General features: G+C 72.8%; 53 protein-coding genes and 1 pseudogene (2 of these 54 cut by a window edge). 22 read left to right on the top strand and 32 right to left on the bottom strand.

The genetic code is table 11. The features are described 5' to 3' along the window. The 3 genes from AMK33_RS21395 to AMK33_RS42920 form a co-directional block, all read left to right on the top strand. Positions 1-1000: the 3' end of an AfsR/SARP family transcriptional regulator gene (locus AMK33_RS21395; RefSeq protein WP_073934493.1), read on the top strand. The gene continues 1958 nt to the left of window position 1, outside the view; only the last 1000 of its 2958 coding nucleotides appear in the window; its start codon lies beyond the left edge, outside the window; its stop codon occupies positions 998-1000. A 202-nt stretch (positions 1001-1202) separates the two neighbouring features. Beyond that, positions 1203-1403 carry a sigma-like protein gene (locus AMK33_RS21390; protein ID WP_073934492.1) on the top strand — a complete coding sequence of 67 codons (201 nt, stop codon included), beginning with the start codon at positions 1203-1205 and terminating at the stop codon, positions 1401-1403. Between the two features lie 183 nt (positions 1404-1586). Further along, positions 1587-1733: a hypothetical protein gene (locus AMK33_RS42920; RefSeq protein WP_167748581.1), complete on the top strand. Its 147-nt coding sequence runs from the start codon at positions 1587-1589 to the stop codon at positions 1731-1733. A gap of 148 nt (positions 1734-1881) precedes the next feature. On the opposite strand, the pseudogene AMK33_RS44925 reads toward AMK33_RS42920, so the two are convergent. Next, positions 1882-2103: pseudogene (locus AMK33_RS44925) on the bottom strand (ATP-binding protein); the annotation flags it as partial. Here AMK33_RS44925 and AMK33_RS44920 point away from each other — a divergent pair. Beyond that, on the top strand, positions 2026-2907 hold the full coding sequence (locus tag AMK33_RS44920; RefSeq protein ID WP_201263058.1) for a hypothetical protein: 882 nt from the start codon (positions 2026-2028) through the stop codon (positions 2905-2907). The pseudogene AMK33_RS44925 and the gene AMK33_RS44920 sit on opposite strands and share 78 nt — an antisense overlap. A 94-nt stretch (positions 2908-3001) precedes the next feature. On the opposite strand, the gene AMK33_RS21375 is transcribed toward AMK33_RS44920, so the two are convergent. The 3 genes from AMK33_RS21375 to AMK33_RS21360 all read right to left on the bottom strand — a co-directional run bounded on the left by AMK33_RS21375 (position 3002) and on the right by AMK33_RS21360 (position 7074). Further along, entirely contained in the window at positions 3002-3547 is a 546-nt protein-coding gene (locus AMK33_RS21375; RefSeq protein WP_073934489.1) for a hypothetical protein, read from the bottom strand. A 172-nt stretch (positions 3548-3719) separates the two neighbouring features. Continuing rightward, complete coding sequence (locus AMK33_RS21370; protein WP_073934488.1) at positions 3720-6098, bottom strand: outer membrane protein assembly factor BamB family protein; 2379 nt, start codon at positions 6096-6098, stop codon at positions 3720-3722. A 238-nt stretch (positions 6099-6336) separates the two neighbouring features. Further along, positions 6337-7074: a VOC family protein gene (locus AMK33_RS21360; protein WP_107425170.1), complete on the bottom strand. Its 738-nt coding sequence runs from the start codon at positions 7072-7074 to the stop codon at positions 6337-6339. 134 nt (positions 7075-7208) lie between these two features. Between AMK33_RS21360 and AMK33_RS21355 the strand changes: the two genes are divergently transcribed. The 3 genes from AMK33_RS21355 to AMK33_RS21345 all read left to right on the top strand — a co-directional run bounded on the left by AMK33_RS21355 (position 7209) and on the right by AMK33_RS21345 (position 9212). Then, positions 7209-7844 carry a TetR family transcriptional regulator gene (locus tag AMK33_RS21355; protein ID WP_073934486.1) on the top strand — a complete coding sequence of 212 codons (636 nt, stop codon included), beginning with the start codon at positions 7209-7211 and terminating at the stop codon, positions 7842-7844. 249 nt (positions 7845-8093) lie between these two features. After that, positions 8094-8519: a pyridoxamine 5'-phosphate oxidase family protein gene (locus AMK33_RS21350; RefSeq protein ID WP_073934485.1), complete on the top strand. Its 426-nt coding sequence runs from the start codon at positions 8094-8096 to the stop codon at positions 8517-8519. Between the two features lie 27 nt (positions 8520-8546). Then, complete coding sequence (locus AMK33_RS21345) at positions 8547-9212, top strand: pyridoxine/pyridoxamine 5'-phosphate oxidase (RefSeq protein ID WP_073934484.1); 666 nt, start codon at positions 8547-8549, stop codon at positions 9210-9212. Positions 9213-9425: 213 nt separating this feature from the next. Here AMK33_RS21345 and AMK33_RS21340 read toward each other — a convergent pair whose 3' ends face one another. Next, positions 9426-10043, bottom strand: a complete 618-nt coding sequence (locus AMK33_RS21340; RefSeq protein WP_073934483.1) for a GNAT family N-acetyltransferase — start codon at positions 10041-10043, stop codon at positions 9426-9428. Between the two features lie 102 nt (positions 10044-10145). Between AMK33_RS21340 and AMK33_RS21335 the strand changes: the two genes are divergently transcribed. Next, positions 10146-11351 (top strand): flavin-containing monooxygenase, encoded by a 1206-nt coding sequence (locus AMK33_RS21335; protein WP_073934482.1) that lies wholly within the window; start codon positions 10146-10148, stop codon positions 11349-11351. A 121-nt stretch (positions 11352-11472) separates the two neighbouring features. On the opposite strand, the gene AMK33_RS21330 is transcribed toward AMK33_RS21335, so the two are convergent. Further along, positions 11473-12783 (bottom strand): MFS transporter, encoded by a 1311-nt coding sequence (locus tag AMK33_RS21330; RefSeq protein WP_073934481.1) that lies wholly within the window; start codon positions 12781-12783, stop codon positions 11473-11475. A 71-nt stretch (positions 12784-12854) separates the two neighbouring features. Between AMK33_RS21330 and AMK33_RS21325 the strand changes: the two genes are divergently transcribed. After that, positions 12855-13874, top strand: a complete 1020-nt coding sequence (locus AMK33_RS21325; RefSeq protein WP_073934480.1) for a GlxA family transcriptional regulator — start codon at positions 12855-12857, stop codon at positions 13872-13874. A gap of 498 nt (positions 13875-14372) precedes the next feature. Here AMK33_RS21325 and AMK33_RS21320 read toward each other — a convergent pair whose 3' ends face one another. The 3 genes from AMK33_RS21320 to AMK33_RS21305 form a co-directional block, all read right to left on the bottom strand. Further along, positions 14373-14813 (bottom strand): ATP-binding protein, encoded by a 441-nt coding sequence (locus AMK33_RS21320; protein WP_073934479.1) that lies wholly within the window; start codon positions 14811-14813, stop codon positions 14373-14375. A gap of 529 nt (positions 14814-15342) precedes the next feature. Next, entirely contained in the window at positions 15343-15855 is a 513-nt protein-coding gene (locus AMK33_RS21310; RefSeq protein ID WP_073934477.1) for an EF-hand domain-containing protein, read from the bottom strand. Positions 15856-16003: 148 nt separating this feature from the next. Further along, positions 16004-16384 (bottom strand): STAS domain-containing protein, encoded by a 381-nt coding sequence (locus tag AMK33_RS21305; protein ID WP_073934476.1) that lies wholly within the window; start codon positions 16382-16384, stop codon positions 16004-16006. Between the two features lie 368 nt (positions 16385-16752). On the opposite strand from AMK33_RS21305, the gene AMK33_RS21300 reads away from it, so the two are divergent. Beyond that, on the top strand, positions 16753-17334 hold the full coding sequence (locus AMK33_RS21300; protein ID WP_073934475.1) for an RNA polymerase sigma factor: 582 nt from the start codon (positions 16753-16755) through the stop codon (positions 17332-17334). After that, on the top strand, positions 17331-18464 hold the full coding sequence (locus AMK33_RS21295; RefSeq protein WP_073934474.1) for a maleylpyruvate isomerase N-terminal domain-containing protein: 1134 nt from the start codon (positions 17331-17333) through the stop codon (positions 18462-18464). Before AMK33_RS21300 ends, AMK33_RS21295 begins: the two co-directional genes overlap by 4 nt. A gap of 178 nt (positions 18465-18642) precedes the next feature. Here the strand turns inward: AMK33_RS21295 and purU are convergent, their stop codons facing one another. Together purU and AMK33_RS21285 are read right to left on the bottom strand one after the other, a co-directional pair. Further along, positions 18643-19524: a formyltetrahydrofolate deformylase gene (purU, locus tag AMK33_RS21290; protein ID WP_073934473.1), complete on the bottom strand. Its 882-nt coding sequence runs from the start codon at positions 19522-19524 to the stop codon at positions 18643-18645. A gap of 47 nt (positions 19525-19571) precedes the next feature. Then, a complete protein-coding gene (locus AMK33_RS21285) occupies positions 19572-20018 on the bottom strand; it encodes an SCO4402 family protein (RefSeq protein ID WP_085572226.1) in 447 nt (148 codons plus the stop codon). Between the two features lie 172 nt (positions 20019-20190). On the opposite strand from AMK33_RS21285, the gene AMK33_RS21280 reads away from it, so the two are divergent. Further along, positions 20191-21504, top strand: a complete 1314-nt coding sequence (locus tag AMK33_RS21280) for an ABC transporter substrate-binding protein (protein WP_073934471.1) — start codon at positions 20191-20193, stop codon at positions 21502-21504. Positions 21505-21558: 54 nt separating this feature from the next. Here AMK33_RS21280 and AMK33_RS21275 read toward each other — a convergent pair whose 3' ends face one another. Both AMK33_RS21275 and AMK33_RS21270 read right to left on the bottom strand, forming a co-directional pair. Continuing rightward, on the bottom strand, positions 21559-23274 hold the full coding sequence (locus AMK33_RS21275; RefSeq protein WP_073934470.1) for a hypothetical protein: 1716 nt from the start codon (positions 23272-23274) through the stop codon (positions 21559-21561). A 177-nt stretch (positions 23275-23451) separates the two neighbouring features. Beyond that, on the bottom strand, positions 23452-24837 hold the full coding sequence (locus AMK33_RS21270; protein WP_073934469.1) for a transcriptional regulator: 1386 nt from the start codon (positions 24835-24837) through the stop codon (positions 23452-23454). Between the two features lie 305 nt (positions 24838-25142). Between AMK33_RS21270 and AMK33_RS21265 the strand changes: the two genes are divergently transcribed. The 3 genes from AMK33_RS21265 (at position 25143) to AMK33_RS21255 (ending at position 28341) form a co-directional block, all read left to right on the top strand. After that, positions 25143-25805, top strand: a complete 663-nt coding sequence (locus AMK33_RS21265) for a bifunctional DNA primase/polymerase (RefSeq protein ID WP_107425169.1) — start codon at positions 25143-25145, stop codon at positions 25803-25805. A gap of 140 nt (positions 25806-25945) precedes the next feature. Continuing rightward, complete coding sequence (locus tag AMK33_RS21260) at positions 25946-26737, top strand: ABC transporter ATP-binding protein (RefSeq protein WP_073934557.1); 792 nt, start codon at positions 25946-25948, stop codon at positions 26735-26737. A gap of 5 nt (positions 26738-26742) precedes the next feature. Next, positions 26743-28341: a transporter gene (locus tag AMK33_RS21255; protein ID WP_107425173.1), complete on the top strand. Its 1599-nt coding sequence runs from the start codon at positions 26743-26745 to the stop codon at positions 28339-28341. Between the two features lie 366 nt (positions 28342-28707). On the opposite strand, the gene AMK33_RS21250 is transcribed toward AMK33_RS21255, so the two are convergent. Beyond that, positions 28708-29586, bottom strand: a complete 879-nt coding sequence (locus tag AMK33_RS21250; protein WP_073934468.1) for an alpha/beta fold hydrolase — start codon at positions 29584-29586, stop codon at positions 28708-28710. 519 nt (positions 29587-30105) lie between these two features. After that, on the bottom strand, positions 30106-30798 hold the full coding sequence (locus AMK33_RS21245) for a metal-dependent transcriptional regulator (protein WP_073934467.1): 693 nt from the start codon (positions 30796-30798) through the stop codon (positions 30106-30108). Positions 30799-31035: 237 nt separating this feature from the next. Here AMK33_RS21245 and AMK33_RS21240 point away from each other — a divergent pair, with 237 nt between their 5' ends. Further along, complete coding sequence (locus AMK33_RS21240) at positions 31036-31791, top strand: SIS domain-containing protein (RefSeq protein ID WP_073934466.1); 756 nt, start codon at positions 31036-31038, stop codon at positions 31789-31791. A gap of 175 nt (positions 31792-31966) precedes the next feature. Here AMK33_RS21240 and AMK33_RS21235 read toward each other — a convergent pair whose 3' ends face one another. The 3 genes from AMK33_RS21235 to AMK33_RS21225 form a co-directional block, all read right to left on the bottom strand. Beyond that, positions 31967-33361, bottom strand: a complete 1395-nt coding sequence (locus AMK33_RS21235) for a PAS domain-containing protein (RefSeq protein WP_073934556.1) — start codon at positions 33359-33361, stop codon at positions 31967-31969. A gap of 153 nt (positions 33362-33514) precedes the next feature. Then, complete coding sequence (locus AMK33_RS21230; protein WP_073934465.1) at positions 33515-33970, bottom strand: GNAT family N-acetyltransferase; 456 nt, start codon at positions 33968-33970, stop codon at positions 33515-33517. 314 nt (positions 33971-34284) lie between these two features. Further along, entirely contained in the window at positions 34285-35385 is a 1101-nt protein-coding gene (locus AMK33_RS21225; protein ID WP_073934464.1) for a citrate synthase 2, read from the bottom strand. 293 nt (positions 35386-35678) lie between these two features. Between AMK33_RS21225 and pdxH the strand changes: the two genes are divergently transcribed. Further along, on the top strand, positions 35679-36347 hold the full coding sequence (gene pdxH, locus AMK33_RS21220) for a pyridoxamine 5'-phosphate oxidase (protein WP_073934463.1): 669 nt from the start codon (positions 35679-35681) through the stop codon (positions 36345-36347). Then, on the top strand, positions 36344-36505 hold the full coding sequence (locus tag AMK33_RS42470; protein WP_158075133.1) for a hypothetical protein: 162 nt from the start codon (positions 36344-36346) through the stop codon (positions 36503-36505). The genes pdxH and AMK33_RS42470 overlap by 4 nt, the downstream gene beginning before the upstream one ends. Before the next feature lie 12 nt (positions 36506-36517). Here the strand turns inward: AMK33_RS42470 and AMK33_RS21215 are convergent, their stop codons facing one another. From AMK33_RS21215 to AMK33_RS21155, 13 genes are all read right to left on the bottom strand, one after another. Continuing rightward, positions 36518-37099 (bottom strand): hypothetical protein, encoded by a 582-nt coding sequence (locus tag AMK33_RS21215; protein ID WP_073934462.1) that lies wholly within the window; start codon positions 37097-37099, stop codon positions 36518-36520. A gap of 34 nt (positions 37100-37133) precedes the next feature. After that, entirely contained in the window at positions 37134-37748 is a 615-nt protein-coding gene (locus AMK33_RS21210; RefSeq protein WP_073934461.1) for a TetR/AcrR family transcriptional regulator, read from the bottom strand. Next, positions 37736-38470: an enoyl-CoA hydratase family protein gene (locus AMK33_RS21205; RefSeq protein ID WP_073934460.1), complete on the bottom strand. Its 735-nt coding sequence runs from the start codon at positions 38468-38470 to the stop codon at positions 37736-37738. The genes AMK33_RS21210 and AMK33_RS21205 overlap by 13 nt, the downstream gene beginning before the upstream one ends. Further along, the gene (locus AMK33_RS21200) at positions 38467-40047 is read right to left on the bottom strand and encodes a 4-coumarate--CoA ligase family protein (RefSeq protein WP_073934459.1); all 1581 of its coding nucleotides are present in this window, start codon (positions 40045-40047) and stop codon (positions 38467-38469) included. Before AMK33_RS21200 ends, AMK33_RS21205 begins: the two co-directional genes overlap by 4 nt. A 35-nt stretch (positions 40048-40082) precedes the next feature. Continuing rightward, positions 40083-41219 carry an acyl-CoA dehydrogenase family protein gene (locus AMK33_RS21195; protein ID WP_073934458.1) on the bottom strand — a complete coding sequence of 379 codons (1137 nt, stop codon included), beginning with the start codon at positions 41217-41219 and terminating at the stop codon, positions 40083-40085. Between the two features lie 81 nt (positions 41220-41300). Next, complete coding sequence (locus AMK33_RS21190) at positions 41301-43142, bottom strand: acetyl/propionyl/methylcrotonyl-CoA carboxylase subunit alpha (RefSeq protein ID WP_073934457.1); 1842 nt, start codon at positions 43140-43142, stop codon at positions 41301-41303. Positions 43143-43149: 7 nt separating this feature from the next. After that, on the bottom strand, positions 43150-44748 hold the full coding sequence (locus tag AMK33_RS21185; protein ID WP_073934456.1) for an acyl-CoA carboxylase subunit beta: 1599 nt from the start codon (positions 44746-44748) through the stop codon (positions 43150-43152). Then, the gene (locus AMK33_RS21180) at positions 44745-46427 is read right to left on the bottom strand and encodes an acyclic terpene utilization AtuA family protein (RefSeq protein ID WP_073934455.1); all 1683 of its coding nucleotides are present in this window, start codon (positions 46425-46427) and stop codon (positions 44745-44747) included. The genes AMK33_RS21185 and AMK33_RS21180 overlap by 4 nt, the downstream gene beginning before the upstream one ends. Then, entirely contained in the window at positions 46424-47218 is a 795-nt protein-coding gene (locus AMK33_RS21175) for a TIGR03084 family metal-binding protein (protein ID WP_073934454.1), read from the bottom strand. The genes AMK33_RS21180 and AMK33_RS21175 overlap by 4 nt, the downstream gene beginning before the upstream one ends. A gap of 140 nt (positions 47219-47358) precedes the next feature. Next, positions 47359-47619: a hypothetical protein gene (locus tag AMK33_RS21170; protein ID WP_073934453.1), complete on the bottom strand. Its 261-nt coding sequence runs from the start codon at positions 47617-47619 to the stop codon at positions 47359-47361. Continuing rightward, the gene (locus AMK33_RS21165; protein WP_073934452.1) at positions 47616-47978 is read right to left on the bottom strand and encodes a DUF6247 family protein; all 363 of its coding nucleotides are present in this window, start codon (positions 47976-47978) and stop codon (positions 47616-47618) included. The genes AMK33_RS21170 and AMK33_RS21165 overlap by 4 nt, the downstream gene beginning before the upstream one ends. Positions 47979-48090: 112 nt before the next feature. Beyond that, complete coding sequence (locus AMK33_RS21160) at positions 48091-49047, bottom strand: EamA family transporter (protein WP_073934451.1); 957 nt, start codon at positions 49045-49047, stop codon at positions 48091-48093. Between the two features lie 271 nt (positions 49048-49318). Continuing rightward, complete coding sequence (locus AMK33_RS21155) at positions 49319-50299, bottom strand: STM4015 family protein (RefSeq protein WP_073934450.1); 981 nt, start codon at positions 50297-50299, stop codon at positions 49319-49321. A gap of 158 nt (positions 50300-50457) precedes the next feature. Between AMK33_RS21155 and AMK33_RS21150 the strand changes: the two genes are divergently transcribed. Beyond that, positions 50458-50910: an NUDIX hydrolase gene (locus AMK33_RS21150; RefSeq protein ID WP_073934449.1), complete on the top strand. Its 453-nt coding sequence runs from the start codon at positions 50458-50460 to the stop codon at positions 50908-50910. Positions 50911-51146: 236 nt separating this feature from the next. Here AMK33_RS21150 and AMK33_RS21145 read toward each other — a convergent pair whose 3' ends face one another. After that, positions 51147-54017: an FAD-binding and (Fe-S)-binding domain-containing protein gene (locus AMK33_RS21145; protein WP_073934448.1), complete on the bottom strand. Its 2871-nt coding sequence runs from the start codon at positions 54015-54017 to the stop codon at positions 51147-51149. A gap of 299 nt (positions 54018-54316) precedes the next feature. On the opposite strand from AMK33_RS21145, the gene AMK33_RS21140 reads away from it, so the two are divergent. The 3 genes in view from AMK33_RS21140 to AMK33_RS21130 are tightly spaced (each overlapping or abutting the next) and all read left to right on the top strand, a layout consistent with a single transcriptional unit that may run on beyond the window. After that, positions 54317-56371 (top strand): ATP-binding protein, encoded by a 2055-nt coding sequence (locus tag AMK33_RS21140; protein WP_073934447.1) that lies wholly within the window; start codon positions 54317-54319, stop codon positions 56369-56371. Beyond that, complete coding sequence (locus tag AMK33_RS21135; protein ID WP_073934446.1) at positions 56368-56775, top strand: roadblock/LC7 domain-containing protein; 408 nt, start codon at positions 56368-56370, stop codon at positions 56773-56775. Before AMK33_RS21140 ends, AMK33_RS21135 begins: the two co-directional genes overlap by 4 nt. After that, positions 56772-56902, top strand: the beginning of a protein-coding gene (locus AMK33_RS21130; RefSeq protein WP_030835307.1) for a DUF742 domain-containing protein. Its footprint extends 217 nt past the window's final position; the window shows 131 of its 348 coding nt (coding positions 1-131); it begins with the start codon at positions 56772-56774; its stop codon lies beyond the right edge, outside the window. The genes AMK33_RS21135 and AMK33_RS21130 overlap by 4 nt, the downstream gene beginning before the upstream one ends.

The raw sequence follows: 56902 nt of genomic DNA, 5'->3' as shown, positions 1-56902 counted from the left end.
CACCGAGTTCCCGGGCAAGGAGTTCAGCGACGACGTCAACGCGCTGGACTGGCTCCACTCCGAGTCCGCCTGCATCCTGGCGTGTGTCCGGCAGTCCCTGAGGCCGGGCACGCTGCGGCGTGGTGTCGACCTCTTGCTCGCTTCGAAGGACCTGGCGGAATCGGGAGCGAGTTCACTCAGCTACGAGGCGGCCGCGTTCGCTGCGAGGGACGCCACCGCAGCCGCGGGAGACGCGCACGCGGAGGCGCGTGCGCGCACGACCCTGGCCCAAGTCCTCAGCAGGGCCGGGCGCTTCGACGAAGCAGGGACGGAGGCCGAGATCGCCATCGAACTCGGGAACCGGACCAGAGATCCCTGGACGAGAGGCAACGCCCATAACGAGCAGGGCATCATCGCCAACTGCAAGAACCAGCGTGCCGTCAGTGAAGCCCACCTCCTCGAAGCCATCGCGGCGTTCCGGTCCGACGGCAACCGGCCCGGTGAGGCGAGCGCGCTCTGCAACCTCTCGCGTGTCCTCGTATTGGTGGGACGCACCACCTCGGGGATCGATCTGGTCCGCCAGGGAATCACCATCTACGACGAGCTCGGGCTGACCTTCCGGCTGGCCAACGCCCGGTACGCCCTCGGCATCGCGCTCAGCCACGCGGCGCGTCAGGTCGAGGCGTTGAATGAGCTGTCCACCGCCCTTCAGACCTTCGTGGAGAACCGGCAGCGTCTGTGGGAGGGAGCCACCCACTTCCGCATCGCCCAGGTCCACCTCTCGGCTCATCGGCCGGCTCAGGCGGCACAGCACGCCGAACAGGCGCTGACGACGGGGAGCATCGGTGGGGACTGGATGCGAGCCAACATCCTCACGCTTCTGGGGCGTTCCCTCAGCGCTCTCGGCCAGACCGATCGCGCGCGTGCGTGCTGGCGCGATGCTCTGACCATCTACGAGCAGTCCGCGGCACCCGAAGCCGCTGAACTGCGAACATTGCTTCGGCCGGTGGGAGCTGCCTGAGCCGACCGGGCGTTCATCGAACGTTTATGGGCGACTGCCACTCTCAGTTCATCGATCCGTCGCGTCGGGGGGCAGATGGGTCGTCGGGGGTTCACCTGTAGGGTGAGCGACCCCCACAACGCCTGTTCGGCGACCTGCGGGGGAATCGCCGAACAGGCGTCACTTGCCCGTCGCTCCGTCAATTCCATGGGGGCTTGCAGTCATGAGCAACACCGCGAACAGCAACGAAGAAGCCGAGCGCGACGCCATCACGACGCTCGACAGTCACATGCCGGCCCCGCCGAAGGACGGCACGGCCACCACTCAGGACAGTCACGTATCGACCCCGCCGCAGGACGACGCGATCACCACGCTCGACAGCCACATGCCGGCCCCGCCCGCCCTGGACCTCGACGGCAAGTAGCCGTCCTTCCCGCACGGGGATCGGCCGCGGCGGCGCGGAGGGGGAGCCGTCGCGGCCGACGTGTGTCCGCACGGGTTCCTGGTCAACCTTTGACGCGAACCGTTCGCATCACTCGAACAACTGGCTGCGCTCGTCCTGATGTCACTTTCCGTACGGATCCGCTCTCCCACAACAGGAGTCCCGATGACCCGTACCAAGAAGGCTCTCGCCACCATCGCCCTGGTCCTCGGCATCACCGGCGCCGTCGCGAGTCCGGCGTTGGCCGACAACCACGCACCGGTGAGCCCGCAGGACGGTGTCGTGGTGCCCCTCGACACCAACACGCCCTGACGCCTGGCCCGACCACCGACGGGGCCGAGGGAAACCTCGGCCCCATCGTCGTACGCCCCGCCCTGACCTGCGTACCGTCCAGCTCGCACCACACCGTCTTGCCCTCGCCCCCGTGGTCCACTCCCCACCGGCACACCACCGCGTCGAGCAGTGACAGCCCCCGCCCCTGTTCGGCCTCCGCGTCGGCTCGGCGGAGTACGGGCAGCGTGTGCGGGTCGGGGGCGGTGACCTCGACGCGGATGTGCGTGCCCGTGCGGGCCACGCGGACGCGTACCGGAGTCCCCTCCCCCACGTGACGGATCACATTGCTCACCGGTTCCGCTACGCGGAGCTGAACATCGGCGCACGGCTCGTCCAGCCACTGGCGCACGGCTCGCCGCAGTTCGGGAACCGCCTCGGGGACGGCGAGCAGGCCGATCTGGAGGGCAGGAAGAACCCGTTCCAGCGCGGTCACCCCTCCGCCGCCTTCCGAAGCACCTCCGCCAGCCGACGCGCCGTGGTCGTGTTGCAGTTGCCGAGGGCGATCAGACCGGCTGCCGGGCGGTACGACCCGGCGAAGCTCGGCAGGTCCGCACGGAGGGACGGCAGGGTGATGCCGTGGGCGGCGAGGGCCGTGCACCGTCTGCCCCTTGCCGAGGCGGATGTCCAGTACCGAGGCGGGCTGCGCGTCACCGACGTCCCTCGAACCCTCGCCGATCTGCTTCGAAACGGCGGTCGGGACGACGCCTTGGTGGCCGTGGAGTCCGCGCTCGGCCACCGCAGGGTCGGCGGAGTGCGTCGACCGCCCCTCATCGCCCCGGCCGCACTCTCCGTCGCGCTGGAGGCACCACTCCTGGGCAGCAACCGGGCGCGGGAATGGCTGAGGCTCGTCGACCGTGAGTCCGGATCGCCCGCGGAGACGGTCGCACGCCTCCGCATGCTCGACGCCGGTCTACGACCGGAAACCCAGGTCGAGGTCCGCACGCCGAGCGGCCGACGCCGCTACCTGGACTTCCTGTTCCGGGCCGAGGGACTCGCCGTGGAGATCGAGGGCTACGCCTACCACGGCACCCGAGAGGCCCACCGCCGGGACATGGCCCGCTTCAACGAGATCACCCGCTGCCCGGAAGTCCGGCACGTCCTGCGCTTCGGAGCGGCGGAGGTGTTCGAGGGGGGCCGGGGCCATGATCGATGAGATCCGTGCCTCGTTGGTCTGGCTGAGGGCGGGGGGAGGTGGTCCTCCCGTTGGTTCCGAGTGACCGTTGGGCCACCTGTGATCCCCGGTCGGATCAGCCGGCCGGCTCGGCGATCATGTCGGGTTCGCATGCGGCGATCCGGGTCACGTCCTCGTCGCCGATCTCCACCCGGACCGGCACCGTCTCGGACCCGGGTACGGCGACGTCCTGGGAGCGGGTGAGGACCTCCGCGCCGGTCTCGTCCTCGAACCTCACGGTGACGGTGAAGACGCCGTCCGTGGTGTTCTGGTTGGCGACCTCGACCGTGGCGTACGGGGTCTCCTTCGAGGCGCAGTCCACCAGGGACACCAGGGCGCCCTGCTCGGACGAGGAAGCGCTTCCGCCGCCGTCCCCCGCGTCGCCGTAGTCGTCGGAACCGTAGTCGCCGCCGGAGCCGTAGTCGTCGTCATCGTCGTAGTCGTGGTGTGAACCGCCCCCCGAGCCCGACGACGAGTCGTGGTTCTGGCTGGAACTGCTGCAGCCGCCGCCCCCGTCACCGCTGCTGCCGCCGTGGCCGCGGCCGGTCGAGAAACCGGTGAGGGTGAGGACGACGAGTGCCGAGACCACTGTGAGCTTGAGTGTGTTCCCCCGAGGATCCATGGCCCTCAGGCTATCGATCTACGTGTCACGAGCATGTCACCGCCTGGCGACCGTCGCGTACCCGGCGTAGCGTCTGCGGTGGGAGCGGCGGGCCGCCGCTCCCCGCAGCGACGGCCGCCGTCCGACAACCCTTCCGTGCACCCGGTACGACGGCCGTCCGCAGAACCGGGGTTCACGCCGTCCGCGCCGTCCCCGTCCCCTTCTCCGCGTCCAGCGCGTACACGCAGCGGTCCTTGCTGCACGCGTACACCACGCCGTCCCGGACCACCGGGGAGCCGGTGATCTCGCCGCCGGTCGCCAGCTTCCACCTCAGGCGGCCGTCGTCGGCCTTCAGGGTGTAGAGCAGGTGGTCGCTGGAGCCGAAGTGGATGCGGCCCTCCGCGACCGCGGGCGCGCCCACGATCTCGCCGCCGGACTGGAAGCGCCACTTGGGCGTGCCGGTGACCGCGTCCAGCGTGTACAGGCCCTTGCCGCTGCCCACGTGGACGTGACCGGCGGCGACCAGGACCGGGTCGACGGAGGCGCGGGACTCGGTGGCGATGCGCCAGCGGTCGCGGCCGTCGGTGGCGTCGAGGGCGTAGACCGTGCCGAGGTAGTCGGCGAGGTAGAGGCCGCCGCCGGTGACCGCCGGGCCGGGGACGAAGGCGGGCGGGGCGAGGAAGACCGCCGGGGCCTCGAAGTGCCAGCGGACGTGACCGGAGGTGACCTCCAGGGCGAGGACGCGGGTGCCGGCGCAGACGTAGGCGTAGCCGTCGGGGGCGTGCGTCACACGGACCGGGACGCCGCCGCAGGAGGCCGCGTCGCCGATGGGGTACGACCAGCGCTCGTCGCCGGTACGGGCGTCGAGGGCGCGCAGGCGGGCGTCCTGCCAGACGTAGACCGTGCCCTCGTGGACGGCGGGGCCGGCCTCGGGGGACTCGAAGTCGGTCTGGCAGCCGCTGATCTCCCACAGCTTCTGGCCGGTGGACGCCTCCCACGCCTGGACGCCACCGCCGCGCGTACCGGTGACGACGGTGCCGCGGTCGGCCTTGAGGGAGTACACCCAGGCGTCCGTGGACAGCCGCCACAGGTCGCCGCCCTCGCGGGCGTCGAGGGCGAACAGGGTGGGTCCGTCGGAGGCGTGGATACGGCCGTCGGCGACCGCCATCGACCAGGCGACGTCGCGGGTCTTGAAGCGGCGCCGGCCGGTGGCGACGTCGAGGGCGTGCACCTCGAAGGAGGTGACGTAGACGAGGTCGCCGTCGACTGCGGGGGTGCCCCAGACGTCGTTGGACATGCGGAAGCGCCACGGGCGCCAGCCGCCGGGCTGGTCCGGCGGCGCGGTGGGCGCGGCGGGTGCCGGTACGGCGGGGTCGGCGCCGTTGACGCCGGGGCGGGGCTTGGACCAGGTGGCGGCCAGGGCGGCGGCCGGCGGGGGCGCCTTGACGGCGGCCGCGCGCGTGTCGGCGACGCGCGGGCCGGGTCCGATGGGCACCATCGCGCCTGCCAGCCGTACGGGACCGGTGTCGGGGGCGCCCACCGGCGCACCCACCGGCGCGGGCATCGACGGGGGCGGCGGCGGGACGACCGGGTCGTGCCGGGGCGGCGGCGGGACGTGGGGGCGGGCCCCGCCACCGGCGCTGCGGCCGGCTCCGTGCGCGGGCCGGATGGCCGTCCGGCCGCCGCGCCGCGTCTCGATCAGGCTCACCGCCCGCTCGGGCAGCCACGCCGACGCCGTACCGCTGTCGTCGGACCCGGAGCCGAACAGGTGCGGGGCGAGCTGGGCCTGGAGGTCGGCCGGGTTGGGCCGGGCCGTCGCCTCCATCTGCATGCAGGCTTCGATGAGCGGGCGCAGCTCGTCCGGGAGTCCTTCGAGGTCCGGGCCCTCGCGCAGCAGCATGAAGACGGTCTCGACCGGGTTGGCGCCGTGGAACGGCGGATGTCCCGTGGCGGCGAAGACGAGCATCGAGCCGAGCGAGAAGACGTCGCTCGCGCCGGTGACGCTGCGGGAGTCCTTCGCCTGCTCCGGGGACATGTAGGCGGGGGTGCCGACGGCGACGTTCGTCATCGTCAGCCGGGTGTTGGAGACGCCGGACGCGATACCGAAGTCGATCACCCGGGGGCCGTCCTCGACGACGAGGACGTTGGAGGGTTTCAGGTCGCGGTGGACCAGTCCGGCGCCGTGGATCGACTGGAGCGCCTCCGCGACGCCCGCCGCGAGCCAGCGCACCGCCTGCGCCGGGAGCGGCCCGCACTCGTTCACTATCTCCTCGAGGGAGGGCGCGGGCACGTACGCGGTGGCCAGCCACGGCACGGCGGCGCGCGGATCGGCGTCCACGACGGCCGCCGTGTAGAAACCGGAGACCGCGCGGGCCGCCTCGACCTCGCGCGTGAAGCGGACCCGGAAAAGCTGGTCCTCGGCCAGTTCGGTCCGGACCGTCTTGATCGCCACCCGGCGCCCGGACGCCGAGCGCGCGAGATAGACCAGCCCCATGCCGCCGGCTCCCAGCCGTCCCAGCACCTCGAACGGCCCGATACGCCGCGGATCGTGCTGCGTCAGCTGATCCACCACTTGCCTGCCACCTCCCCGTACGAATCGCGCCACCACCTGTGCCCGCGATCGAAGTGCAGCGTCTCACCACCGCACCGCCGTGGCGGCACGCACCCCGATTCTTCCTGTCCGCGCCCCCGGTTGCGAACCGACCGACAAATAGGGTGTCCAGGTTTTCATACGACACAGAGGGTGGAAACGGCTCAGCGGTTCAGCGGTTCAGTGACTCAGCGGTGCAGCGGTTCAGCGGTTCAGTGACTCAGCGGTGCAGCAGTGCGAAGGACGCCCCCTGATTGTCGGTGACCACGGCCACCGTGCCGTAGGACGTCTCGAAGGGCGGAACCTGGACCCGGCCGCCGAGCCGGACCACCTCCTCCATGGCGGCCCCGGGGTCCTCGACGGCGAAGTGGACGAGGAAGTGCGGCGGCATCTCGGCGGGGAAGACGTCGGAGACCGGCGCGCGGCCGAAGTCGGGGTCGGCGTCCGGGCCGAACAGGGCGTCGTGGAAGAGACCGCCGTAGAAGGTGTTGGCCGCCTGGGTGTCCCGTGTGTACAGCTGCACCCAGGCGAAGGTGCCCGGCTCGTGGCGGCGCCCGAAGCCGGGGGTCCCGGTGCCCTGCCAGAGGGAGAACACCGCCCCCTCGGAGTCGGTGACGAGCGCGGTGACGCCCAGGTCGCCGAAGGGCACCGGCGGGGAGACGACCTGCCCGCCGGCCGCGCGGATCCGCCGGCACAGCGCCCCGGCGTCCGGGGTGGCGAAGGACACCGTCCACACGGTGGGCAGCCGGCCGTCCGTCTTGTGCGCGAGGGAGGCGACGGGGGCGCCGTCCTTCGACGCCCGCACGGTTCCCTGGGGCTGGTCCTCGAAGGTCCAGCCGAAGAGGTCGCCGTAGAACCGCTTGCCCGCCTCCACGTCGGGAAGCTGCGCGTCCACCCAGCAGGGGGTGCCCTCCGGGTACTCCGACGCCCTGTGCCCCGATGCCCTGTTTTCGGCCATGCCGCCAAAGTAACCGTGTCGCCCGCAGGCCGCAGACCAGGCACACCAGCTTCCACGGACCCGCACACCCCATTTGCAGTCGGCCGAATCGCGCTCGGATCACCCGTCGGTAAGCTGACGGCATGACAGGACAAGTGCGTACCGTCGACGGCCGCGTGGCCGGCCGGCGTGGGCAGGCGACCCGGCAGAAACTGCTCGACTGCCTCAGCGAGATGCTCAGCTCCTCCCCCTACCGGGACGTCAAAGTCATCGATGTCGCACGGAAGGCGGGCACCTCGCCCGCGACCTTCTACCAGTACTTCCCGGACGTCGAGGGCGCCGTCCTGGAGATCGCCGAGCGCATGGCCGCCGAGAGCGCAGGGCTGAGCGAGCTGCTGGAGGGCCGCTCCTGGGCGGGGAAGGCCGGCTGGCAGACGGCACAGGAACTCGTCGACGGTTTCCTGGAGTTCTGGCGGGCCAACGAGGCGATCCTGCGGGTCGTGGACCTCGGTGCGGCCGAGGGGGATAAACGTTTCTACAAGATCCGTATGAAGATCCTGAACTCCGTGAACAACTCGCTGGCGGACTCCGTCGCCGAGCTGCAGGCCAAGGGGCGGATCGACAAGGACGTGAACCCCGCGGCGATCGCCGGCTCGCTGGTCGCCATGCTCGCGGCCGTCGCCTCCCACCAGAAGGGTTTCTCCTCCTGGGGCGTGAAGCAGGCGGAACTCAAGCCGAACCTGGCCCTGTTGGTGCACCTGGGGGTCACCGGCAAGAAGCCGGCGAAGTAGGTGAAGTAGGTGAAGTAGGCGCCCGGCGGTCCATACCGGTGCGCGGTTCCTCAAGTCCTGTCAGACGGGCGGTGGTTCACTCCGGTGGGCCGCCGCCTGTCGCTTTCCGCGCGGTGTGAGGGAACGGGGAACACGGCACTGTCCGCCCGGCGTTGTGTTCCAGTGAGCCGATCGCAGGCCCGAGTGGCCCCGAGTGGCCCCGAGTGACCGAGTGAACGTCCGACGCACACGCCGCAGGAGGAACCCGGAATGGCCCTGACCCGCGAAGAGCGCGAACAGTTCCTGGCCGAACCGCACATCGCGGCGCTGGCGGTCGACGCGGGGGACGGCCGCGCCCCGCTCACCGTGCCGATCTGGTACCAGTACGCGCCCGGCGGCGACGTATGGATCATGACCGGCCTGGACTCGCGCAAGAACCTGCTCATCGGCGCGGCGGGGCGGTTCTCGCTCATGGTCGACCGCCTCGAACCCACCATCCGTTACGTCTCGGTCGAGGGGCCGGTGCTCGACACCACCCCGGCCACGATCGAGCGACTGCGGGAGATCTCCGCACGCTATCTGCCGGCCGGCAAGGTCGAGGAGTACGTCGACTTCTCCTGGAAGAACCACGGCGAGCAGGTCGTCGTGCGGATGCGGCCCGAGCGGTGGGTGTCGTCGGACCTCGGGTCCGTGTGAGCCCGCCGGACACCGGACAATCGGTGCATGGAACCCGATCTTCATGAACTGCTGAGGTCGCTGCGGGTGTGGGACCCGCAGGTCACCGACCTGCCGGCGTTCGACCCGGCCGCCGCGCCCGCCGAACCGCTGCCGCTGTTCACCCGGTGGTTCGCCGAGGCCGTGGCGGCCGGCCAGGCCGAACCGCACACCATGTCCCTGGCCACGGCGGACGCGCGCGGGCTGCCGGACGTACGGATCGTGATGCTGCACGGCGCGGACGACGACGGCTGGTCCTTCGCCACCCACGCGCACAGCCGCAAGGGCGGCCACCTCGCCGCACGCCCGTACGCCGCGCTGGCCTTCTACTGGCCGGTGCTGGGCCGCCAGGTGCGGGTACGCGGACCCGTCGAGACGGCCCCGGCCGAGGAGGCACAGGCGGACCTGCACGCCCGCTCCACCGGTGCACTGGCGGCCGCGCTGACCGGCAGGCAGAGCGAGGTCCTCGGGTCACCGGAGGACCTGGCACGAGCCTCGGAGGCGGCATGGCAACAAGCACAGCACGCACCGGACACCCCGGCCCCGTCCTGGACCCTGTACCGGCTACGGGCGGACGAGGTGGAGTTCTTCCAGGGCGAGCCCCGACGACGACACGTACGACTCCGCTACCGCCGCGGGGCGGAGGACTGGGTCAGGGAATCGCTGTGGCCGTGAGGGCGGACTCCGGGCCGGTCGCGACACAGCCGTCACGGAACGCACCACGACGGCACGCACGGCTCCACACCGACAGAGAACCCAGAACCGAGTCAGACAGTCCCCGCCGCCGTGAACGACGGACTCCGGACCGGTCACGACACAGCCGCCACGGAACGCACCACGACGGCACGCACGGCTCCACACCGGCGGAGAGTCCAGGGCCGGGCAGGGTCAGGGAGTCCCTGTCGCCGTGAGGACGGGCTCCGGGTCGGTGGCGAGGCGGGCGTGCAGGTGGGCGTCGCGGAAGGTGTCGTGGCGGCCTGCCTCGAAGATCGCGCCGCGCATCGTCCCCTCGTGGCGGAACCCGCAGCGCTCGGCGACCCGGCAGGACGCCTCGTGTCCGACGGCGTGGTCCAGCTCCAGCCGGTGCAGGGCGAGTTCGGTGAGCGCCCAGTGGGCGGTGAGCAGCAGCGCCCGGGTGGCGACGCCCCGGCCGCGTGCCTCGGGGAGCACCCAGTAGCCTGCCGTACCGCGCCGCAGCGCCGGATGGATATCGGCGAGGCCGACGTGCCCCAGGACCGTACCGCTGCCGGCGTCGGCTATCCGGAAGGACGCCCCCGTGCCGTCCGCGTCGCGCCGCGCGCCCCGGCGCAGCGACTCCCGGGCACTGTCCGCATCGGTGACCGGCCGGATCGGAGTGTTCCAGCGCTGGAACTCCGGGTCCGTGAGGCCCCGCAGCCACGCCTCCGCATCGGCTCGGGACTCCGGGTCCCAGGGACGCAGCCGCAGGCCGTGGCCGCGCAGTTCGGGAAGTGACCGGGACGGGGCGTGCTCGCGTGAGGAGGACATGGGGACATTCAAACTCGCAATCCCCTCACGCGTGATCAATCCGCAACCAATTCCGGTCTTGACCGATACCCATCAACCAGGGGCGTGATTACGCTCGCGCTCATGGCCGACTCCTCCGACTCCTCCACGTCCGCGCAGCCCACCGCGCCGAACCGGACGGACCGCCCCGTCTACGTCATCGGCGGCGGTCCGGGCGGACTCGCCGTCGCGTACGCCCTGCGCGCCCGGGGGGTGCGGGCCGTCGTCCTGGAGCGCTCCGGCCGCGTGGGGGACTCCTGGCGGCGCCACTACGACCGGCTGCACCTGCACACCACCCGGCGCCTGTCCGCACTGCCCGGGCTGCCGATGCCGCGCCGGTTCGGGCGGTGGCCGGCCCGCGACGACGTGGTCCGGTACCTGGAGAAGTACGCCGAGCACCACCGCCTGGAGATCGTCACCGGTGTCGGGGTCTCCCGGGTCGAGCGCACCCCCGACGGCACCGGCTGGCTGCTGCACGCCACCGGGGGCCGCGAACTGACCGGTGCGGCGGTCGTCGTCGCGACGGGCTTCAACCACACGCCCCGCGTCCCCGACTGGCCCGGCCGGGACACGTACACCGGCGAGTTCCTGCACGCGTCCGAGTACCGCGACGCGAAGCCCTTCGCCGGCCGGGACGTGCTGGTCGTGGGCGTCGGCAACACGGGTGCCGAGATCGCCGTGGACCTGGTGGAGGGGGGCGCCTCCCGGGTGCGCCTCGCGGTGCGCACCCCTCCGCACATCGTGCGCCGCTCGACCGCGGGCTGGCCCGCGCAGTACTCGGGGGTCCTGGTACGCCGGCTGCCGGTCGGCCTCGTCGACCGGCTGTGCCGGGTCCAGGCGAGGGTGGCGCTGCCGGACCTGTCGGACCGGGGGCTTCCGCGTCCCGACTCCGGGCTCTACAGCCGGGTGCGGGAGGGGGCCATCCCCGTGCAGGACGTCGGTCTCGTCGACGCCGTGCGCAAGGGGGCGGTGGAGGTCGTGGCCGCGGTGGAGGGTTTCGAGGAGGGCAAGGTCGTCCTGGCGGACGGCGATCGTGTCGGTCCGGACGCGGTCGTGGCGGCCACGGGTTATGTGCGCGGTCTGGAGGGGCTGGTCGGCGGGCTCGGTGTCCTCGACGACCGTGGCAGGCCGGTCGTCCACGGCGCCCGCACCCCGGCCGACGCGCCCGGCCTCTACTTCACGGGGTTCACCAATCCGATCAGTGGCAATCTTCGTGAACTGGCGCTGGACGCGCGGCGGATCGCCCGGGCGGTGGCCCGCGCGGGGGGAGTCTCCCGACTCCCCGCGTGACTGGGGCTGGGCGGGGGGCCGCGCAGCCCGGCGATTGCGGGGTGTCGCCGCGCCCACCCGTGCCGCCCCGGGGGTACCTCCCAGGCCCTTCAGGCACTGGGGGAGGCACGGCTGCCCGCAGTTACGCGGACTGCCGAGCCCCCGGCCGGCGCCGGATCACCAGTGCCATCAGCGCCGCCGCCGCGCACAGCGCCCCCGACGCGATCCAGACCACGTCGTACGACCCGAACCTGTCCCGCGCGACACCCCCGAGGAAGGCGACGACAGCCGCGCCCACCTGGTGCGAGGCCAGCACCCACCCGAACACGATCGGACTGTCCTCGCCGTAGTGCTCACGGCACAGCGCGAGCGTCGGCGGCACGGTGGCGACCCAGTCCAGCCCGTAGAAGACGATGAAGAACAGCATCGGCGGATGCACACTCGGCGCCAGCAGGATCGGCAGGAACAGCAGCGAGATCCCCCGCAGCGCGTAGTACACCGCGAGCAGCCGGCGCGCGTCGAAGCGGTCGGTGAACCATCCGGACGCCACCGTCCCGACGACGTCGAAGACGCCGATGACGGCCAGCAGGGACGCCGCGGTCGTGATCGGCATGCCGTGGTCGTGGGACGCGGGCACGAAGTGGGTCTGGATCAATCCGTTGGTCGAGGCGCCGCAGATCGCGAAGGTCCCGGCGAGCAGCCAGAACGGCCCCGTCCGCACCGCCGAGAACAGCACGGTCAGCGCACGCCGGGCAGCCCCCGGAACAGGCTCCGGCTTCGGCACGAACTCCTTGGCCCCGTAAGGCTTCACACCCACGTCGGCCGGATGGTCGTGCAGCAGCAGCCAGACGAACGGGACGACGGCCAGCGCGGCGAGCGCCACGGTGACGGCCGCCGGCCGCCATTCGTACCGCGAGACGATCCAGGACAGCAGCGGCAGGAAGATCAGCTGCCCGGAGGCGGACGCGGCGGTGAGGATGCCGGTGACCAGGCCCCGGCGCTCGGTGAACCAGCGGTTGGTGACGGTCGCGGCGAAGGCCAGCGCCATGGAACCGGAACCGAGCCCCACCAGCAGGCCCCAGCACAGCAGCAGTTGCCAGGCCGCCGTCATCCACACCGTCAGGCCCGAGCCGAGCGCGATCACGCTGAGGGCGACCGCGACCACCTTCCGGATGCCGTAGCGGTCCATCAGCGCCGCCGCGAACGGCGCGGTGAGGCCGTACAGCGCGAGGTTCACGGAGACCGCCGCGCCGATGGTCCCGCGCGACCAGCCGAACTCCGCGTGCAGCGGGTCGATGAACAGGCCCGGTACGGAGCGGAAGGCGGCGGCACCGATGATCGTCACGAAGGTGACGGCGGCGACGAACCACGCGCGGTGCACACGGACGCGGGTCGGCTTCGGGCCGCTCGCGGGCGGCTCCACGACGGCGGCTGTCTCGCTTGTCTGGGTCACGCCATAGAGCTTCCGGGATCGGGCCCGCCGCAACGAGTGGCCCGAAGGACAGCATTCGTTAGGATCGGGCCATGGATCCGGTCGAGCCCTCCCCCGCGTCCGCCGACTTCCGGCCCCACCGCGTCGTCGTCCTCGCCCTCGACGGGCTGCTCCCCTTCGAGCTCGGCATCCCGCACCGCATCTTCGGCCGCCCGAAGGACGGGCGGGGGCGGCACCTGTACGAGGTGATCACCTGCTCGGTCCGGCCGCCCGGGCCGGTGGAGACCGACGCCGACTTCGCCGTCCACGTCGCCCACGGCCCCGAGGCCCTCACCAGCGCCGACACGGTGATCGTGCCGGCTTCCTACGAGCTCGGCCCGGTGTTCGAGCGGGGTGAGCTGACCGACGAACTGGCCGCCGCCCTCGCCCGTATCCGCCCCGGCACCCGGCTCGCCTCCATCTGCACCGGCGTGTACGTCCTCGCCGCCGCCGGGTATCTCGACGGCCGGCCCGCCACCACCCACTGGGCCGACGCCGAACGGCTCCAGCGGCTGTTCCCGCGGATCGAGGTCGACCCGGACGTGCTGTTCGTCGACGACGGAGACATCCTGACCTCGGCGGGCGTCGCGGCCGGGATCGACCTGTGCCTGCACATCGTGCGGCGCGACCACGGCACCGTCGTGGCCAACGAGGTGGCCCGCCGTACGGTCGTACCGCCGCACCGGGACGGCGGGCAGGCGCAGTACATCGAGCGGCCGGTGCCCGATCCGCAGCAGTCCTCCACGAGCGGTGCCCGCGCGTGGGCGCTGGGCCGACTGCACGAGCCGATCCAGTTGCGCGACATGGCCGCGCGGGAGGCGATGTCGGTACGCACCTTCACGCGCCGCTTCCGGGAGGAGTCCGGTGTCAGTCCGGGGCAGTGGCTGACCCGGCAGCGGGTGGAGCGGGCCCGGCATCTGCTGGAGTCCACCGACCTGTCCGTGGACCAGGTGGCCCGAGACGCCGGTTTCGGCACGGCCCAGTCGATGCGGCAGCACCTCCAGGCGGCGCTGGGGGTGACCCCGACGGCGTACCGGCGGACCTTCCGGGCCGGGACGGCCGCGTCGGTCTGAGGGTGAGCGGGAGGCCGCCCACAGGCTGTGGAGAACCCGGGCCCCTGCCGGCGGTGGCGGTGCGGCGCTGTCCGCCCCGAGCACGGCAGCGCCGCACCGCTCTTCGGCTTCGGCGCTCCCGCCCGGGTTCCCCTCGGCCCTGAGGGAACCGACGCCGAATCACGACCCACACTCGTCGAGGGCTCCCGTCGTCGAGCCCTCGCCGTCCCCTCGCGGCGAATCGCTGACGAACAGAGTGATCAAACGGTCACGGCACGTCAACACCGATTCAGGTGACAATGACCCGCTTGGGGCATATGCCCTGTTCGCCGACACCGCGCACAGAAGCACACCCGGCGCACCCCACCACACCCCCACCCGCCGGCCCGACCTCCCGTGCACCCATGCACCTGCGAAGACGTGGGCAACCGGGCAACGAGGGACGCGGACAACCCCCTAGGGGCGCGGGGAACCGCGCGATCAACCACAACGAACCCGCACCCGCCGCCCCGCGCGTACTCACACCGCTTCGTAAGCCAGCCCACCACACGCCGACGCCCCGTCGGACACCTGCCCGCAGCGATCCAGCTCGCACCAGATCCGCTTGCCGGCCCCCTCCGCACTCCACCCCCACCGGTCCGCCAGCCCGTCCACCAGCGCGAGCCCGCGCCCACCCGTCGCCTCGCCGTCCACACAGCGCGGCACCGGCGCCCGTTCGCTGCGGTCGGCCACCTCCAGGCGGACGGTGGCCTCCTCGGCGTCCTCCCCCGGCAGGGAGAGCCGCAGCACGGCCGGACAGCCGGTGTGCACCACGGCGTTGGTGACGAGCTCCGAGACGAGCAGGATCAGGGTCTCGGCGAGCGGTTCGTCGGCTCCTATGCCCGAACCGGCCAGCCGCGAACGGGCCCACCGACGGGCCCGTCCCACCTCAGCGGGGTCGGGCCGGATCTCCAGCTGCACTTGAAGCACCTGCACCGCTCACACCATCCGAACCGGCGGACACTTGGACTCGCGCCTCACGAGGGCCACGATCGTAGCCATTTTCTGCATGGCCAGAACAACGGCCGGGAGAGGGGTCACGGAACGTGAATCCCTTGTGGGACAGCATGGTTGACGTACAGTCACCCCAACAAGCGCTTCGGGCATATTCCAGCGCGAAGGAGTACACGTACGGCATACTGTGCGACGCTCGCCGCGGGAAGTCGAACGGGCGTCGGCGTTTCGCCTGGCCACCCGGCGGGAAGTCGCAGGCACCGGCCGGTACGGAGTCGCCTCGGGGGCGACTCCGGCGCGGTGCGTACGCGGGACCACTCGCATCCCACACAAGGTACCGGAGCGGACGCCCGACTCCGGGCCGTGACGAGTGCCGCACAGGACACAAGCCGGTATCAACCCTCCGTGATCATGAAAATGCCACGATCCGTGACATCCACGCGGAGGCGTTCCACCGGGGCCACCGGGGCCACCACGGCCGTCAGGGCCACCGGAGCTACTCGGGGACGGTGAAGTAGCGGGCGAAGGACCGGACGATCTCCTCCTCGCCGATCCTGCCGTCGCCGTCCGAGTCCAGCGCGGCGGCGGCCGTACGGGCGAGGTCCTCGGGGACGCCGAGCACCTTGAGGACCCGCGCGGTGTCCTCGACGCCGGCCGTGCCGTCCCCTCCGGTGCCGGCGACGGCGAGCGCCGCGTGCAGGAAGGGGCGGGCGATCTCGGCGAACCGGTCCGGGTTGTCCCGCAGCCGCTTGACCGCGCCGTTCACGAACTCCTCGCGCGTGATGCGCTGGTCGCCGTCGCGGTCCGCGATCCCCGCCATGCCCTGCCAGAACGCCTCCGCGCCGATGTACAGGGCCTGGCCCCGGTCGGAGCGGGCCGCGGTGCCGAACTCGGCGAGCAGCGCCTTGGCCGCTCCGCTGAAGTCCTCGCGGTCGATGTAGCCGTTGCCGTCCTGGTCGAAGCCCGCGAAGCGGGCCGCGATCCTGCGCTCGTACTCGCTGGTGACCATGTCTCTCAGGCCGCCTTAGGTCAGTGGGTCGTCTCGCTGGGAGCGTACGTGGTGGAGGACCTCCGGGGAGCCGGAAAACGACGCCTGGACCAAGACCGGGGGAATAACGGGACAAGCGTGTGACACGTGCGAGCGCCCGCGCGTGGCGTCACGCCGACAGCGGGCGGGAGTCCTCGTCGACCGCGGAGGGGACGTCCGGGTGGATCTCGAAGAGCCGGCGGACCCCGAGGGCGCCGAGCACCTTGTTGACGTGACTGCCGTCGGCGGCCCCCCGCGCGGGGAGGATCAGCCGCAGGCTGCCCTGGCAGGAGCGGAGCAGCCGGCGGGAGGCTATGAGCACGCCGACCCCGCTGGAGTCGCAGAACCACACCTCGGAGAGGTCGAGGACGAGGCTGTGCCTGCCCTCGGCCACCACGTCGTGCACCCGCTGGCGCAGCACCGGGGACGTCACCAGGTCCAGTTCGCCCGAGACCCGGAGCACGGCCCACTCGCCGTGCTCCTTGTCGGTCACTTTGAAGGTCACCACCACGCCCCTCGCTCGCCGATCGCCCACCGAAACGGAAGCAGTCCCTACGCTTCCTTGCAGCGCGGCTGCCCACCGGCCGTTCCCTGAAACGCGAGCCGAGAAACGGATACCGAACAGAAAGGGCTTATTTTAGTCGCCTTCGATCTGATTCGATCGGTTCCGATCGGTGCGGAGGTGCGCAGGTGCGACCCGAACGGTGTCCGACGTGGGCGGGCGGCCCCTTACCACCTGCGGCTCTTCCAGGGGCGCACATTGCCATAAAGGGGCGTGCGCCCTCCTGCGCGCCGACTACATTCTTGGGGTCGCAGGCCACACCGGAACCGGGCACCGACCGACCCGGGACCGGGAAGGAACAGGGGGTGAGGGGCCGCATGCCGACAACGGACGTACCGCCCCGCTGGGACCGCAGGATGCAGCAGCGGCTCGCGCGCGGGGAGGCGGCGGCCCTCGGTGAGCTCTACGACCGGTTCGCCTCGCTCGTGCACGGCCTCGCCCACCGCGTCGTCGGCGACGAACACGCCGCCGACGCCGTCACCCGTGACGTCTTCGCCCACGTCTGGGAACACCCGGGCTCCTACGACCCCGCGCAGGAGCCCCTGCGCACCTGGCTCGCCGAGCTGACCAGCCGGCTGGCCGTACGGCGGCTGCGCACCACGGAGACCGCGGCGCTCGCCCGCGGCGGCCCCGGCACCACGGAGGACCTGGAGCGCACGGTGCGGCACGCCTCGGTGGCGGCCCGCGCCGACTACATCGTCCAGTCCATGCCGGCGCCGCTGCGGGCCGCACTGGAGCTGGCGTACTTCCAGCGCCGGGACTACCGCCAGACCGCCGCCGACCTGGGCGTCACCGACGACGAGGCCCGCCGCCGGCTCCGCCTCGGCCTGCAGTTGCTGGCCACCGCGCACGACACCGGGGCCCCGGGCGAACCGCCCGGGATCGGGGGCGCCGCGTGAGCGAGCACCGTGCCGGACCGCTCGTGCTGGAGCACCACGTGCTGAAGTCGCTGCTGGGTGCCTGGGCGCTGGCCGCCTGCGCGCAGGCGGAGGCGGACGCCGTCGAGGAGCACCTCGGCGCCTGCGGGCCCTGCGCGGACGAGGCGCTGCGGCTGCGCGAGGCGGTCGGTCTGCTCCAGCGGCCCGAGAGCCTGGACCTGGACCCCGGCCTGCGCACCCGCGTCCTGGAGTCCTGCCTGGAGCGGCGCCCGCCCCGCGTCCCCGTGCCGGAGTGGGCCGCCGCGTACGACGCCGAGACCGCGCGGCTGGACGCGCTGCTCCAGGACTTCGGCGACTCCGAGTGGCACGCGCCGGTGCGGCTGCGCTGGTACGAGTCCGACGAGGCGAGCAGCCGCCGTACCACCGTCGCCGGGGTCATCGCGCACCTGCTGACGGTCGACGGGCTGGTCGCGGTCGCCCTCGGCCTCGACGACCCGCTCGGCGACGCCACGGCCGCCCGGCCCACCCCGTCGGACCGCACCGAGGCGTACTGGCGGGCCGCCCGCTTCCCGCCCACCCGCTCGGTGCGGGCGCCCTGGCGGGAGCAGAGCCACGACCTCGTGCGGACGGTGTCCTTCACGGGCGGCGGCACCGGGCGACTGCCGGTGTCGTACGGCGACTACGAACTGCCGTTGCACGACGCGATGCTGGACCGGGCCTTCGAGTGCTGGGTGCACGCGGAGGACATCGCCGAGGCGGTGGACTACCCGTACGACCCGCCCTCCGGGCGGCATCTGCACCGCATCGTCGACCTGGCCGCGCGGATGCTGCCGGCCGTCCTCGAACACCGCCGGCTGCACGGGCTGGCCTCCCCCGTGGAGCGGCACCTGGTCGCCGCCGGGGAGCCGGGGCGCAGCCTGCGGCTGGAGATCGAGGGGTCCGGCGGAGGCGAGTGGCTGATCCCACTGGACTCGCCGGCGGCGAAGGGGTCGGCCGAGCACGAGGTGGCGCATGTCGCGCTGGACGGGGCGGAGTTCTGCAGGCTCGCGGCGGGGCATGTGTCGCCGCGCGAGGCCGCGGTGGGGCAGGTCGGAGACCGTGACGCCATCAGGGACGTGCTGTTCGCGGCGGCGAGCATGAGCCGGATGTAGGGACGAGTTCCGTCTCGTCGGCGGGCGCGGGTGCGTGGGGGTTGTTCGCGCGGTTCCCCGCGCCCCTGTAGGGACGCGGGGTGGACGTACCTGGTGGACGTACCTATAGGGGCGCGGGGAACCGCGCGATCGGCCGCAGACCACCCGCAGTCGCCACCGAGCCGGAACCCCCGGGCCCTCAGGCGAAAACGACCGTCCTCCGCCCGTTCAGGAGAATCCTCCGCTCCGCGTGCCACTTCACCGCCCGTGCCAGCGCCTGGCACTCCACGTCCCGCCCGATCGCGACGAGCCCCTCGGGCGTGACATCGTGCCCCACCCGCTCGACCTCCTGCTCGATGATCGGCCCCTCGTCGAGATCGGCGGTGACATAGTGCGCGGTCGCGCCGATCAGCTTCACTCCCCGCGCGTGCGCCTGGTGGTACGGCTTCGCGCCCTTGAAGCTCGGCAGGAAGGAGTGGTGGATGTTGATGATCCGCCCGGAGAGCTGCTTGCACAGGTCGTCCGAGAGGACCTGCATGTAGCGGGCGAGGACGACGAGTTCGACGTCGTCCTCGCGCACGATCTCCAGCAGCCGGGCCTCGGCCTCCGGCTTGCCGTCCTTCGGCACCGGGATGTGGTGGAAGGGAATGTTGTACGAAGCCACCAGTTCGGCGAAGTCGGTGTGATTGGACACCACGCCGGCGATCTCCACCGGCAGCGCGCCGGTCCGCGCGCGGAACAGCAGATCGTTCAGGCAGTGCCCGAACCGGCTGACCATGAGCAGGATGCGCATCTTCTCGTCGGCCCGGTTGATCTGCCAGTCCATGTGGAAGGAGTCACCGATCGCCGCGAAGCTCGCCCGCAGCTTCTCCACGGTCACCGGGGCGTCCGCCGAGAAGTGGACGCGCATGAAGAACAGACCCGTGTCGTGGTCGCCGAACTGCTGGCTGTCCTCGATGTTGCAGCCGGTCATGAAGAGGTAGCTCGACACGGCGTGCACGATGCCCTGCTTGTCGGGGCAGGACAGGGTGAGGACGTACTGGTCGGCGGGGGCCGCGACTCGGGTGGACTGCTCGCTCATGCAGAAAAGGGTCCCACACGCGCGGTCACGGCCGGCCGACCGTTCCGCTACGCGGACCGCGTCACGATCCGCAGCACCTCGAGGGTGCTCGGCGGCGCGTCGGGGTCGTCGCCGTCGCTCGCCGCCATCCGCACGTGCGCGTCCCGCGCGGCCCGTACCGCCTCCGGCCACCCCTCGTGCTCAAGGTAGGCGGCCACCGGCGCGTCCGGGCCGACCTGGTGCATGATCCGCAGCACGCGCAGCACCGCGGTGTCGACGAGCGCCGCCTCCTGGGAGTCGCGGAAGATCGTGCCGACGTACTTCTCGGCGGACCAGTTGTCCAGCCAGGTGTCCTCGACCAGCCGGTAGACGGCGTCGGTGACGTCGCCGTAGCCGTCGACCCCGGCCAGCCAGACGCCCCGCTGGAAGGCGGGGTCGGAGAGCATGTGCAGCGCGGAGCGCACATTGCTGCGCCAGCGCCACCACGGCATGTCGTTGAGTGGCATGCCGCCCATGGTGGAGGAGCGACGGCCGCGACGGGAAGAGTTCTCCGAACCTTGCACGATCGTCGATCGTACGTTTCCGCGCCACATGAGTCATACGGGACCCCGCAATTCACCTCGGCGTCACCGTCCGTTGACCAAGGGTCACTCCGGGGTTGGCCGTGTGGCGGAATCGTGCGGGGACATGACCGGCAGGCGACGCATCCGCAGCATTCTCCTCCCCCGCCTCCTCCACCGGCCCGTCAGGGCCCGCGCCCTGACCACGGGCGCGCTGGTGGCGTGCGCGTCGCTCGCCGCCGGGTGCGGGATCGTCCCCGGTGCCACGGGGGGCTCCGGGGACGACGGCCCCATCACCGTGATGACGTGGGCGCCCCAGGACACCAAGGCCACCAACAAGCCCGGGATGCCCGCGTTCGCCGAAGCGTACGCCCGCTGGATCAACTCCCAGGGCGGTATCAACGGCCGCCGGCTCACCGTACTGACCTGCAACGACAAGAACGACACCGTGGCCGCCGCGCGGTGCGCCCGGCGCGCGGTGCAGGAGAACGCCGTCGCGGTCGTCGGCTCCTACAGCCAGTACGCCGACTCCTTCATGCCCACCCTGGAGGGTGCCGGAATCCCGTACATCGGCGGTTACGGCATCACCAACAACGAGTTCACCAGCCCGCTGTCCTATCCCGTCAACGGCGGCCAGCCGGTGCTGCTGGCCGGTCTCGGCCGCACCCTGGCCGACGGCTGCGGGCCGGTCACCCTGATCCGGCCCGACACCATCGTGGGCGACCAGCTCCCCCCGCTGCTCGACTCGGGCCTGGCGGCGGGCGGGCACGCGCGCTCCGGTGACCAGCGGGCGGCGGAGGACGCCACCTCGTACGAGAACCAGGCGCGGCAGGCCCTGGAGCGCGCCACCGCGGACACGGCCGAGCGGGGCTGTGTGGTGCCCGCCCTCGGCGACCGCACGGGCACCTTCATGGACTCCTTCCGGCGGGCCCGCGCCGACTATCCCGAGGTGCGCACCGCGACCGTGCTGGGCAGCGTCGACCAGAGCACGATCGACGCGTCCGGCGGGGCGTCGGGGCCGTACGAGGGGGCGTACGTCACCGGCTGGTACCCGTCGGCGAGCGACCCGCTCTGGGACCCGATGAAGAAGGTGATCAAGAAGGAGGCGTTCGGCGACAACCGGATCGACGCCGCGGACGCCGGGGTGCAGACCACCTGGATCGCCTACACCGTGTTCAAGCAGGTCGTCGAGTCGCTGGGCGACGGCGAGGTGAGCGCCGACACGGTGAGCGGGGCGCTGGACGGCGGGCTGAAGGTCACCACGGGCGGGCTCACCCCCACCCTGCGGTGGAACTTCCAGGACGAGCTCGCCGCCGTCGGTTTCCCCCGCCTGGTCAACGCGAACGTGACCCTGCAAGTGGTCCAGGACGGCCGGCTGGTCGCGGCTCGCAAGGGCTTCACCGATGTGACGAAGACGCTGCGGGACGCGGATCTGGGCTGACACCCGCGGTCGCGCCCGGGCGTCCGGGCGCGACCGCGGGTCCCCGGTGCCCGGTCAGAGCTGGGTCGGCTGGCGCTCGGTCAGGCCGTACTGCTTGGCGATCTCGTTCCACTCCTTGGCGGCCGTCTTCTTCTCGGCGGTCGCCGTGCCACTGGCCCGGTTGCCGGCCTGGGTCTGGCCGGTCGACCGGGCCTGGCCCTTCTTGCACAGCTTCTTGTTGCCGGCGACCTGGTCGGCCCAGGCGGCGTAGTGGTTGTCGGCCGACGCCGACGCCTGCCACGCCTTGGTGAGCGCGGTGGTCAGCGCCTGGTGGTCGGGCAGCTTGTCCACGGACAGGCCGGAGAGGTCGGTCACGAGCTGGTTGCGCTGTCCGGCCGCTTCCCGCAGGTCCTCGGCCGCCTGGCCGAGGTCGCGGCAGGCCTTCACGTCGGCGACCGCGTTGATCACGGCGGTGCGGCTGTTACCGCTGTGGGCCAGCAGCTTGTCCAGCTCGACGGCCTGCTCACGGGCGGGGTCGACGGACGGCGAGGCGGAGGCCTCCACGCTCGCGGGCGCGGTCGCGGACACGTTCTGGTTGTCGCCGCCGCCGTCGTCGTCGCCGCCCGGGCTGCCGAGCAGCGCGCCCGCGCCGACGCCGAGGACGGCGATACCGACGCCGACCGCCGCGATGAGCGGCACGCGTGAGCCGGTACGGCCACCGCCGCGTCCGCCCCGGCCGCCGGTCGGGACGGCGGGGCCGGCCGGGCCGGGCGGGGTGTGGGCGGGCGGGCCGTAGTCGACGCGCGGGAGCTGCTGGGTGGACCCGGCCGGTCCTGCGGCGTCGTCGCGGAAGAGGTTGTCGAACTCGGCGGGCGGCTGCCGGTTGCCGTCACCGGGCGGCGGGGTGCCGTAGGGCTGCCCGGGGGGCTGGTCGGTGACGGGGGCGATGTACTGGGTGGCCTCGGCGTCGGGGCCACCTGCGGACGGCAGGTGTCCCGCGCCGGGCGCGTTCTGCGGGGGCATGCCCGGGTATCCGCCCGCCTCGGAGCCGTGGGCGGGCACCTCGGGCGGCAGCGCGCCCGGGCTCACCGGGGGTATGAGCTGCGTCGCCCCTTCGTCGCCGCCGGCGGCGGGCACCGGCGGCATGTACTGGGTGACCCCTTCCGACCCGTCGGGCGCGGCGGCCGGCGGGTAGTGGGGGGCGCCGTAGCCGTTCTGGGCGGGAGCGGCACCGTAAGGGCCGGCGTCCGCGGGCGGCGTCTGGGCTCCGGCCGCGTACGGTCCTGCGGCGCCGTGCGGAACGTTTCGGTGCGGGTCGGGCGGAGTCCCGCCGTATCCGGTGGCGGAGCCGTACGGGGCGGGCGGGCCGTTCGGGCCCGGGTGACCGCCGTATCCGGCGGACTCGGGCAGCGGCGCGGCACCGTTCGCGCCGTACGGCGGATGGCCGCCGTGGGTCTGCGCGCCCTCGGGCGGGAGCGGGCCGGGGCCGCCGCCGTGGGCCGGGGCGGGCGGGTTCTGCGCGCCCCACGGGGACGGCTCCGGGGCGCCCCACTGTCCGTCGGACGGGGACTGCCAGTCCTGGCCGGGCGGTGCCGGGTTCTGCTGCCCGGGGCCCCACGGTGTGCCCCAGGTCTGGCCGCCGGGCGGGGCCGAGGCGGGGAACTCTCCGCCGGGGGCGGCCGGTCCGGCCATCATGCCCGGCAGCAGGGGTTCACCACCGTCGGAGGGCAGCACGATGCCTTCGCGCGCGGGGCGCGCCGAGGGCTCCTCGCCCTGTCCACTCTGCGTCACCGGGACTCCTACCAATGGGGGACCTTGTGAATCGTCGGCTCACGCTACCGGGTCCCCGGAGCCCGGTGCCACGCAGCACAGGACCTGACCTCCTGCCCTGTGAGCGCGGTAACAAAACCGTGTCACCGTACGCCGCTTGCGTCACCCCCTTCGCCCCCGCCCGTCACGTCATGGACGTCACGCCGCCGTCTGGAGCTCCATCCGCGCCCCGAACTCCCGTACCACCGACTCCTCCCGGTACGGCTCGAGGCGCTGCTGGAGGTCCTCCAGGTACTCGGCGCCCCGGTTGGAGCGGAGCCCGCCCAGCAGCTCCACCGCCTTCAGGCCCGTACTGCAGGCCTGTTCGATCTCGCGCTGCTGCACCTGCGCGGTGGCCAGCAGCACGAGGCCGATCGCCCGCCGCCGCGCCCGCGACGCCGGATGCCCGTCCAGCGCCTGGCGGGCGCACCGCGCGGCGGCCTCCGCCTGGCCGAGGTCCCGGTGACAGTGCGCCAACTCGTCGGCCAGATAGGCCTCGTCGAAGTGCGCGATCCACACCGGGTCGTCGCCCGAGGCCGGATCGACGGCCTCCATGGCGCTCACCGCGCGCCCCGCCGCCGTCTGTGCGGCGTGCACGTCGCCCATCAGCGCGTGCCCGCGCGCCTCCGCCGCGTGGAACATCGCCTCCGCGCGGGGAGTCACGCGCCCCCGCGCGCCCTCCTGCGCCGCGCGCGCCAACTGCGCGATCTCACGCGGGTTTCCGAGCTGCGCGGCCAGGTGGCTCATGGAGGCGGCGAGCACGTACCCGCCGTATCCGCGGTCCCCGGCCGCCTGTGCCAGCCGCAGCGCCTGGATGTAGTAGCGCTGGGCGAGGCCCGGCTGCCCGGTGTCGACGGCCATGTACCCGGCGAGTTCGGTCAGCCGCGCGACCGCCGCGAACAGGTCGCGTCCCACGGCCTCGCGGTACGACCCCGCCAGCAGCCCCGAGACGACGCTGTTGAGGTAGTGGACCACGACCGGGCGTACGTGCCCGCTGCCGTACTGGTGGTCCAGGTCCACCAGCGCCTGCGTCATGGACCGTACGGCCGCCACGTCGGACTGTCCCACGCGGGGCCCGGCGGAGCGCGCCACCTGCCCGTCGGGCGCGGAGATCAGCCAGTCGCGGCTGGGCTCCACCAGCGCGGAGGCGGCGACGGAGGACCCGGACAGGAAGTCCCGTCGGCCCACGTCGCTGCGCCACAGCTCGCAGACCTGCTCGATGGCCCCCAGTACCGTCGGCGAGAACTGGAGGCCGACACCCGAGGCGAGGTTCTTGCCGTTGGCCATGCCGATCTCGTCGATCGTGACCGTACGGCCCAGTTTGCGGCCCAGTGCCTCCGCGATGATCGCCGGTGCCCGGCCCCGCGGCTGCTGTCCGCGCAGCCAGCGCGCCACCGACGTCTTGTCGTAGCGCAGGTCGAGGCCGTGCTCGGCGCCGCACATGTTGACCCTGCGGGCCAGCCCGGCGTTGGAGCATCCGGCTTCCTGGATGAGCGCCTGCAGCCGTTCGTTCGGCTGCCGCGCGACGAGAGGCCTTGCGGCCATGGCGTACCCCCTGAGGCTGCGGTGCCCTGCCACGCACCGAGTTGACGTGTCTTCCGCGGCCGTACGTCTCGCGTCCCGGCGACAAATACGGCCGGGAAGATCAATGCCCCGCTGAAGTACTGACAATGCGGGACATGTGAGGATTGCCGGGGTAACGGCGGATGCCGGCCCCCCTCCTGGTTACCCACCGGGGACGCGGATCCTCCCGCGCGCCCCCATGGATGCACCCATGCGCCCCGAGCACGGAACCGGTGCTCCTCCCCCGCGCATGCGCGCGGGCGTAACCCCTGGTGACGGCCGTAGTTGTGTTCATCGTGGAAGAGACGATCGTGGGCACCGACGCCGTACAGATCCCGAAGCAGCGCGGGGAATCGCTGCTGGACACCGCCGTTCGCTACGCCGAGGAGCGGCACTGGGACGTGTTCCCGGGCACCTGGCTGGAGTCCGTCGAGGGGGTGCAGCGCTGCTCGTGCGGTGACGCCGTGTGCCCCTCGCCCGGCGCGCACCCGGCCCGCCCGGACTGGGCGGCCCAGGCGACCGGCAGCGCGACCGTCGCCCGCCGGATGTGGCAGAAGCAGCCGGACGCGTCGATCCTGCTGCCCACCGGGCGGACGTTCGACGCGGTCTCCGTGCCGGAGACGGCGGGGTTCCTGGCGCTCGCGCGGATGGAGCGGATGGAGCTGACGCTGGGGCCGGTCACGGTGACGCCGGACCGTCGGATGGAGTTCTTCGTGCTGCCGGGGGCTTCGGCGAAGGTACCGGAGTTGCTGCGCAAGCTGGGGTGGTCGTCGTCGTCGCTCGACCTGGTGGTCCTCGGGGAGGGGGCGTATGTGGCCGCGCCGCCTACGCGGGTCGGGTGCCGGGGGGCTGTGCAGTGGGCCTGCCGGCCCACGGCTGTGAACCGGTGGTTGCCGGATGTGGAGGAATTGGTCTCGCCGTTGGCGTATGCGTGCGGCAGGGATCGCTAGGCGCGCCTATTGTCCTGCGGGGCTTGTGTTGTTTGGCGACCGCGGGTTCGTCGTGGCTTGTCGCGCCCACGCGGCGGAGCCGCATGTCGATACAGTCCCGCGCCCCTTCAGGCCAGATGTCCTCCCCGTAGCCTTCATTGCTGACGGAGGGAGACGTGGTGGGTGTCAGCGCCGTGCGTGTGCAAGGGCTCTGGAAGCGGTTCGGGGAGCAGGTTGCGGTCGGGGGGATCGATCTGGAGCTGCCCGCGGGGCGGTTCATCGGGCTGGTCGGGCCCAACGGGGCCGGGAAGACCACCACCTTGTCCATGGTGACCGGGCTGCTGCGGCCCGATCAGGGCACCGTCGAGATCGTCGGGCACGACGTGTGGCGGGATCCGGTGGAGGTCAAGGCCCGGATCGGGGTGCTGCCGGAGGGGCTGCGGCTGTTCGAGCGGCTATCGGGGCGTGAACTGCTCGCGTACACGGGGCGGTTGCGGGGGCTGCCCGGTGGCGAGGTCGACAAGCGGGCCACGCAGCTGCTCGACGTCCTCGATCTGGCCGGTGCCCAGCACAAGCTCGTCGTCGACTACTCGACCGGCATGCGCAAGAAGGCCGGGCTCGCCGCCGCCCTGCTGCACAATCCGGAAGTCCTCTTCCTGGACGAGCCGTTCGAGGGTGTCGACCCGGTCTCCGCGCAGACCATCCGGGGCGTTCTGGAGCGGTACACGGCGTCCGGCGCCACGGTCGTGTTCTCTTCCCACGTCATGGAGCTCGTCGAGTCGCTGTGCGACTGGGTGGCCGTGATGGCCGCCGGCCGGATCCGCGCCCATGGTCCGCTCGCCGAGGTGCGCGGGGACGCGCCCTCGCTGCAGCGGGCGTTCCTGGAGCTGGTCGGGGCGGACAGCCGGGACGCAGGTTCGGATCTGGACTGGCTGGGCGGGGGTTCCCGGTGAGCGCCGTGAGCACTCCCGCCGCCCTCACCTCCGTCTTCGTCCGGCTGAAACTGTCCCTGCTGCGCAACGGGCTGCGGCAGTCCGGCGGGCGGAAGGCCGCGTACATCGCCTCCGCCGTCGTCGTCCTGCTGTTCGCCGCGCTGCAACTGCTCGGGCTGATCGCACTGCGCGGCTCTGGCCATGTCGAGTCGCTGGTGGTGCTGCTCGTGGCGGTGCTGGGGCTCGGCTGGGCGGTGATGCCGCTGTTCTTCCCCGGAGGCGACGAGACCCTCGACCCGACCCGGCTGGTGATGCTGCCGCTGCGGCCGCGACCGCTGGTGCGGGCCCTGCTCGTGTCCTCGCTGGTCGGTATCGGGCCGCTGTTCACGCTGTGCCTGCTCACCGGTTCCGTGATCGCCGTCGCGCACGGCGGGGCGGCGTTCGCCGTGGGCGTCCTCGCCGTGCCGCTGGCGCTGCTGGTGTGCGTGGCGCTCGCGCGGGCGATGGCCGCCGCCAACGTACGGCTGCTCACCAGCCGCAAGGGCCGGGACCTCGCGGTGCTCAGCGGGCTGGTGATCGCCGTCGGGGCGCAGGTGGTCAACTTCGGGGCGCAGCGGCTGGGTTCCTCCGGTCTGGAGCAGCTCGACCCGGCGGCGGACGTGCTGCGGTGGTTCCCGCCGGCGTCGGCGGTCGCCGCGGTGCACACGGCGGGCGAGGGGGCGTACGGGGTCGCGCTGGCGCAACTGGCGCTGAGCGCGGCGGCGCTGGCGGGGCTGCTCGCGCTGTGGTCGCGGTCCCTGACGCGGCTGATGACCTCGCCGGACGGTTCCACCCTCCAGGCGGCCGGGGACACGGCGGTCCGCGACCGCGCGTCGACGGGCCTGTCCCGGCTGCTGCCGCCGGGCCGCACGGGTACGGCCATGGAGCGCAGCCTGCGCTACATCTGGCGTGATCCGAAGACGAAGGCCGCGTGGGTGACCTCGCTGGCGATCGGGCTGATCGTGCCGGTGTTCAACGCCTGGCAGGGCACCGGCTCGGTCTACTTCGCCTGTTTCGCCGCCGGGATGCTCGGCATCCAGATGTACAACCAGTTCGGGCAGGACACCTCGGCGTTCTGGATGGTCGCGATGACGATCTCGTCGACCGGGGACGCGTACGTCGAGCTGCGCGCCCGCGCGCTGGCGCTGCTGCTGGTCACCCTGCCGTACGCCACGCTCGTCACCGTGCTGACGACGGCGATGCTGGGCGACTGGGCGCGGCTGCCGGAGGCGCTGGGTCTGTCCTTCGCGCTGCTCGGCGCGATGCTCTCGACGGGCGCGTGGACCTCGGCCCGCTTCCCGTACTCCATCCCGCAGGAGGGCCACAAGAACGTCGCCCCGGGGCAGGTGGGGCTGGCCTGGATCTCCATCTTCGGCGGCATGGTCGCGGCGGCGGTGCTGTGCGTCCCGGTCATCGCCCTCACCATCTGGCTGAACATCGCCGGGGGCGGCGACGACTGGCTGTGGCTGCTGCTGCCGGTGGGCACGGCGTACGGCGCGGCCCTGACGTTCCTCGGCCTGCGGCTGGCGGCCCCACAGACGGCCCGCCGGCTGCCGGAGATCCTGACGGCGGTGAGCAAGGGGTGAGGATCGGGAGCGCCACCGGGGACGGCTGGAACGGTGCCGGTCGGGTCTCCCGCCGGTCGTAGGCGTCCAAGGAGGCGGGAGGTCCGCGCGGGAGGCCGGGTCCCGCGACGTGGCGGAGGGGATCGAGCACGTGGCATTCCGGCGCGCGGCCCGCGGCGGTCGCCGTGAGGGAGGCAGTGCACAGGGCTCCCCGCTGCGGCAAGGCGGTCCTCTGTCCCGGCGTGGCCACCACCCCCGGCCTGCGGGTTCCGGTGTGTTGATCCCCCGCACCACCCGGCGGGACGCCACCGGGCGGGACGCCTGGGCGTACCCCGTGGCGGGCCGCGCCGGGGAGCGGTGTCGCCGCGTTCCCGTCGCGGAGTGGGGTCAGCGGTCGTCCAGTGAGTCCAGGAAGGGTTCGATCGCCGTGAGCCAGGTCTCCGGCTGGTCGTAGTGGACCAGGTGGCCGGCGTCGGCGACCTCCGCGTACCGGCCGTGGGGCATGACGCGGACCATTTCCTGGGCCTCCGCGCGGCCGAGTTCGCCGTCGAGGCCGCGGACCACCAGGGCGGGGCAGCGCACCTGGGCCAGTTCCTCCCAGTGCGCGTCGAAGACCCAGGTCTCGCGGGAACGGAGCATCTGGTCCGGGTCGAACACCGGACGCCAGCCGTCCGGGGACTCGGCCATCACCTCGGCGTAGAACGCGCCGCGGGCCGGGTTGGGCCGCTCCACCCAGGGGTCGTCCTCGCCGAACCACTTGCGTACGTCGGCGAGCGTGGCGAACGGGACCGGCCAGGCCTTGAACCACTCCGCCCACTCGCGCTGCGAGGCGGCCCCGAGGGCGGAGGCCCGCATGTCGCAGATGACCAGCCCGCGCACCAGGTCGGGGCGTTTGGCGGCGAGTTGCCAGGCGGTCAGCGCGCCCATCGCGTGGCCGATGAGGACGGCGGGGCCGAGGCCGAGCTGTTCCAGGGCGGCCTCGGCGTCGTCGACGTAGGCGTCACGGGTGAAGGAGGCCTGCGGGGGCTTGTCGCTGCGGCCGTGGCCGCGCTGGTCGAGGGCGACCGCGCGGTACCGCCCGGAGAGCCGGCGGGCGGTGGACGCCCAGTGCGAGGCGCGGCCCATCAGGCCGTGCAGTAACAGCACACCGGGGGCGTTCTGCGCGGCGCTCTCCGCCGGGTCGGCCCCGTTCTTGGCCGGGTCGCCGAACTCCCAGGCGGCGAGCCGTACGCCGTCCGCCCCGGTCACGTCGATGCGTCGCGCCATGGTCCTGGCACCCCCCAAGCTCGCTGCCTGCCCGCTGCCTGTGTACTGGCCCTGCCTGTTGCCACTGCCCGCAGATTATCGAATGAAGATTCGAAAATGGCTTCTCGCCCGGCAACACCCCTCGTTCGAGTGACCCCCCGCGGGGATTGATCGCCGCGGCCCGGGGGAGATCTTCATCGGGAGGCGGACCGCTCGGGGAAAACGGTCCGAGGGGAATGACCCTGAGAGCTCGGGGCTCCGGGTCAGCACAGGGGAGGACAGGCCCCGGCGCCGTGCGGCGCCGGGGCTCCTCACGTGGTCACGGCACATCGTCCCGCCCCTCCCCTGCCGGGGTGACATCGCTGTCGGCCCGGCCAGAGCCACTCAGGTCATATGCCTCACGCGACAGCCTCGCACGCGGATCCGGTGAGCGCTGCGATTCGCCGCAGTGGATCTCGGATTCGGCGCGTTCACCCCTCACACCGGCGGGCGCGAACCGCCCGCCCGGCCACCCGGTGCCCCGTCCCACCGGCCGGTCGGTCAGGGCTTGGCGACGAACACGTGCGAGGCCACCTCCGACTCCAGCTCGGCCGCCTCGCCGCTGCTGCCCACCAGCACCCCGCCCGCCGACTCCGTCACGCTGACCACCGAACCGGGCTGCACGCCCGCCCGGCGCAGCGTGTACATGAGCTGCGCGTCCGTCTGGATCGGCTCGCCGATCCGGCGCACCACGACCGTCTTGCCCCCGGCGCCCGGGTCGAGGTCGGCCAGGGACACCATGCCCTCGTCCAGGAACGGGTCGGCCCCGTCCTTCTCGCCCAGCTCCTCCAGGCCCGGGATCGGATTGCCGTACGGCGACTCGGTGGGGTGCCTCAGCAGCTCCAGCACGCGACGCTCGACGGCCTCGCTCATCACGTGCTCCCAGCGACAGGCCTCGGCGTGGACCTGCTCCCACTCCAGGCCGATCACGTCGACCAGGAGACACTCGGCGAGGCGGTGCTTGCGCATCACGCGCGTGGCCAGCCGGCGGCCCTCGTCGGTGAGCTCCAGGTGCCGGTCGGGGGCGACGGACACGAGGCCGTCGCGCTCCATCCGCGCCACCGTCTGGCTGACCGTCGGCCCGCTCTGGTCGAGCCGCTCGGCGATCCGGGCGCGCATGGGGACCACACCTTCCTCCTCCAGCTCGAGGATGGTGCGGAGATACATCTCCGTGGTGTCGATCAGTCCGGACATACATGCCCCTCGATGAGATCTGCGGATGGCTCTGCCGGAGGCTGGACGGCTCACCGGCGCGTGCGCTGGCCCAGGAACCAATTCTGACGCATAGGACCGACAACCGGGCCGCGCAGTGGAAACGAGGGGCCGCACGGAGGGGAAACCCCGCCGTCGGGCGCCGTATTGACACGACACTGGTCCAGACCGCACGGTGATCCGCAACACTCCTGCACGAAGTGCCCGAAGGGATGCCGCATGAGCGACCGCACGCCGGCCGATCGGTTCCTCGACGCCGCGATCGACCTGCTGCAGCGGATCCGCGACGAGGAGGCCGAGTCCGTCGCGGCGGCGGGCACGCTGCTCGCCGACACGGTCGCGGGCGGCGGCCGGCTCTTCGCCTTCGGCGCCGGGCACTCCTCGCTGGCCGCGCAGGACCTCGTCTACCGGGCCGGCGGGCTCGCCCTGATGAACCTGCTCGCCGTGCCGGGGGTCGTCGGCGTCGACGTGATGCCGGCCACGCTGGGCTCCGCCCTGGAGCGGGTCGACGGCCTCGCGGGCGTCGTGCTCGACTCCTCACCCCTCCGCGCGGGCGACGCGCTGATCATCATCTCGCTGTCCGGGCGCAACGAGCTGCCCGTGGAGATGGCCGTGAAGGCCCGGGAACGGGGCGTACGGGTGATCGGCGTGACGTCGGTGGCGTACGCGGCGCAGACGACGTCCCGGCACTCCTCCGGGACGTTCCTGAAGGACCACTGCGATCTCGTGCTGGACTCCCGGATCGCGGTCGGTGACGCGGAGCTCACCCTCGACAACGTGCCGGCGCCCTTCGCTCCCGCGTCCACGGTGGTCACCACGGCGCTTCTGCAGTCCGTCATGGCCACGGCGGCGGCGGTTCTCGCCGACCGCGGCATCGAGCCTCCGCTCCTGCGCTCCGGCAACGTGGACGGCGGCCACGAATGGAACGCCCGCATCATGGACGAGTACGGCGACCGGATCTTCTACCGCCATTGATCTCGCCCCCGCCGCCCTTTCCCGTTCCCGAACCCGGGGCTCCGCCCCAGACCCCGCTCCTCAAACGCCGGAGAGGCTGAATCTCAGCCTCTCCGGCGTTTGAGGAGCGGGAGTTTTGGGGGCAGCACCCCCGGGTTCGGGAACGGGAAGGGGCGGCGGGGGCGAAAAACAAATGTCAGCGGTCGTCGCCGAGAAGCCCCGCCAGGTCCAGGGCCGTGGCGATGCGAACCGCCACATCCTCCGCGTACATCGCGTCGGAGCGCTCGAACGCGCTACGCCCCGCCCCCCGCAGAAACGTCACAGCACCAAGCGTCCGCCCCCGACTGCGCAACACCACGCACAAGGCGTGCACCGCATCCCCCGGCCACTGCCGCGCCAGCGCCCACGCCCGCGCCTCCTCGGCCCCCATGGAGCCGACATCCGCCCGCACCGTCCCGACCCGCTCCACACACTGCACCGCCGGATGCCCCTCCCCGTACCGCACCGGCAGCCCCGCCCGCCCGGCGAGCCTGCTCGGCCCCGGCGCACCGGACGGCGTGGCGGCGATCCGCACCAGCCGCACCCGTTCGACGCCCTCCGCACCGTCGGCCACCCGGTCGATCAGCGCGTGATCGGCGAACCCGGCCAGCGCGAAGTCCAGATGGACCGTCGCCGCCTCCGCCGGGTCCTCGCACTCCGCCGCCGCGCGCGCCGCGCGGTGCAGCTGCTGCGCGCGGAACCGCAGCAGCGACGCCTCCTGCTCGCCCTGCCGGGCCTCGGTCACGTCCTGGAACAGCCAGCCGACCCCGAGCGGCACCGGCTCCTCCGCCAGCGGTGACGCCAGCCGCACGAACCCGCTCCGCCAGCACCGCCGCCGCTCGCCCTCCGGCGTGCGCACACTCACCCACAGCTCGGCCGGCGCGGGCGGCGCGCCCTCCGCGAGGACATGGGTGAGCGCGCTCTCCAGCTCCTCCACGCCCTGCGCCAGCAGCTCCCCCAGCGGCCGGCCCAGTACGGACGTACGCCCCGCCCCCAGCGCCCGCGCGGCGTGCGCGTTCACCACCGCGGGCCGCAGATCCGCGTCGACCAGGACGACACCCCAGCTCGCGTCCTCCAGCAGCGCCTCGCTCAGCGCGATCGACCGCTCCAGGTCGATCTGCGCGTGCACCTCGCTGAACGCGCAGTACACCCCCGCCGGCTTCCCGTCCGGCCCGCGCACCGCCGCGGACTGCGTCCGCACCAGCACCCGGCCGCCGTCCTTCGTCAGCAGCGCGAACTCGTTGACCTGCCGGCCCGGCGCGTCCATGACCGACATCAGCCGCGCCTCGACCTCCTCGGCGTCCGCGCTGCGCACGGCCCACCCGGCGAACCCGGCCCGGCCCACCGCCTCCTCCGCGCTCCAGCCGAGGATCCGCTCCGCCTCACGGTTCCAGTGCGTGACCGTCCCGTCCGCGTCGAAGGCGCACAGGGCGGCGTCCATACCGTCGAGCAGCGCGGCGAGGAGGTCGGAGCCGTCCGACCCCTCCCGCGCGGGCTCGGGCTCGTCCGGCCCCAGCTCGTCGGTGGTCCCACTACGCCGGGAAGCACTCACCTGGACCCCCTGCAGGCTGCGTCCGCACGTACGGCACGACGGTTCACTCACTTGCAATCATTCAACTTGAACGTGACTCAGCGCACATCGGGTTCCCGCAAGATTGAGAGAATCGTTGTACGCGGTCGTCTTCCCACGAAGCGGTCGCTCTCCCTACGCGGGGGAGGACACCAGCCGCAGGTCGACCCACTCGTCGCGCTCGCCGTCCAGCACGTACCGCTCCCGCTCGACGAAGCCCTTCGCCGCGGCGAACCGCAGCCCCTCCGCGTTGGCCGCCAGCACCACGGTCTCGACCTCCTCGGCCCCGAGCCCGCGCGCGTGCGCCAGCCCCTTCTCGTAGAGCGCCGCGCCGATCCCCCTGCCCCGGTGCCCGGGCAGCACCCGCGCGATGACGGTCGCCACGGCCTCCTCGCCCTGCGGGGGCCGTACCGTCGAGCAGCCGACGAGTACGTCACCGTCGTACGCGTTCTCCAGCCGGTACCCGCGCGTGAGCCGCTCCCGTGCCTCGTCGGGTGTCATCGCGGCGGGCGGCACGATCACGTTGTGGACGTGCCGCCACTGCTCCAGCATGGCGTCGCCGTCCACGACGTCGATACGAAGATCACTCATCCGGCAAGCCAATCGCGCCCCCGCGCGGGGGTCAACGAAAAAAGTGGTTGATACGGCGCCGATCCCTTCTTAGGGTGGCAGTACTTCGGAAAGGAGGTGGTTCGGCAGATGTATGACAACCGGACGGAAGAGGTGGCTGCGGGCTAGTGGCCCGCCGTCGTACTCGGTTCGGCGCCGGGCCAGCGTGTGCGAGATACACGCAGCCGGCCTAACCCAACGCAGTCACCCGACCCGCGAGTCGCCGGTAACGTCCGGCCGGCTCCTCCCCAGGGAGGAACCAGACTCGCGGGTCGCCTGCGTTTCGGGGCCTTTCCTCAGCGGGCGATGTCCGCGTACCCCTCGATCTCGCGCGGGTCGCGCGTGCCCGGCCCGACATAGCGGGCCGAGGGCCGGACCAGGCGGCCCGTGCGCTTCTGCTCCAGGATGTGCGCCGACCAGCCCGCCGTACGGGCGCAGGTGAACATCGAGGTGAACATGTGCGCCGGGACCTCGGCGAAGTCCAGCACGATGGCCGCCCAGAACTCCACGTTGGTGGCGAGCACCCGGTCGGGGCGGCGGGCGTGCAGCTCGGCCAGGGCGGCCTTCTCCAGGGCCTCGGCGACCTCGAAGCGCGGGGCGCCGAGTTCGCGGGCGGTGCGGCGCAGGACGCGGGCGCGGGGGTCCTCCGCGCGGTAGACGCGGTGGCCGAAGCCCATGAGGCGCTCGCCCTTGTCGAGGGCCTGCCTGACGTACGCCTCGGCGTCCCCGGTGCGCTCGATCTCCTCGATCATGCCCAGCACGCGCGAGGGGGCGCCGCCGTGCAGCGGTCCCGACATGGCGCCGACGGCTCCCGAGAGGGCCGCCGCGACGTCCGCGCCGGTCGAGGCGATGACCCGCGCGGTGAACGTGGAGGCGTTCATGCCGTGCTCGGCGGCCGACGTCCAGTACGCGTCGACGGCCGCGACGTGCTTGGGGTCGGGCTCACCGCGCCAGCGGATCATGAAGCGTTCGACGATGGACTCGGCCCTGTCTATCTCGCGCTGCGGCACCATGGGCAGGCCCTGGCCGCGCGCGGACTGGGCGACGTAGGACAGGGCCATGACGGCGGCGCGGGCGAGGTCGTCGCGGGCCTGCTCGGCATCGATGTCGAGGAGCGGTTTCAGGCCCCACACGGGCGCCAGCATGGCCAGCGCGGACTGCACGTCGACGCGGATGTCGCCGGAGTGCACGGGGATCGGGAACGGCTCGGCGGGCGGCAGCCCGGGGTTGAACGCCCCGTCGACGAGCAGCCCCCACACGTTGCCGAAGGAGACGTGCCCGACCAGATCCTCGATGTCGACGCCCCGGTACCGCAGGGCGCCGCCCTCCTTGTCGGGTTCGGCGATCTCCGTCTCGAACGCGACGACTCCTTCGAGCCCGGGTACGAAGTCGGACATCTGGCGGCTCCTTGTGAGGTGGGTGACAGATGGTGTTGTGGGGTGGGACGACCATGTGTCGGCAGTCGGCAGAAGCGTGGGCGCGCGTCCGGTGGATCCGCGGTCCGTGTCGAACGGACTCGCGGTCCGGGACGTCACCTCTGTGATGCCCGGCTGGCGGTCACCCAACCGGATCAGTGGCAGCACGATATCCCCGAGTGCCATCTTTGGGGAGAGTTCGCGGCACTCAGTGCCACCACGTGACGAAGGACACCGCGCTCCCGGGGGCTGCGCGCATACGGCAGGATGACGGCGTGACCGACCGAGACGCCGTTCCCCTCGATCTCGCCTCGATGCGCAAGCAGTACCGGACCGAGGGGCTCTCCGAGACCGACCTGGCCGCCACCCCCGTCGAACAGTTCGCGCGCTGGTTCAAACAGGCCGCGACGGACGGCGGGCTGTTCGAACCGAACGCCATGATCGTCTCGACGGCGGACGCGGCGGGCCGGCCCGGCTCGCGCACGGTGCTGCTGAAGCACTTCGACGACGACGGGTTCGTCTTCTACACGAACTACGACTCCCGCAAGGGCCGCGACCTGGCGGAGAACCCCCACGTCTCGCTCCTCTTCCCCTGGCACCCGATGGCCCGGCAGGTCATCGTCACCGGCACCGCGCGCCGCACCGGCCGCGACGAGACGGCCGCCTACTTCCGCACCCGCCCGCACGGCTCCCAGCTCGGCGCGTGGGCCAGCGGCCAGTCCTCGGTGATCGCCGACCGCGCGGAGCTCGACGCGACCTACGCCGACCTGGCGGCCCGCTACCCGGAGCACGAGCAGGTACCGGTGCCGCCCCACTGGGGCGGCTTCCGGGTGACCCCGCGAGAGGTGGAGTTCTGGCAGGGCCGGGAGAACCGGCTGCACGACCGCCTGCGGTACGTGGCGGAGGCGGGCGGGGGCTGGCGGGTGGAGAGGCTCAGCCCGTGAACGGGCGGGGATCCCGCGGGCCGGACGGGGAGGCGGCAGCGCTGTCGCCGGCCGAGGCGGCGGTGGAGGCCCGCGCCCTCGCCGCGCGGGGTGAGGTCACGGCGGACGACGTCACCGACGTCCTCCGCGCGGTGCGCGAGGCCCGCGAGCGGGCGTGATCGCGCGCGTTCTCACAACTTGCCCCACACGCGTCTGACGCGGTGGCCGCCGAGGGCGTGGGAGAACCGGGTCAGGAATTCCGGCGTGAACTCGGGCCAGTTCCAGAACTCGAAGCCGAGGTGGGCGAAGGCGAAGTAGTCGTCGGCCCAGCGCCACTCCGGCAGCGGGACGGACTCGGCGCAGGCGGGGCAGACCACCTGCGCCTCCCCGGTCTCGTCCCAGGTCTCCATGGCCGCGCGGAAGGGCGCCCACACGTCGTCGATCGTGTCCCAGGTGTCCGTGACCAGCCGCGTGGTGGCCGCGCACCGCGGGCAGGTCACCGCCTCGGGATCGCCCTGGCCGCCGTCGAAGACGGTGCGCCCCACCTCCACGGCCAGTCCGTCCGACGGCTCCCAGTCGGCGTCGTCCTCCGCCACGGCGCGGTGCCAGTTCGGGCCCGGCGGATACCCGAGCGGCTGCCCGAGGACGCAGCCGGTGCGCTCGGCGAGGACGATGTCCTCGGCCACCAGCCACGTGACCGCGCGGTCCGCGAGTTCCGCCGCCTCGTCGGCGCCGGCGTCGAGGTCGACGATCGTCTGGAAGTGGTCACCCATGCGGAGACCGTAGGCCCCGCCACTGACAACGCCCTCAGCCCAGCGCCTCGTCCAGCAGCACCGCCCACTGCGCCACCACCCGTTCCCGGCGGGCCCCGTCGTCGGTGAGGAGGGTGGCGAGGCCCAGGCCCCGGGCCATGTCCAGCAGGCCCTGGACGGTTTCGCGGACGCCGGGACGGGACTCGTCGGCGCCGAGGAGTTCGACGGCGGTGCGGTGGGACTCGCGGCCGACGCGCAGCTCCAGCTCGGTCACGCGCGGGCGCAGCTGTTCCTCGTTGGAGGCGGCGACCCAGAGGTGGAGCGCCGCGCGGAAGACGGGGCCGGTGTAGAGGTCGACGAGGGCCGCGATCACCGCGCGGCGGTCGCCGGCCGCGGCGCCCTCCGGGAAGAGGGCGCGCAGGGCGGTGGAGCGCTCCTCGGCGACGTACTCGACGGCGGCCGTGAAGAGGTCCTCACGGGTCGGGAAGTGGTGCTGGGCGGCCCCTCGGGAGACGCCCGCGCGTTCGGCGACGACGGAGACCGTGGAGCCCGCCCAGCCGTGCTCGGCGAGGCAGGCCACGGCGGCCTCCAGGAGCCGCTGCCGGGTGGCCCGGCTGCGGTCCTGCTTGGGGACTCGTTCCGCACGGTCGGCCGTGCTCACACCACCCATTCCGGATCCCGTCGTTCGAGGAAGGCCGTCATTCCCTCGCGCGCGTGGGCGGAGGCGAAGAGGCGTGCCGAGAGCGCGGTCATGTCGGCCGCGTCCCGGTCGAAGGTCTCCAGCACCCTAGCCGTGAGCAGCCGTTTCGTCTCGGCCAGGGCTTCGGGGGCGGATCTGCGCAGGCCGTCGAGGATGGGCGCGAGGACCTCGTCCACGTCGTCGCCGGCGGCGGTGAGCAGGCCGATGCGGGCGGCCTCGGCGGTGTCGAGGCGTTCGCCGGTGAGGTAGTAGCGGGCCAGGGCGCGCGGCTCGGTGCGGGGCAGCAGCGGCAGCGAGATCACGGCGGGCGCGACCCCGATACGGACCTCGGTGAAGGCGAACGTCGCCGCGCGGGAGGCGACGGCGACGTCACAGGCGGCGAGCAGGCCGAGGCCGCCCGCGCGGACGTGCCCGGTGACCCGCGCGAGGACCGGTTTGGGCAGCTCGACGATCCCCCGCAACAGGCCCACCAGCGCCTCGGGCGCGGGCGGGTCGCGCAGGTCGGCGCCCGCGCTGAAGGTGTTGCCGGTGTGGGTGAGGACCACCGCGCGGACGCCGGTGTCCTCGCCGGCGTCGGTGAGCGCGTCGGCCAGTTCGCCGACGAGGGCGGCGGACAGGGCGTTGCGGCGCTCCGGGGCGTCGAGACAGAGCGTTTCGACACCCCGCGCGCGGCTGCGGCCGATCAGGGTCACGAGGGCTCCTTGTGCGCCGCGCGGAGCTCACGGCGCAGGATCTTTCCGGAGGCGGCGCGCGGGACGCCGTCGATGAAGGTGACGTGCCGGATGCGCTTGTACGGGGCGACGTGCTCGGCGACGTACATCATGACCTCGCCCGCGGAGAGGTCCGGGGCGGACGGCTGACGGACGACGTGGGCGTGCGGTATCTCGTTGCCGTCCTCGTCGTAGACGCCGATGACGGCGGCGTCCGCGATGCCGGGGTGGGTGAGGAGCAACGCCTCGAGTTCGGCGGGGGCGACCTGGAAGCCCTTGTACTTGATCAGTTCCTTCACCCGGTCCACGACGAAGAGCCAGCCTCCCTCGTCGACGTGGCCGACGTCGCCGGTGTGCAGCCAGCCGTCCTCGTCGATCATCGCGGCGGTGGCGTCGGGGCGGCCGAGGTAGCCCTTCATGATCTGCGGCCCGCGGATGAGGATCTCGCCGGACTCACCCGGTCCGAGGTCCTTGCCGGGGTCGTCGAGGGAGACGATCCGCATCTCGGTGCCGGCGATGAGCTTGCCGACGGTGCCGGGAGGCGCGTCGCTCATGGCGTCCAGGGGGACGACGTGGGTGCCGGGCGAGAGTTCCGTCATGCCGTACGCCTGCCCGACGGGCGGCAGCCCGAGCCGCCGCGAGCAGGCGGCGGCGAGGCTCGCGTCCAGAGGTGCGGCGGCGCTGACGACGTGCTTCAGGGACGACAGGTCGTACCGGTCGACCAGCGGGTGCTTGGCGAGGGCCAGGACGATCGGCGGGGCCACGTACAGGCCGGTGATGCGGTGGTTCTGGATGGCCGCGAGGAACGTCTCCAGGTCGAAGCGCGGCAGGACGACGACGGTGGCGCCCTGCCGGAGCGGGGCGTTCATCAGGGCCGTCAGGCCGTAGATGTGGAAGAACGGGAGCACGGCGAGGACGCGGTCGCCGGGGCCCGCCGTGATCAGCGGCTGGAGCTGCGCGAGGTTGGTGGCGATCTGCCGGTGGGTGAGCATCACGCCCTTGGGGACACCGGTGGTGCCGGAGGAGTACGGCAGGGCGGCGACGTCCTCGGCCGGGTCGATGTCGACCACCGGCTCGGGCGCGGTGGAGGCCAGCATGTCGATCAGGGAACGGTGTCCGGGCGCGCTGTCGCAGACGAAGATCTCCTCGATCCCGCCGGCCAGCTCGGCGGCCCTCCGCGCGGTCTCCAGCAGCGGTGAGACGGTGACGATCCAGCGGGCAGCGCAGTCCCCCAGCTGCTTGCCGAACTCCTCGGCGGTCGCGAGCGGGTGCACGGTGGTGACGGAGGCGCCCGCGCGGGTGGCCGCATAGAACGCGGTGGGGAAGGCGACCGTGTTGGGGCTGTGCAGGGCGAGCACGTCCCCCTTGCGCACGCCCGCCTCGGCGAGGGCGGCGGCGACCCGCCGGTGGAACCGGTCCACCTGCTCGTACGTGAGGGTGGCGCCGTCGGTGCCGTCGATCAGTGCCGGGGTGCTGCCGAACTCGGCGGCCCGCGCGAGCACCGCGTCGTGGATGGGGAGTTCTACGGGGGAGACGTCTGCGTACTCGCTTCGGAACATGGTTCCTCCAAGACGGCCGAGGGGGCCATGAGGGCCTAGTACGACTTGGGCAGGCCCAGGGTCTGGTGGGAGACGTAGTTGAGAATCATCTCCCGGCTCACCGGGGCGATACGAGACACGCGCGCGGCGGTTATCAGCGAGGCGAGCCCGTACTCGCGCGTGAGGCCGTTCCCGCCGAGGGTGTGCACGGCCTGGTCGACGGCCTTCACACAGGCCTCGGCGGCCGCGTACTTGGCCATGTTGGCGGCCTCGCCCGCGCCCATGTCGTCACCGGCGTCGTAGAGGTGGGCGGCCTTCTGCATCATCAGGCGGGCCAGTTCGAGGTCGATGTGCGCCTGGGCGAGGGGGTGGGCGATCGCCTGGTGGGAGCCGATGGGGGCGTTCCAGACGGTGCGTTCACGCGCGTACTCGACGGCGCGGGCGAGCGCGTGGCGGCCCATGCCGATCGCGAAGGCGGCCGTCATGATGCGTTCGGGGTTGAGGCCGGCGAAGAGCTGGAGCAGACCGGCGTCCTCGTCGCCGACGAGCGCGTCGGCGGGCAGTCGTACGTCGTCGAGGACGAGCTCGAACTGCTTCTCCACGGCGTTGAGTTCCATGTCGATGGGGCGCCGCTGGAAGCCCTCGGCGTCGCGCGGGACGATGAACAGGCAGGGCTTGAGCTTCCCGGTGCGGGCGTCCTCGGTGCGGCCCACGACGAGGGTGGCGTCGGCGATGTCGACCCCGGAGACGAACACCTTGCGGCCGGTGAGGAGCCAGTCGGTGCCGTCGCGGCGTGCCGTCGTGGTGATGCGGTGGCTGTTGGAACCGGCGTCGGGTTCGGTGATGCCGAAGGCCATCAGGCGGCTGCCGTCGGCCAGGGCGGGCAGCCACTCCCGTTTCTGGGCCTCGGTGCCGAAGCGGGAGATGACGGTGCCGCAGATCGCCGGGGAGACGATCATCATCAGCAGGGGGTTGCCGGCGGCGCCCATCTCTTCGAGGACGAGGGAGAGTTCGGTGATGCCGCCGCCGCCACCGCCGTACACCTCCGGCAGGTTGACGCCTATGTAGCCGAGCTTGGCGGCTTCCTGCCAGAAGGGGCGGTTGTCGGTGCCGGGGGTTCGGGGGTGGTTGGTCGCGAACGCGGCGACCGCTTCGCGGAGGGCCTTGTGCTCTTCGGATTCGATCGTCGGCATGAGTGCTCCTGAGGGGGAGGGGCTTCGCGTCGTGTGGAGAGTGCGGGTGATTCGTGGTTTCTCGCGCAGTTCCCCGCGCCCCTAGGCGGGTTGCACCACTGCCAGCAACATGCCGGGCTCCACCTGCTGTCCCGTTGCGGCGTGCAGGGTGCTGAGGGTTCCCGTGACCGGGGCTGTGATCTTGTGTTGCATCTTCATCGCCTCCAGCCACAACAGGGGCTGTCCGGCCTCCACCGGTGCTCCCTCGGTCAGGTTCTCCGCGATGCGGACGACCGTGCCCGGCATGGGGGCCAGGAGGGAGCCGGGGGCGTGCTGGGTGGTGGGGGCGGGGAAGCGGGGCAGGGCGGTGAGGGCGGTGGTGCCGACGTGGACGCGGTCGCCGTAGCGGCTGACCTCGTAACGGTGCCGTACGCCGTCCACGTCCAGGATCACCAGCCCCGCGTCGGCGTGCACGACCAGCACCCCGTCGGCCGCGAGGCCGCCGCGCGTGTGCCGGTAGCGGACCTCGTGTTCCTCGCCGGCCATGGCGTACCGCTTGACCTGCGGCTGCGAGGCGACGTTGCGCCAGCCGCCGAAGCGGGAGCGGCCGTGGGCGTCGGCGAGGGCGGCGGCGAGCGGGGCGTACGGGTCGGGGGCCGGGGCGGTCAGTCCGGGCAGGTGGCGGTCGTAGAAGCCGGTGTCCATACGGGCTTCCACGAACTCCTCGTGCCGCAGGGAGCGGACGAGGAGGTCCCGGTTGGTGACGGGGCCGTGGATCACCGCGCGGTCCAGCGCCGAGGCCAGCTTGCGGAGCGCCTCCGCGCGGGTGGGGGCGTGGGCGACGACCTTGGCGAGCATGGGGTCGTAGTGGACGCCGATGTCGTCGCCGTCCGTGTAACCGGTGTCCAGGCGCACGGCGTCGGGAACGGCGAGGCGGTGCAGGCGGCCGGTCTGCGGGGCCCACTCCTGGGACGGGTCCTCGGCGTAGAGGCGGGCCTCGACGGCGTGTCCACGCGCGCGTGGAGGGTCGTCCGGGAGGGTGTTTCCCTCGGCGACGCGGATCTGTTCGGCGACGAGATCCACACCGAACACGGCCTCCGTCACCGGGTGCTCCACCTGGAGGCGGGTGTTCATCTCCAGGAAGTGCGCCCGGCCGTCGGCTACGAGGAACTCGACGGTCCCGGCGCCGACGTAGGAGACGGCACGCGCGGCGCGTACGGCGAGGGCGTGGAGCTCCTCGGTGAGCGGGCCGGTGAGGCCGGGCGCCGGGGCCTCCTCGATCACCTTCTGGTGGCGGCGCTGGAGGGAGCAGTCGCGGGTGCCCAGCGCCCACACGGTGCCGTGCGTGTCGGCGAGCACCTGCACCTCGACGTGCCGGCCGCCCTCCACGTACGGCTCGACGAACACCTCGCTGTCGCCGAAGGCGCTCGCGGCCTCCGCGCGGGCGGCGGCCAGTTCGCCGTCCAGGTCCGCGAGGCGCCGTACGACGCGCATCCCGCGTCCGCCGCCGCCCGCCGCCGCCTTCACCAGCACCGGCAGGTCGGACTCGGTGACGTCCCGCAGGGGCTCGACGCCCATCAGCTCCTTGGCGCGCGTCTTGGACGCCATCGCCTCGATCGCCTCCGGGGGCGGCCCGATCCACACCAGGCCCGCGTCCTGGACGGCCCGCGCGAAGTCGGCGTTCTCGGAGAGGAAGCCGTACCCGGGGTGCACGGCGTCCGCGCCGGCCGTGAGGGCGGCCTTCACGATCAGGTCGCCGCGCAGGTAGGTGTCGGCGGGCGCCGACCCCGGCAGTCGTACCGCCGTGTCCGCCACGCGCGCGTGGAGGGCGTTCTCGTCGGCGTCCGAGTGCACGGCGACGGTTTGAATCCCCAACTCACTGCAGGTGCGGGCGATACGGCAGGCGATCTCGCCCCGGTTCGCGATCAGCAGGGAAGTGATCATCGGTCCCTCACATCCGGAAGACGCCGAAGCCACCGCGCGCGCCCTCGTAGGGCGCGGTGTGGACGGCCGACAGGCACAGGCCGAGGACGGTGCGGGTGTCGCGCGGGTCGATGACGCCGTCGTCGTAGAGCCGCCCGGACAGGAACATGGGCAGCGACTCGGACTCGATCTGCTGCTCCACCATGGCGCGCAGCGCCGCGTCCGCCTCGTCGTCGTACGGCCGTCCCTTCGCCGCCGCCGACTGCCGTGCGACGATCGACAGCACGCCGGCGAGCTGCTGCGGGCCCATGACGGCGGACTTGGCGCTGGGCCAGGCGAAGAGGAAGCGGGGGTCGTAGGCGCGGCCGCACATGCCGTAGTGGCCGGCGCCGTAGGAGGCGCCCATGAGGACGGACAGGTGGGGGACGCGGGAGTTGCTGACCGCGTTGATCATCATCGCGCCGTGCTTGATGATGCCGCCCTGCTCGTACTCCTTGCCGACCATGTAGCCGGTGGTGTTGTGCAGGAAGATCAGCGGGATGTCGCGCTGGTTGGCGAGCTGGATGAACTGCGCGGCCTTCTGGGACTCCTCGCTGAAGAGGACCCCTCGGGCGTTGGCGAGGATGCCGACGGGATAACCGTGGAGAGCCGCCCAGCCGGTGGTGAGGCTGGTGCCGTAGAGGGGTTTGAACTCGTCGAAGTCGGAGGAGTCGACGATCCGCGCGATGACCTCGCGCGGGTCGAAGGGGATCTTGAGATCACCCGGGACGATGCCCAGCAGCTCGTCCTCGTCGTACTTGGGCGGTGCGGCCGGTCCCGGGTCGCCGTAGGCCTTGCGGTGGTTGAGGCGGGCGACGACCCGGCGGGCCTGGCGGAGCGCGTCCGGTTCGTCGACGGCGAAGTGGTCGGCGAGGCCCGACACGCGCGCGTGCATCTCGGCGCCGCCCAGGGACTCGTCGTCGCTCTCCTCCCCGGTGGCCATCTTCACCAGCGGCGGGCCGCCGAGGAACACCTTCGCCCGCTCCTTGACCATGATCACGTGGTCGGACATGCCGGGGATGTACGCGCCTCCGGCGGTGGAGTTGCCGAAGACGACGGCGACGGTGGGGATGCCGGCCGCCGAGAGCCGGGTGAGGTCCCGGAAGATCGCGCCGCCCGGGATGAAGATCTCCTTCTGGGAGGGCAGGTCGGCGCCGCCGGACTCGACGAGGCTGATGCAGGGCAGCCGGTTGGCGAGCGCGATGTCGTTGGCGCGCAGGGCCTTCTTCAGCGACCAGGGGTTGCTGGCGCCGCCGCGCACGGTCGGGTCGTTGGCGGTGATCAGGCACTCCACGCCCTCGACGACACCGATGCCGGTGACGAGCGAGGCGCCGACGGTGTGGTCGCTCCCCCACGCGGCCAGCGGGGACAGCTCCAGGAAGGGCGTGTCGGGGTCGAGGAGCAGCTCGATGCGCTCGCGGGCGAGCAGCTTGCCGCGCTTCCGGTGCCGTTCGACGTACTTGTCGCCGCCGCCCGCGAGGGCCTTGGCGTGCTCGGTGTCGAGTTCGGCCAGCTTGGCGAGCATGGCGTCCCGGTGCGCGCGATACTCCGGGTCGGCCGTTTTCAGGGCGGATTCGAGGACCGTCACAGGAGGGCCTCCGGGATGTCGAGGTGCCGGGAGCGCAGCCATTCGCCGAGCGCCTTGGCCTGCGGATCGAAGCGGGCCTGCGCGGCGACGCCCTCGCCGAGGATCCCCTCGACGAGGAAGTTGAGGGCGCGCAGGTGGGGCAGGACGTGCCGGGTGACGGGCAGGTCGCGGGCCTCGGGGATCAGCTCCCGCAGCCGCTCGACGGTCAGCTCGTGCGCGAGCCACCGCCAGGCGTCGTCGGAGCGGACCCAGACGCCGACGTTGGCGTTCCCGCCCTTGTCGCCGCTGCGGGCGCCGGCGAGGAGGCCGAGGGGGGCTCTCTTCGTGGGTCCGGCGGGCAGCGGCTCGGGGAGCACGGGTTCCGGTACGTCGGCGAGTACGGCGGTGTCGTGCGGTACGTCCACGGCGATACGGCGTCCGTCGTGGAGGACGGCCACATGGTCGACGTCACCATGGGGGACGTACGCATCCTCGAAGACGCCATAGGGGGAGCCCTTGCCCGGTGGCGCCATCACATGGAATCCGGGATAGCTGGCCAGCGCCAGCTCGATGGCGGCCCCGCTCAGCACCCGTCCGACCGCCTCCTGCGCGGGGTCCCGTACGACGAGACGCAGCAGCGCGCTCGCGGTCTCCTCGGTGCCGGCGTCGGTCCGGTCGGTGCGGGCCAGTTCCCAGCGCACGTCGGCGGGCGGCGACTTGGCGAGCGCGTCGCTCATCTGCTCCTTCACGAGGCCGGCCTTGGCCTCGATGTCGAGCCCGGTGAGCACGAAAACGACCTCGTTGCGGAAGCCCCCGAGCCGGTTGCGCCCGACCTTGAGCGTGGGCGGTGGGGCTTCTCCTCGGACGCCTTCGACGCGCACCCGGTCGGGCCCGTCCTGCCGCAACCGCACGGTGTCGAGGCGCGCGGTGACGTCCGGCCCGGCGTACCGGGCTGCGCCGGTCTCGTACAGCAGTTGCGCGGTGACCGTGCCGACGTCGACGAAGCCGCCGGTTCCGGGGTGCTTGGTGATGACGCTGCTGCCGTCGGCGTGGATCTCCGCGAGCGGGAATCCGGGCCGCCGGAGATCGCCGGGGCGGCGCTCGCCGAAGAAGGCGTAGTTCCCGCCGGTCGCCTGCGCCCCGCACTCCAGCACGTGCCCGGCGACGACGGCCCCCGCGAGCCGGTCGTGGTCCGTCGGCGCCCAGCCGAAGTGGGCGGCGGCGGGCCCGGTGACGAGGGCCGCGTCGGTGACCCGCCCGGTGACGACCACGTCGGCGCCCGCGCGGAGGCACTCCGCGATCCCGAACCCGCCGAGGTAGGCGTGGGCGGCGAGGCTGCCGGGGTACCGCGCGGTGAGGTCGTCGCCCTCGACGTGCGCGACCCGTACGGGGATGCCGAGCCGGTCGGCGAGGGCGCGTACGGCGTCGGCGAGCCCGGCGGGGTTCAGCCCGCCGGCGTTGGTGACGATGCGTACCCCCCGCTCATGGGCGAGTCCGAGGCAGTCCTCCAGTTGCCGCAGGAAGGTGCGCGCGTACCCGGCGGAGGGGTCCTTCAGCCGGTCGCGGGCGAGGATGAGCATGGTCAGCTCGGCGAGGTAGTCGCCGGTGAGGACGTCGACCTCACCGCCGGTGAGCATCTCGTGGAGGGCGTCGAAGCGGTCGCCGTAGAAACCGGAGAAGTTCCCGATGCGCAGGGTCACCGGGTGCCCTCCTTCGACGGGCGTCCACCGCCGGGCGGCCCGGCGAAGGCCTGGGCGATGTCCAGCCAGCGGTCGGCGTCGGGGCCGTCGGCGGTGAGGGCGAGGTCCGCGCGGTGGGCGCGCTGGGTGACGAGGAGGCAGAAGTCGAGCGCGGGGCCGGTGACCCGCTGGGGCGCGTCCTCGGGACCGTACGTCCACACCTCGCCCCCCGGCCCGACGAGCTCGACGCGGAAGGGGTCGGTCGGCGGGGTGAGCCCGTGCGTCCCGTAGGCGAAGTCCCGCGTCCGCACCCCGAGCCAGGCCACATGCCTGAGCCGGTCGCTGGGTGGCCGCATCACACCGATCGTGTCCGCCACGTCCTGTCCATGGGCCCAGGTCTCCATGAGACGGGCGGTGGCCATGGTGGCGGCGGACATGGGCGGCCCGTACCAGGGGAACCGCGCCCCGGCCGGCGCCTCCCGCAACGCCTTCTCCAGCGCCGCACGCCCCTCCCGCCACCGCGCGAGCAGTTCGGCGGGCGCGGACCGGGCGTACTCCTCGGCACCCTCGTCGACGAAGGTGTGCGGTGCGGCGAGGGCCTTCTCCACCAGCGCCCGGAACCCGTCCGGGTCGGTGACGGCGAGCAGCGCGGAGCGGTCGGTCCAGGCGAGGTGGGCGATCTGATGGGCCAGGGTCCAGCCGGCGGCGGGCGTCTGCAGCGCCCACTGCTCGGTGCCGAGTCCGGCCACCAGCCGGTCGAGCTCCTCGCTCTCCTCACGCAGATCGTCGATCACGGGCGTCGGATCGGACACGAGGCGCTCCCCTCGGGACACGGACACGGCGGTGTGCGGCACGGTTGCGTGGAGCATCGCAGCGCGGCCATAAACAAGCAAGCATGCTTGCATGATTTTTCCGGCCGACCGAATACCGGCCGCCCTCTCCCGCCGAGCCGTCAGGCGAGAGGATCGGGCGTGACCTGCCAGATGGTGACCAGCTCCGAACGTGGCGTGACCATGTAGACGAAGAATCCGCCGGAGACGAAGGCGTGCTTCGCCCCTTCGTCCATTCCCTGGTACGCGGGCCCGTGAAGGTAGAGCGCTTCCGCCGCTCTGACCAGTTCGTCAGCCGCCTTCTTCACCTCGACGAGGAATTCCGGCGGAGCACCGTCCGCGACGGTCTCTTCGTCGGGGACGTATTCCCAACGCCAGGTCACTCCGCGTGCACCGCCTTGGCGGCGTCGCGGTACAGGGAACTCGCCGTCGCCAGATGTGTGCGTGCCTCGTCCGCCGTAGTGGCGATCCGGGCGAGGTACTCGGCGCGGTGGTAGGCCTGGGCCATGGCCGGGTGGCGCTCGATCTCGATCAGAGCGGCCCAATGGCTGAGGTAAGCGTGCACCGGCTTGAGCGAACCGTGCTCCACGGCCTCCGCGAGCGCTTGGTCCTTCGCCTGGTCGTACGCCGCCAGAAGGCCGGGGGCGACGACCGTGCAGGCGGCCCGCAGGGCACCCGGTGTCCGCTCGGGGCGGGGGATCAGCGGACGATCGCCGACGGTCTCACTGTGCTGCACGCTCATGGCGCTGCTCCCTTCGTGTCTCCGGGGACGTGCCGGTCACGCGACGAGGCCGGTTGCTTCGAGAGACGGGAGCGACTCTAGCCCTGACGCGCCTCGCCGCGCCCGGCGTTCGTCAGGAGGCGGCCCCCGCCCCCTTCGCCCTCCCCCGCCCCACCTGCGTCCGCACCGCCCCCATGCTCGCCGCGATGACCAGGGCGATGGCGGCGGCCTCGGCGGTGGAGAGCGCCTGGTCGAGGATGAGGAAGCCGGCGGCTGCGGCGAGGGCCGGTTCCAGGCTCATCAGGATCGCGAAGGTGGAGGCGGGCAGGCGGCGCAGGGCGAGCAGTTCCAGGGTGTACGGGAGGACGGAGGACAGCACCGCGACCGCCGCGCCCAAACCGAGGACCGTCGGGTCGAGGAGCTTCGTACCGGACTCGATGACGCCCAGCGGCAGGAAGAGGACCGCCGCCACGGCCATCGCGAGGGCGAGACCGTCCGCCTGCGGGAAGCGGCGCCCCGTACGCGCGCTGAAGACGATGTACGCCGCCCACATGGCGCCGGCGGCCAGCGCGAAGACCACACCCAGCGGGTCGAGACTGCTGAAGCCACCGCCGCCCAGGAGGAACACACCGGCGAGGGCCAGGGCGGCCCACACGATGTTGACCGCCCGCCGGGAGGCCAGCACGGACAGCGTGAGCGGGCCGAGAACCTCCAGCGTGACCGCCGGGCCGAGCGGGATGCGCGCGACGGACTGGTAGAACAGCCCGTTCATCGCCGCCATGGCGACGCCGAAGACGATCACCGTGCCCCAGTCGGCGCGCGAGTGCCCGCGCAGCTTCGGCCGGCACAGCACCATCAGCACGAGCGCCGCCACCAGCAGCCGCAGCGTCACCACCCCGAGCGCACCGGCCCGCGGCATCAGCGTCACCGCCAGCGCCCCGCCGAACTGCACGGAGACCCCACCGGCGAGCACGAGCCCGACCGGCCCGAGGGAACCCCGTCCGCGCGGGGCGCCGGCCGGGGCGGACGCATGGCCGTGCTGTCCCGACCCTGCTGTGGTGGACGGGGTGGCGGCGCTGGGGATGGTCACGGGGGCTTCCTGGGGACTCGGTACTACGGGGAGCGGAGTTCCTGCCGGGCAGGATGCATCACACTGAACTCTTCAGTCCAGAGTAATGGACTTCACCCCTTCCGGACAGGACCGTAAAGCATCTACGTACCTGACGATGAGTCCCCCTACCCGTCCGGGTCAACCCGGTTCCGTCATGCGGACCCCGCTCCTCACGGGCTGGGACGGGCCGGGAGCCGGGCCGTCGGGCACGGTGGCCTTCCGGAGAGGGAACGGGCGGGAAGGGCGGGGTTCACTCGGAGACGGCGACGTAGCGCATGTCGTCCTCGTCCTCGTCCTCCTCGCACCGGTCGGACAGGTCCACCCGCACGCCCGCCGGTTCGAGGGCGTCCCGGAGCCGCAGCATCATGGCGTCGCTGAGGTAGTGGTGGTGCAGGTCTAGGTAGCGCAGGTGGCTGAGCGGCTGCCCGCCCAGCAGGGCCGCGGCACCCTCGTCGCTGAGCACACCCATCGACAGCTTGAGCGATTCGAGCCGGGCCACGACCGGGGCCTGCGCCACGGCGGCCGCTATCTCGTCCTGGAACCGGCTGTTCTGCAGCCCCAGATGGCGCAGGGAGGGCAGCCGCTCCCCGGTGAGCAGCGGTCCGAGGTCCTCCACCGTCGTGTCGCAACCGTAGTGCGGTTCGCCCAGCCACAGCTCCAGGCACTCCAGGGACGGCAGGTCGGACGCGGCCACGTTGCGCACGACCGAGGCGGGCAGCCCGCCGCTCTCGAAGCGCAGGGTGCGCAGCCCTTCGTGACGGACGACGGGGAACTCCAGTTCGTTGCTGCCGCGTATCCCGAGCTCCCGCAGCCGGGGGTACGCCTCCAGGAGGGGGGCGACATCGCCCTGCTCCAGCCAGGAGATCTCGCACTCCTCGAAGTGGACGTCGGCGAGGAACAGCGCCTCCAGGCCGGTGAACCGGTGGCGCAACTCGACGAGGTCCTCGATCTGCCGGTGGGCGCTGCTGTCGAAGTCGTACCACGGGCTGCCGATGAGGAGAGCGCGCACCTCCTCCAGCGGCATGGTCTCGAGGAAGCGGTTCCAGTAGGCGCCGGCGTCCTCGTCCTCTTCCCTGGTGCCGACCCGGACGCACCACGCCACGGACGCGGGATCGTCCGGCAGGGGGAGGCCGGAGGACGCTTCCGGGAAGTCCAGGACCGGAAGTCCATGGAATGAGGTCAAGTGGTCCACGTCGCGCGGGTGCTGAGGCACACCGGTCGGCAACTCCATGACGTCCCCTTGGTTTCGCGTCGGTCGAGGTGTCCACCGTTCTAGCAGCGGCCTGTGACAACACCCGTACGCTCCCCGGGCGGGGGACCCGGCCCCTTTGCGGGTACCTTCCCCATGACGCCCCCTTGTGCCCGCCCCACCACATCCACCGAGGTCCCGTGCGCCGACTCATTGCCCGTCTCTGGCGACTCCTGCGCCCCGTGCAGAGCCGCATCATGTGGCTGCTGCACGCCAAGTTCGTGGTCGGCGTGACCGGCGTCGTACGCGACGACGAGGGGCGGGTGCTCCTGCTCCGGCACCGGATGTGGCCCCCGGGCCGCCAGTGGGGCCTGCCGAGCGGTTTCGCCCGCAAGGGCGAGGACTTCCGGGCGACGGTGGTGCGCGAGGTCAAGGAGGAGACGAACCTCGACGTGGAGGTGGGCCGTCTGACCATGCTGAACAGCGGCTTCCGTACGCGTATGGAGGTGGCCTACGAGGCTCGCCTGCTGGGCGGCGAGCTGCGCCTGGACCCCTTCGAGATCCTGGAGGCCCGCTGGTGCCGCCCGGACGACCTCCCGGAGGGCGTCCAGCCGGTGTGCCATCCGCTGGTACGGGGCGAGACGGCTCCCTGAGAGCGCCGGGCCCGTACGCGCGGACTTTACGCCTCAGGCCGCTCGGCGACGAAGGACCCGAGGCCCACTTCGGCGCGGACCGGCCCCTCCCTCTTCAGGCGGGCCGGCACCTTCTGGGCAGTCGACGCGGCGACACCGAACTCCGCCGACGACTCGACGACCGACGGAACGCGAGCACCCACAGGAGGGGCGGCTCAGTTGAGCGCGTCGAGGACACAAGGGCGGCGACTGCTCACCTATTTCTCCAGGGCGGCCGCCAGGACCTCCGCCAGGTGCCGCCCCCGTACGCCCGCGAGCTGCTCCAACTGCGTCCGGCAGGAGAAGCCGTCGGCCAGGACGACCGCCTCCTGCGGGGCCTCCCGTACCGACGGCAGGAGCCGGTCCTCCGCGCAGGCGGCCGAGACCTCGTAGTGGCCCTCCTCGAAGCCGAAGTTGCCCGCCAGGCCGCAGCAGCCGCCGGCCAGTTCGCCGGTGAGGCCGGCCGCCGCGCGGAGTCGGCGGTCCGGTGCCTCGCCCAGCACCGCGTGCTGGTGGCAGTGGGTCTGGCCGGTGACCGGGCGGTTCAGCACGGGCGGGGTCCAGTCCGGGGCGTGCCGCTCCAGCGCCTCCGCGAAGGTCAGCACCCGCGCGGCGAGCCGCGCCGCGCGGGGGTCGTCGTGCAGCAGCTCCGGCGCGTCCGTGCGCAGGGCCGCCGCGCAGCTCGGTTCCAGGACGACCAGCGGGGCGTCCGTGGCCAGGACCGGCTCCAGGAGGTCGAGGGTGCGGCGCAGCACCGCGCGGGCGCGGTCGAGCTGGCCCGTGGAGATGTACGTCAGGCCGCAGCAGACCCGGCCCCTGCGGACCGTCAGCAGGGACAGGGCCGAGCGGCTGCGGGCGTCGCCCACCGGGCGGTTCCCCGGCCGCAGTGTGGGCGGCAGCACCACCCGCAGGCCCGCCGCCTCCAGCACGCGTACCGCCGCCCGGCCCACCGACGGCGACAGGTGCTCGGTGAACGTGTCCGGCCAGAGGACGACCAGCCTGCCCTCCGCCGAAGGCGCTTCCCTCCGCCGCCACCACCGCGTGAACGTCTCCGCCGCCACCCGGGGGATCTCCCGCTCCCCCGCGATCCCGCCCAGCCGTTTCGCCACGTCCGCGAGCGGTCCCACCGAGGCGAGGGCGTTCACCGCCCCCGCGGCCCGCGTCCGCGCGACCCAGCCCAGCCACACCGGCAGCCACCCCATCGCGTAGTGCGCGGCCGGGCGGCGACGACCCGCGTAGTGGTGGTGCAGGAACTCCGCCTTGTACGTGGCCATGTCGACCTCGACCGGGCAGTCGGACCGGCAGCCCTTGCAGGACAGGCACAGGTCCAGCGCGTCCCGTACCTCCGTGGAGCGCCAGCCGTCGGTCACCAGCTCGCCCGCGAGCATCTCGTGCAGCAGGCGGGCGCGCCCCCGCGTGGAGTGCTGTTCCTCCCCCGTCGCGCGGAACGACGGGCACATCACCGCCGGCCCCGACACGGACGTCGTACGGCACTTGGCGACGCCCACACAACGTCGTACCGCCGCCGAGAAGTCGCCGCCGTCGGCGGGGTAGCCGAAGGCGACGTCGACCGGTTCGCGCGGGAGGACGGAGAAGCGGAGGCCGGCGTCCAGCGGCGCGGGGCGGACCAGCATGCCGGGGTTGAGGAGGTCGTCCGGGTCCCAGACGGCCTTCACGCGTTCGAAGAGGGCGACCGTCTGAGCGCCGTACATGCGCGGCAACAGCTCCGCGCGGGCCTGGCCGTCGCCGTGCTCGCCGGAGAGCGAGCCGCCGTGCGCCACGACCAGATCGGCCAGCTCCTCCGAGAAGCGCCGGAAGCGGGCGACGCCCGGCGCGGTCAGCAGGTCGAAGTCGATACGGACGTGGATGCAGCCGTCCCCGAAGTGCCCGTACGGCGTGCCGCGCAGCCCGTGGTCCGCCATGAGGGCCCGGAAGTCGCGCAGGTACGCGCCGAGCCGGGCGGGCGGCACCGCGCAGTCCTCCCAGCCGGGCCAGGCCTCTGTTCCGTCCGGCATCCTCGTCGCCGTACCGCTCGCGTCCTCCCGGACGCGCCACAGCGCGCGCTGCCGCGCCGGGTCGGTGACCACCAGGGCGTCCACGACGTCCGCCGCGCGGACGATCGTCTCCGCACGCGCGCGTGCCTCCGCCTCCGTGTCCGCACCGGTCTCCACGAACAGCCAGGCCCCGCCGCGCGGGAGGTCCGCGGCGGACGACACAGGCACGAGGTCCGCCGCCATGCCCTCCACCGTCAGCGGGCCGTGCTCCAGCAGCCCCGCCGCCGCCTCCGCGGCCCCGCTCTCGTCCGCGTACGCCAGCACGGCGAGCGCACGCGCGCGTGGAGCCCGTACGAGATCCACGACCGCCTCCGTGAGCACGCCCAGCGTGCCCTCCGATCCGCAGAAGGAGCGGGCGACGTCCGCGCCCCTCTCGGGCAGCAGGGCGTCCACGGCGTAGCCGGAGATACGGCGGGGGAGGTCGGGGAAGGCCGTGCGCAGGCGGGCCAGTTCGCCGTCCACCAGGTCCCGCAGTCCCGCCGGGGCGCCCGCCCAGCCCCGGCCCGGCCGCAACCGGTCCCCGCGCGGGGTGACGACCGCGAGCTCCCGCACGCTGTCGGCCGTCGTGCCCCAGGCCACCGAGTGGGAGCCGCAGGAGTTGTTGCCGATCATGCCGCCGAGGGTGCAGCGGCTGTGGGTGGAGGGGTCCGGGCCGAAGCGCAGGCCGTGCGGGGCGGCGGCCTCCTGGAGGCGGTCGAGGACGAGGCCCGGCTGGACGACGGCCGTGCGCGCCTCGGGGTCGAGGGACAGCAGACGGTTCATGTGGCGGGTGAAGTCGAGCACCACACCGGCGCCGGTCGCCTGCCCCGCGATCGACGTGCCGCCGCCGCGCGGCACCACGGGAACGCCGTACGTCCGGCACACCGACAGCGCCGCCGCCACGTCGTCGGCGTCCCGCGGGGCCACCACACCGATCGGTACCCGGCGGTAGTTGGAGGCGTCCATCGTGGTCAGCGCCCGTGCGGTCGCGGTGAAGTCGACCTCGCCACGCACGGCCGCCCGCAGTCCGGCCAGCAGTTCCCGGTGATCCGTCATGCCCTCAGGATGCCTCCGCGGAGGCCGGGCGCAGGAGACGGCGCCCCCACGTCCCACCGCGTCGCGGAAGACCCCGACACACGCCCGGGATGGGGCGATTGACGAAAACGGAAGCGGAATCTTCCCAAGTCGAACACGAACTCTCATATAGTGACCGCGAGTTGCGCGCAGTTGTCGGCCTCGTTCGAAAGCGACCCCGAAACCGAGTCCGGCATTCCCGTGGAACCGCCCGAGGGCCGCGCAGACACGACGGTGCACGCCCGCGGACTGACCGAGGAAACGACCGAGGACCCTGATTGATGACCTCCCCCCTGCTCCCCGGCGACCGCCCCACCCCCCGCAGCCTGCTGCCCGTCCCGGTGCTCACCGCGGCAGTCACCGCGGTCGCGGTCGTCGCCGCCGCCTTCCTCGTGCCGGACTCCGCGGCCGCCGCCGTCGTGGCGACCGGGGCGATCGCCGCCGTACTGCTGTGCGCGGCCGCCACGGTGGCCACGTACACCGTCCTGTCGGCGCGGGCCGCCCGGGCACGGCTGGACGCCGTCACCCAGGACGTCGGCCGGCTGCTCCAGGAACGCGCCCGGCTGGCGGAGGAGTCCCGCCGCCAGCACGAGCGGCTGACCGGCGAACTCAACCGCGAACGCGCCCGGTTGTCGGCCGAGCTGGACCAGGAGCGCACCCACCTCGCCGAGACCCTGGCCGCGGAACGCGACCGCCTCACCGAGCAGCACGCCGCCGACACCGCCCGCCTGACGCGGGAGCACGCCGACGAGCGGGCCCGGCTCACGGACGACCACACCGCCGCGCTGAAGCGGCTCGCCGAGGAACACGCCGAGAAACTGCGCCTCATCACCGAGGAACACGGCGCCCACACCGCCCGGACGGCCCGCGACCACGCGGAGGAACGCGACCGGCTGACCGAGGAGCGGGACCGGATCGAGGCCGACCGGGACCGGCTCACCGCGGAGATCGCGCGGCTGACCACCCGGCTGCGCGAGGCCGACGGCGCCCGGGCCGCCGCACTGTCCGCGACCGCCAACGCGGCCGGACGCATGCAGGCCCTCTCCACCGGCATGCTCGCCGACCTGCGCGCGATGGAGGAGAAGCACCACGACGAGGAGGTCCTCGCCGACCTGCTCCACCTCGACCACCGCACCGCGCAGGCGGGCAGGCTCGCCGACTCCGTCGCCGTCCTCACCGGCGCCCGCTCCGGCCGCCGCTGGGCCCGGCCCATCGCCATGGAGTCCATCCTGCGCGGCGCCATGGGCCGGATCAGCGGCTACCAGCGCGTCAGGGTCCACTCCGCCAGCGACACCGCGGTCGCCGGACACGCCGCCGAGGGCGTCATGCACGCGCTCGCCGAACTCCTCGACAACGCCGCGAACTTCTCGCCGCCGACCGCCGAGGTCCACGTGTACGTCGAGGAGGTCCCGGCCGGGGTCATCGTCTCCGTCGAGGACAGCGGGCTCGTCATGGGCGAGGCGCAGCTGCGCCGCGCCGAGCGCGCGGTCTCCGGCGAGTCCGCCGGGCTCGGGGGCCTCACCGGCACCCGGCTCGGACTCGGCGTGGTCGGCCGGCTGGCCCGGCGGTACGGGCTCCGGGTCTCCTACCGGCCCTCGGCCCGCGGCGGCACGGGCGTCCTGATGCTCGTCCCGCAGGACATCCTCGTACCGCCGGACGCGCCCACGGCCCCGGCGGCGGGAACCGCGGCGACCGGCGGCACCACCGCGTCGGCGCCCCGCACCACCGCTTCGGCCGGTACCCCGTCCGTCCCCGCGACCCCCGCCTCACTCATCGAGGCACTCGGCTCCGAGGCCCCGAAGGCCCCGGCGGACGAGGCGTCCGGCGGTCTCCCCCAGCGCCGCGACCACCGCGCGGGAACCGCCCCCGACCGGCCGGAACCGGAGACCAGCCACGGCAGCGCGGGTGACAGCGACACCAGCACCGACGCCGGTACCGCCCCGGCGGACCGCCCGACGCCCTCCGGGAGCACCCGCCCCGCCCCCTCCTACGCGGCCTCCCGCGCGGGCGCCGACCTCGACCCCGACCCGGTGCCGACCCACGAGTCCCCGGACCGGACCGCCGACGCCCCGCCCCTCGTACTGCCCCGCCGCCGCCGGGGCCGGACCCTCGCCGAGGCGGAGCGCACGCGTCCGGGCGGCCGTGACACCACGCCCCGGCCCGCCCCGACCGCCGAGGAGACCAAGGCGCGCACCGCCCGCTTCAGCAGCTTCCGCCAGGCCGTCCGCCCGCCCACCCCGGACGACACGGCCGACCCGGACACCGGCACCACCGCCGACCAGACCCCCGAAGCACACCCCACCCCCGCGACCCCGGAAGGCGACACCACCTCATGACCGGCACGACGACCGCCGACGAGAAGCTCACCTGGCTGATAGAGGGCCTGCTGGAGCGAACGCCGGGCGCACGGCACGCGCTCGTGCTCTCCCGTGACGGCCTGAAACTGTGCCGCACCCCGGAGCTGTCCGCCGACCAGGCCGACCAGCTCGCCGCGATCGCCGCCGGCATCCAGTCGCTGTCGCACGGCGCGTCCGTCGAGTTCGGCGACGGCAGCGGCGGCGTGCGCTCGGCGATGACCGAGTTCTACGGCGGTGTGCTGTTCATCGTGGAGGCCGGCGAGGGCGCGCACCTGGCCGTCGTCACCACCGAGGACGCGGACGCCGGGCTCGTCGGGCACAACATGAGCGAGCTCGTCGAGCAGCTCGGCGAGCACCTGACCGCGCAGCCGCGCACCTCATGAGCAGGCCCGGCAGGGACGACTCCCCCGACCGGCTCTACACCCTCACCGGAGGGCGCAGCCGGTCCGGTCCCGACAATCCCTTCGACCTGGTGACCCTGGTCGTCGCCGAGTGCGATCCGGTGCCCGG

The sequence above is a fragment of the Streptomyces sp. CB02400 genome (genome assembly GCF_001905725.1).
In the GTDB taxonomy this organism is placed as follows: Bacteria; Actinomycetota; Actinomycetes; order Streptomycetales; family Streptomycetaceae; genus Streptomyces; species Streptomyces atrovirens.
This window is presented reverse-complemented; position numbering and strand designations above follow the sequence as displayed.

Coding starts and splice junctions, on each gene's coding strand:
- AMK33_RS21335 (WP_073934482.1), top strand. CDS start 10,146: ATGGCCGACTCCTCCGACTCCTCCACGTCCGCGCAGCCCACCGCGCCG.
- AMK33_RS21225 (WP_073934464.1), bottom strand. CDS start 35,385: ATGTCCGACTTCGTACCCGGGCTCGAAGGAGTCGTCGCGTTCGAGACG.
- AMK33_RS21270 (WP_073934469.1), bottom strand. CDS start 24,837: ATGGCCGCAAGGCCTCTCGTCGCGCGGCAGCCGAACGAACGGCTGCAG.
- AMK33_RS21245 (WP_073934467.1), bottom strand. CDS start 30,798: ATGTCCGGACTGATCGACACCACGGAGATGTATCTCCGCACCATCCTC.
- AMK33_RS21210 (WP_073934461.1), bottom strand. CDS start 37,748: ATGGGTGGTGTGAGCACGGCCGACCGTGCGGAACGAGTCCCCAAGCAG.
- AMK33_RS21360 (WP_107425170.1), bottom strand. CDS start 7,074: ATGGCCGAAAACAGGGCATCGGGGCACAGGGCGTCGGAGTACCCGGAG.
- AMK33_RS42920 (WP_167748581.1), top strand. CDS start 1,587: ATGACCCGTACCAAGAAGGCTCTCGCCACCATCGCCCTGGTCCTCGGC.
- AMK33_RS21200 (WP_073934459.1), bottom strand. CDS start 40,047: ATGTTCCGAAGCGAGTACGCAGACGTCTCCCCCGTAGAACTCCCCATC.
- AMK33_RS21375 (WP_073934489.1), bottom strand. CDS start 3,547: ATGGATCCTCGGGGGAACACACTCAAGCTCACAGTGGTCTCGGCACTC.
- AMK33_RS21285 (WP_085572226.1), bottom strand. CDS start 20,018: ATGGGCGGCATGCCACTCAACGACATGCCGTGGTGGCGCTGGCGCAGC.
- AMK33_RS21145 (WP_073934448.1), bottom strand. CDS start 54,017: ATGACGGATCACCGGGAACTGCTGGCCGGACTGCGGGCGGCCGTGCGT.
- AMK33_RS21165 (WP_073934452.1), bottom strand. CDS start 47,978: ATGAGCGTGCAGCACAGTGAGACCGTCGGCGATCGTCCGCTGATCCCC.
- AMK33_RS21230 (WP_073934465.1), bottom strand. CDS start 33,970: ATGAGTGATCTTCGTATCGACGTCGTGGACGGCGACGCCATGCTGGAG.
- AMK33_RS21155 (WP_073934450.1), bottom strand. CDS start 50,299: ATGGAGTTGCCGACCGGTGTGCCTCAGCACCCGCGCGACGTGGACCAC.
- AMK33_RS21140 (WP_073934447.1), top strand. CDS start 54,317: ATGACCTCCCCCCTGCTCCCCGGCGACCGCCCCACCCCCCGCAGCCTG.
- AMK33_RS21310 (WP_073934477.1), bottom strand. CDS start 15,855: ATGGTCACCAGCGAGTACGAGCGCAGGATCGCGGCCCGCTTCGCGGGC.
- AMK33_RS21390 (WP_073934492.1), top strand. CDS start 1,203: ATGAGCAACACCGCGAACAGCAACGAAGAAGCCGAGCGCGACGCCATC.
- AMK33_RS21215 (WP_073934462.1), bottom strand. CDS start 37,099: ATGGGTGACCACTTCCAGACGATCGTCGACCTCGACGCCGGCGCCGAC.
- AMK33_RS21300 (WP_073934475.1), top strand. CDS start 16,753: ATGCCGACAACGGACGTACCGCCCCGCTGGGACCGCAGGATGCAGCAG.
- AMK33_RS21325 (WP_073934480.1), top strand. CDS start 12,855: ATGGATCCGGTCGAGCCCTCCCCCGCGTCCGCCGACTTCCGGCCCCAC.
- AMK33_RS21240 (WP_073934466.1), top strand. CDS start 31,036: ATGAGCGACCGCACGCCGGCCGATCGGTTCCTCGACGCCGCGATCGAC.
- AMK33_RS21190 (WP_073934457.1), bottom strand. CDS start 43,142: ATGATCACTTCCCTGCTGATCGCGAACCGGGGCGAGATCGCCTGCCGT.
- AMK33_RS21350 (WP_073934485.1), top strand. CDS start 8,094: ATGGCCCTGACCCGCGAAGAGCGCGAACAGTTCCTGGCCGAACCGCAC.
- AMK33_RS21195 (WP_073934458.1), bottom strand. CDS start 41,219: ATGCCGACGATCGAATCCGAAGAGCACAAGGCCCTCCGCGAAGCGGTC.
- AMK33_RS21345 (WP_073934484.1), top strand. CDS start 8,547: ATGGAACCCGATCTTCATGAACTGCTGAGGTCGCTGCGGGTGTGGGAC.
- purU (WP_073934473.1), bottom strand. CDS start 19,524: ATGAGCGAGCAGTCCACCCGAGTCGCGGCCCCCGCCGACCAGTACGTC.
- AMK33_RS21280 (WP_073934471.1), top strand. CDS start 20,191: ATGACCGGCAGGCGACGCATCCGCAGCATTCTCCTCCCCCGCCTCCTC.
- AMK33_RS21135 (WP_073934446.1), top strand. CDS start 56,368: ATGACCGGCACGACGACCGCCGACGAGAAGCTCACCTGGCTGATAGAG.
- AMK33_RS21250 (WP_073934468.1), bottom strand. CDS start 29,586: ATGGCGCGACGCATCGACGTGACCGGGGCGGACGGCGTACGGCTCGCC.
- AMK33_RS21340 (WP_073934483.1), bottom strand. CDS start 10,043: ATGTCCTCCTCACGCGAGCACGCCCCGTCCCGGTCACTTCCCGAACTG.